This is a genomic window from Sphingomonas sp. 4RDLI-65 (assembly GCF_049472435.1).
Classification (GTDB): domain Bacteria; phylum Pseudomonadota; class Alphaproteobacteria; order Sphingomonadales; family Sphingomonadaceae; genus Sphingomonas.
Window position 1 is genome coordinate 574,757 of record NZ_JBCEBT010000001.1, and the last position, 57,671, is coordinate 632,427.

Annotated in this window: 45 protein-coding genes and 2 tRNA genes (2 of these 47 running past the window's edge); 29 read left to right on the top strand and 18 right to left on the bottom strand. The window is 66.5% G+C overall.

Translation table 11 applies throughout. From position 1 onward, the window contains the following. Positions 1 to 387 carry the 5' portion of an S-(hydroxymethyl)glutathione dehydrogenase/class III alcohol dehydrogenase gene (locus tag VH567_RS02460; protein WP_423322866.1) on the bottom strand. It extends 720 nt beyond the left edge of the window, so the window shows 387 of its 1,107 coding nt (coding positions 1-387); its start codon is at positions 385 to 387; the stop codon falls past the left edge of the window. 119 nt (positions 388 to 506) lie between these two features. Between VH567_RS02460 and VH567_RS02465 the strand changes: the two genes are divergently transcribed. The 4 genes from VH567_RS02465 to VH567_RS02480 all read left to right on the top strand — a co-directional run bounded on the left by VH567_RS02465 (position 507) and on the right by VH567_RS02480 (position 2,245). After that, entirely contained in the window at positions 507 to 710 is a 204-nt protein-coding gene (locus tag VH567_RS02465) for a DUF2945 domain-containing protein (protein WP_056482645.1), read from the top strand. 47 nt (positions 711 to 757) lie between these two features. Further along, positions 758 to 1,018: an SWIB/MDM2 domain-containing protein gene (locus tag VH567_RS02470; RefSeq protein WP_056411383.1), complete on the top strand. Its 261-nt coding sequence runs from the start codon at positions 758 to 760 to the stop codon at positions 1,016 to 1,018. 197 nt (positions 1,019 to 1,215) lie between these two features. After that, positions 1,216 to 1,292 (top strand) — tRNA-Arg (locus VH567_RS02475). Positions 1,293 to 1,384: 92 nt separating this feature from the next. Further along, entirely contained in the window at positions 1,385 to 2,245 is an 861-nt protein-coding gene (locus VH567_RS02480) for an exonuclease domain-containing protein (protein ID WP_423322869.1), read from the top strand. Here the strand turns inward: VH567_RS02480 and VH567_RS02485 are convergent. Beyond that, entirely contained in the window at positions 2,242 to 5,685 is a 3,444-nt protein-coding gene (locus VH567_RS02485; RefSeq protein WP_423322871.1) for an AAA family ATPase, read from the bottom strand. The two genes, VH567_RS02480 and VH567_RS02485, sit on opposite strands and share 4 nt — an antisense overlap. Further along, on the bottom strand, positions 5,685 to 6,938 hold the full coding sequence (locus tag VH567_RS02490; protein WP_423322873.1) for a metallophosphoesterase family protein: 1,254 nt from the start codon (positions 6,936 to 6,938) through the stop codon (positions 5,685 to 5,687). The genes VH567_RS02485 and VH567_RS02490 overlap by 1 nt, the downstream gene beginning before the upstream one ends. A 57-nt stretch (positions 6,939 to 6,995) precedes the next feature. Here VH567_RS02490 and VH567_RS02495 point away from each other — a divergent pair, with 57 nt between their 5' ends. Continuing rightward, positions 6,996 to 7,196: a hypothetical protein gene (locus tag VH567_RS02495; protein ID WP_423322875.1), complete on the top strand. Its 201-nt coding sequence runs from the start codon at positions 6,996 to 6,998 to the stop codon at positions 7,194 to 7,196. Positions 7,197 to 7,210: 14 nt separating this feature from the next. After that, positions 7,211 to 8,962, top strand: coding sequence for a carboxylesterase/lipase family protein (locus tag VH567_RS02500; protein WP_423323687.1), 1,752 nt, complete (start codon positions 7,211 to 7,213; stop codon positions 8,960 to 8,962). A gap of 4 nt (positions 8,963 to 8,966) precedes the next feature. Here VH567_RS02500 and VH567_RS02505 read toward each other — a convergent pair whose 3' ends face one another. Next, on the bottom strand, positions 8,967 to 10,067 hold the full coding sequence (locus tag VH567_RS02505; protein ID WP_423322877.1) for a lactonase family protein: 1,101 nt from the start codon (positions 10,065 to 10,067) through the stop codon (positions 8,967 to 8,969). 222 nt (positions 10,068 to 10,289) lie between these two features. Here VH567_RS02505 and VH567_RS02510 point away from each other — a divergent pair, with 222 nt between their 5' ends. Continuing rightward, complete coding sequence (locus VH567_RS02510; RefSeq protein ID WP_423323689.1) at positions 10,290 to 10,802, top strand: gluconokinase; 513 nt, start codon at positions 10,290 to 10,292, stop codon at positions 10,800 to 10,802. On the opposite strand, the gene VH567_RS02515 is transcribed toward VH567_RS02510, so the two are convergent. The 9 genes from VH567_RS02515 to VH567_RS02555 form a co-directional block, all read right to left on the bottom strand. Next, positions 10,779 to 11,720, bottom strand: a complete 942-nt coding sequence (locus VH567_RS02515; protein WP_423322879.1) for a DUF979 domain-containing protein — start codon at positions 11,718 to 11,720, stop codon at positions 10,779 to 10,781. The genes VH567_RS02510 and VH567_RS02515 overlap by 24 nt on opposite strands. Further along, positions 11,717 to 12,370: a DUF969 domain-containing protein gene (locus VH567_RS02520; protein WP_423322881.1), complete on the bottom strand. Its 654-nt coding sequence runs from the start codon at positions 12,368 to 12,370 to the stop codon at positions 11,717 to 11,719. The genes VH567_RS02515 and VH567_RS02520 overlap by 4 nt, the downstream gene beginning before the upstream one ends. Positions 12,371 to 12,375: 5 nt before the next feature. Next, positions 12,376 to 13,299, bottom strand: coding sequence for a subclass B3 metallo-beta-lactamase (gene bla, locus VH567_RS02525; RefSeq protein ID WP_423322883.1), 924 nt, complete (start codon positions 13,297 to 13,299; stop codon positions 12,376 to 12,378). Positions 13,300 to 13,376: 77 nt separating this feature from the next. Next, entirely contained in the window at positions 13,377 to 14,930 is a 1,554-nt protein-coding gene (gene guaA, locus VH567_RS02530; protein WP_423322885.1) for a glutamine-hydrolyzing GMP synthase, read from the bottom strand. A gap of 164 nt (positions 14,931 to 15,094) precedes the next feature. Continuing rightward, positions 15,095 to 15,517, bottom strand: a complete 423-nt coding sequence (rplQ, locus tag VH567_RS02535; protein ID WP_056047937.1) for a 50S ribosomal protein L17 — start codon at positions 15,515 to 15,517, stop codon at positions 15,095 to 15,097. Positions 15,518 to 15,696: 179 nt separating this feature from the next. Further along, positions 15,697 to 16,767 carry a DNA-directed RNA polymerase subunit alpha gene (locus tag VH567_RS02540; RefSeq protein ID WP_031395236.1) on the bottom strand — a complete coding sequence of 357 codons (1,071 nt, stop codon included), beginning with the start codon at positions 16,765 to 16,767 and terminating at the stop codon, positions 15,697 to 15,699. 97 nt (positions 16,768 to 16,864) lie between these two features. Continuing rightward, on the bottom strand, positions 16,865 to 17,254 hold the full coding sequence (gene rpsK / locus VH567_RS02545) for a 30S ribosomal protein S11 (protein ID WP_031395237.1): 390 nt from the start codon (positions 17,252 to 17,254) through the stop codon (positions 16,865 to 16,867). Positions 17,255 to 17,338: 84 nt separating this feature from the next. Beyond that, positions 17,339 to 17,707 (bottom strand): 30S ribosomal protein S13, encoded by a 369-nt coding sequence (gene rpsM, locus VH567_RS02550; protein WP_056015521.1) that lies wholly within the window; start codon positions 17,705 to 17,707, stop codon positions 17,339 to 17,341. A 154-nt stretch (positions 17,708 to 17,861) separates the two neighbouring features. Then, on the bottom strand, positions 17,862 to 18,107 hold the full coding sequence (locus VH567_RS02555; protein ID WP_423322889.1) for a hypothetical protein: 246 nt from the start codon (positions 18,105 to 18,107) through the stop codon (positions 17,862 to 17,864). Positions 18,108 to 18,581: 474 nt separating this feature from the next. On the opposite strand from VH567_RS02555, the gene VH567_RS02560 reads away from it, so the two are divergent. After that, the gene (locus VH567_RS02560; protein ID WP_423323691.1) at positions 18,582 to 19,277 is read left to right on the top strand and encodes a formylglycine-generating enzyme family protein; all 696 of its coding nucleotides are present in this window, start codon (positions 18,582 to 18,584) and stop codon (positions 19,275 to 19,277) included. Positions 19,278 to 19,397: 120 nt separating this feature from the next. On the opposite strand, the gene mutL is transcribed toward VH567_RS02560, so the two are convergent. Beyond that, complete coding sequence (mutL, locus tag VH567_RS02565; protein ID WP_423322891.1) at positions 19,398 to 21,203, bottom strand: DNA mismatch repair endonuclease MutL; 1,806 nt, start codon at positions 21,201 to 21,203, stop codon at positions 19,398 to 19,400. A gap of 151 nt (positions 21,204 to 21,354) precedes the next feature. On the opposite strand from mutL, the gene VH567_RS02570 reads away from it, so the two are divergent. The 8 genes from VH567_RS02570 to VH567_RS02605 all read left to right on the top strand — a co-directional run bounded on the left by VH567_RS02570 (position 21,355) and on the right by VH567_RS02605 (position 28,820). Continuing rightward, positions 21,355 to 22,398 (top strand): rod shape-determining protein, encoded by a 1,044-nt coding sequence (locus tag VH567_RS02570; protein ID WP_055878614.1) that lies wholly within the window; start codon positions 21,355 to 21,357, stop codon positions 22,396 to 22,398. A gap of 106 nt (positions 22,399 to 22,504) precedes the next feature. After that, a complete protein-coding gene (gene mreC / locus VH567_RS02575) occupies positions 22,505 to 23,377 on the top strand; it encodes a rod shape-determining protein MreC (protein WP_423322894.1) in 873 nt (290 codons plus the stop codon). Then, a complete protein-coding gene (gene mreD, locus VH567_RS02580) occupies positions 23,374 to 23,904 on the top strand; it encodes a rod shape-determining protein MreD (protein ID WP_423322896.1) in 531 nt (176 codons plus the stop codon). Before mreC ends, mreD begins: the two co-directional genes overlap by 4 nt. Continuing rightward, on the top strand, positions 23,901 to 25,973 hold the full coding sequence (mrdA, locus tag VH567_RS02585) for a penicillin-binding protein 2 (RefSeq protein ID WP_423322898.1): 2,073 nt from the start codon (positions 23,901 to 23,903) through the stop codon (positions 25,971 to 25,973). The genes mreD and mrdA overlap by 4 nt, the downstream gene beginning before the upstream one ends. 19 nt (positions 25,974 to 25,992) lie before the next feature. Then, positions 25,993 to 27,099: a rod shape-determining protein RodA gene (rodA, locus tag VH567_RS02590; protein ID WP_423322900.1), complete on the top strand. Its 1,107-nt coding sequence runs from the start codon at positions 25,993 to 25,995 to the stop codon at positions 27,097 to 27,099. 156 nt (positions 27,100 to 27,255) lie between these two features. Continuing rightward, a tRNA-Lys gene (locus tag VH567_RS02595) sits at positions 27,256 to 27,331 on the top strand. Between the two features lie 148 nt (positions 27,332 to 27,479). After that, positions 27,480 to 27,677, top strand: coding sequence for a hypothetical protein (locus VH567_RS02600; protein ID WP_423322902.1), 198 nt, complete (start codon positions 27,480 to 27,482; stop codon positions 27,675 to 27,677). A 255-nt stretch (positions 27,678 to 27,932) separates the two neighbouring features. Then, complete coding sequence (locus tag VH567_RS02605; RefSeq protein WP_423322904.1) at positions 27,933 to 28,820, top strand: hypothetical protein; 888 nt, start codon at positions 27,933 to 27,935, stop codon at positions 28,818 to 28,820. A gap of 1,097 nt (positions 28,821 to 29,917) precedes the next feature. Here the strand turns inward: VH567_RS02605 and pbpC are convergent. Together pbpC and VH567_RS02615 are read right to left on the bottom strand one after the other, a co-directional pair. Next, positions 29,918 to 32,023: a penicillin-binding protein 1C gene (pbpC, locus tag VH567_RS02610; RefSeq protein ID WP_423322906.1), complete on the bottom strand. Its 2,106-nt coding sequence runs from the start codon at positions 32,021 to 32,023 to the stop codon at positions 29,918 to 29,920. After that, complete coding sequence (locus VH567_RS02615; protein WP_423322908.1) at positions 32,020 to 37,776, bottom strand: alpha-2-macroglobulin family protein; 5,757 nt, start codon at positions 37,774 to 37,776, stop codon at positions 32,020 to 32,022. The genes pbpC and VH567_RS02615 overlap by 4 nt, the downstream gene beginning before the upstream one ends. A 176-nt stretch (positions 37,777 to 37,952) precedes the next feature. Between VH567_RS02615 and VH567_RS02620 the strand changes: the two genes are divergently transcribed. The 3 genes from VH567_RS02620 to VH567_RS02630 all read left to right on the top strand — a co-directional run bounded on the left by VH567_RS02620 (position 37,953) and on the right by VH567_RS02630 (position 42,486). Further along, the gene (locus VH567_RS02620) at positions 37,953 to 40,838 is read left to right on the top strand and encodes a DUF2339 domain-containing protein (protein ID WP_423322910.1); all 2,886 of its coding nucleotides are present in this window, start codon (positions 37,953 to 37,955) and stop codon (positions 40,836 to 40,838) included. After that, on the top strand, positions 40,835 to 42,193 hold the full coding sequence (locus tag VH567_RS02625) for a DUF3999 family protein (RefSeq protein ID WP_423322912.1): 1,359 nt from the start codon (positions 40,835 to 40,837) through the stop codon (positions 42,191 to 42,193). Before VH567_RS02620 ends, VH567_RS02625 begins: the two co-directional genes overlap by 4 nt. Before the next feature lie 62 nt (positions 42,194 to 42,255). Then, the gene (locus VH567_RS02630) at positions 42,256 to 42,486 is read left to right on the top strand and encodes a hypothetical protein (protein ID WP_423322914.1); all 231 of its coding nucleotides are present in this window, start codon (positions 42,256 to 42,258) and stop codon (positions 42,484 to 42,486) included. Between the two features lie 236 nt (positions 42,487 to 42,722). Here the strand turns inward: VH567_RS02630 and VH567_RS02635 are convergent, their stop codons facing one another. Next, the gene (locus VH567_RS02635; RefSeq protein WP_423322916.1) at positions 42,723 to 44,135 is read right to left on the bottom strand and encodes a sensor histidine kinase; all 1,413 of its coding nucleotides are present in this window, start codon (positions 44,133 to 44,135) and stop codon (positions 42,723 to 42,725) included. Beyond that, positions 44,132 to 44,809 carry a response regulator gene (locus VH567_RS02640; RefSeq protein ID WP_423322918.1) on the bottom strand — a complete coding sequence of 226 codons (678 nt, stop codon included), beginning with the start codon at positions 44,807 to 44,809 and terminating at the stop codon, positions 44,132 to 44,134. Before VH567_RS02640 ends, VH567_RS02635 begins: the two co-directional genes overlap by 4 nt. A gap of 164 nt (positions 44,810 to 44,973) precedes the next feature. Here VH567_RS02640 and VH567_RS02645 point away from each other — a divergent pair, with 164 nt between their 5' ends. The 10 genes from VH567_RS02645 to VH567_RS02690 all read left to right on the top strand — a co-directional run. After that, positions 44,974 to 46,218 (top strand): glycosyltransferase family 4 protein, encoded by a 1,245-nt coding sequence (locus tag VH567_RS02645; protein WP_423322920.1) that lies wholly within the window; start codon positions 44,974 to 44,976, stop codon positions 46,216 to 46,218. A 5-nt stretch (positions 46,219 to 46,223) separates the two neighbouring features. Further along, complete coding sequence (locus tag VH567_RS02650; protein WP_423322922.1) at positions 46,224 to 47,216, top strand: lysylphosphatidylglycerol synthase domain-containing protein; 993 nt, start codon at positions 46,224 to 46,226, stop codon at positions 47,214 to 47,216. A gap of 54 nt (positions 47,217 to 47,270) precedes the next feature. Next, positions 47,271 to 48,023: a hypothetical protein gene (locus tag VH567_RS02655; RefSeq protein WP_423322924.1), complete on the top strand. Its 753-nt coding sequence runs from the start codon at positions 47,271 to 47,273 to the stop codon at positions 48,021 to 48,023. A 234-nt stretch (positions 48,024 to 48,257) separates the two neighbouring features. Next, positions 48,258 to 49,463, top strand: coding sequence for a TetR family transcriptional regulator (locus VH567_RS02660; protein ID WP_423322926.1), 1,206 nt, complete (start codon positions 48,258 to 48,260; stop codon positions 49,461 to 49,463). Between the two features lie 57 nt (positions 49,464 to 49,520). Next, the gene (locus VH567_RS02665) at positions 49,521 to 50,849 is read left to right on the top strand and encodes an MFS transporter (RefSeq protein ID WP_423322928.1); all 1,329 of its coding nucleotides are present in this window, start codon (positions 49,521 to 49,523) and stop codon (positions 50,847 to 50,849) included. Between the two features lie 140 nt (positions 50,850 to 50,989). Further along, the gene (locus VH567_RS02670) at positions 50,990 to 53,365 is read left to right on the top strand and encodes a TonB-dependent receptor (RefSeq protein ID WP_423322930.1); all 2,376 of its coding nucleotides are present in this window, start codon (positions 50,990 to 50,992) and stop codon (positions 53,363 to 53,365) included. Positions 53,366 to 53,390: 25 nt separating this feature from the next. Beyond that, a complete protein-coding gene (locus tag VH567_RS02675) occupies positions 53,391 to 54,587 on the top strand; it encodes a phosphatidylinositol-specific phospholipase C1-like protein (RefSeq protein WP_423322932.1) in 1,197 nt (398 codons plus the stop codon). Between the two features lie 35 nt (positions 54,588 to 54,622). Beyond that, positions 54,623 to 55,702, top strand: coding sequence for a phosphatidylinositol-specific phospholipase C1-like protein (locus VH567_RS02680; RefSeq protein ID WP_423322934.1), 1,080 nt, complete (start codon positions 54,623 to 54,625; stop codon positions 55,700 to 55,702). A 645-nt stretch (positions 55,703 to 56,347) separates the two neighbouring features. Beyond that, on the top strand, positions 56,348 to 56,713 hold the full coding sequence (locus VH567_RS02685; protein ID WP_423322936.1) for a hypothetical protein: 366 nt from the start codon (positions 56,348 to 56,350) through the stop codon (positions 56,711 to 56,713). Positions 56,714 to 56,800: 87 nt separating this feature from the next. Beyond that, positions 56,801 to 57,671, top strand: partial view of a mechanosensitive ion channel gene (locus VH567_RS02690; protein WP_423322938.1) — the 5' portion only. It continues 554 nt past the right edge of the window; 871 of the gene's 1,425 nt are visible here — the first part of the coding sequence; it begins with the start codon at positions 56,801 to 56,803; its stop codon lies off the right edge, out of view.

Consider the following 57,671-nt stretch of genomic DNA (forward strand, 5'->3'; position numbering starts at 1 on the left):
GCCCTTGTAGCTGAACCGGGTCGTGCCGTCGGGCATCAGCCCCTTCCCTTGCGTCGCGCGGATCGCGGTGCACAGGTTGGTCTTACCGCTGAGGCACGACTTACACTGGCGACATTCGGGCGTGTAGAGCGGGATGACATGATCGCCGACCGCGACGCTGGTCACCCCCGCGCCCACTTCGCGGACGATGCCGGCGCCTTCATGGCCCAGCACGCTCGGAAACAACCCTTCCGAATCAAGCCCGTCGAGCGTGTACGCATCGGTATGGCAGATGCCGGTCGCCATGATTTCGACGAGGACTTCACCGAATTTCGGCCCCTCGAGGTCGAGTTCGACGATCTCGAGCGGTTTTTTTGCCTCGAAGGCTACGGCGGCGCGGGTCTTCATCGGTCGGTCTCCTTGATTGCCGCCCTGATGCCCCTCGCGCCTCGCCTCCGCAACCCGCCGCCGATGCAACCAATGCCGCTTTCCCGCGCTTGATCCTTTCAAATCAAGGAGATGGCGCGATGAAGGATCCTAAGAAGGGCGACGAGGTCACCTGGAAATCGCACGGCGGCGAGGCGCACGGCACGGTCGAGAAGAAGCAGACCACCGACACGAAGATCAAGGGCCACACCGTCAAGGCCTCCAAGGAGGAGCCGCAGTTCATCGTAAGGAGTGACAAGGGCGGCAAGGCAGCGCACAAGGCGGACGCGCTCACCAAGGCGTGACCACGCGCGCAGTGCCTAACGTACGCGCGCAACAGGAAGGAATGCTTATGGCTACAGCTCCCAAGACCGGCGGCATCCACGCCCCCGTCCAGCCCTCTCCCGAGCTCGGCGAGATCGTCGGCAACGACAAGCTGCCGCGCAGCGAAGTGATCAGCAAGGTGTGGGTCTACATCAAGGCCAACAACCTCCAGAATCCCGAGAACAAGCGCGAGATTCTGGCTGACGAAAAACTGAAGAAGGTCTTCGGGCGTGACAAGTGCACGATGTTCGAGATGAACAAGTACATCTCGCAGCACGTCAAGGCCTAACCGCCAGCACTGCACGGCAAGCGGCGACGGGGCATCGACAGCGATACCCGTCGCCCCTTGATACTCTCTACCCTATTACTGTTACCTGGTGGCGGCTACCTAGTCGCCCTGGCCCTTGGCGGCCTACAATGACGCTTGGCAGATCGCGAACCAGACGCTTGATCGCCTCATCCGACCGTCGTACTGCGCAACCGGATGCCCCCGTAGCTCAGCCGGATAGAGCGACGGTTTCCTAAACCGTAGGCCGCGTGTTCAAATCTCGCCGGGGGCACCAGTTTTTCACGCTCCAGCTTTTCACGCTCCCCAGCTTTTCACGCTGCGGCCAAAGATGTTTATCCGCCCCGCACATGCGTGCATGAAGGCGGGATGCTCTCGACCGCGATGCTCGCCGATCCCACAGATACCCTTCCGCCCGACTTCGTCGTGATCGACGTCGAGACCGCCTGTTCGCGGGTCAGCAGCATCTGCCAGATCGGCATCGTCGGATTCCGCGACGGACGCGAGATCTTCGAATACGAGACGCTGCTCGATCCGCGCGACGAGTTCAACGCGTTCAACACCCGGATACACGGCATCGCCGAGCACCACGTCGTCGGCCAGCCCAGCTTTGCCGACGTCCACGGCATCGTCCACGGCCATCTCGCGGGGCGGACGACGGTGGCGCATTCCTATTTCGACAAGGGCGCGCTCGCCGCCGCGTGCCGGGTGCATGATCGGCCGGCGATCGAGACGCGGTGGCTCGACAGCGTCCGCGTGGCGCAACGGGCGTGGCCCGATCTGGCGAGCCATCGGCTTGGCCTGCTCGCGCAGTATCTGGGGATCACGCACAAGCATCACGATGCGCTGAGCGACGCACGCGCGGCCGGCTGGGTGATCGTCAAGGCGATCGACCATACCGGCATCGCGCTCGACGAATGGCTCGCACCGCCGCGCAAGCCGGGCCCCGCCCCCAAGCCGGCGCCGGATGGACCGCTGAAGGGCGAGCGTATCGCGATCCTCGGCGAACCCCGCGATGGTCCGCTCGCCGCCCGGATCGCGGCGCTCGGCGGCCGGATCGTCTCGGCGGTCGGCAATACCACGACGATGCTCGTGATCGCCGGACGTGCGCCGTTCGGCTATTCGATCCGCAACAGCGGAGCCTATCGTCGCGCCGAGCAATATCGACGCCTCGGCGGGACGGTCCGGATCGTTTCCGAGCACGAACTGGGATTGGCGGCCGCCAGCTAGTCGAGCGCGCACTCGGAATGCAGCGTCGTGCCGACCACGTCGCGTGCGACCGCGGCAAGATGCGCGTGGTGCGTGAAGAACAGTACCTGGGTCGTCTTGGCGAGGTCCGCCAGCACCTCGAACCCGGCGCGCGAGCGGGCGTCGTCGAAGTTCACGAACAGGTCGTCGGCGAGAAACGGCAGGCGCACGCCGTTTGCGACGGATTGCTCGACCGAAGCGAGGCGGAGCGCGAGAAACAGCTGGTCGGTGGTGCCTTCGCTCATCGCGCCGACGTCGACGACGGTGCGGCCATCGTCGCGCAGTCCGCCGAGCCGGGGCGTGGTACCGTCGACATCGACGCGGAGCTGGACGTAGCGGCCGAGCGTCAGCGTGCGGAAAAGGTCGCTCGCGCGCGCCAGCAACGGATCCTGGCGGCGCTCGCGGTGACGCTCCATCGCCCAGCGGAGCATCACCGCCTCGGTCCGCTTGAGCAGGAACATCTCGGCCTGCGCCGCCATCTCCGCCTTGGCCTGTTCGGCATCCGCGAGCGCATCCGACGCGGCCCCCGGCGCACCTTCGAGCGCGGCGAAGCTGCGACGGGCGTCGCCACTTGCGGTCGCCGCCGCGGATATCCGCGCGTTCAGCTCGGCGATGTCGGTCGCCAGCGCCGTCGCGCGGCCGGCGACGCCGTCGGGATCCTGCGCCTGCCACGCCGCGACCAGATCGAGCAGCGCATAGCCGTCGCCCTGGTTCGTCACGCTGCGTTCGACCTCGTCGCGTTCCTCGCGCAGGCGTCGCGCGGTGCGCGAGGCCTCGATCGCACCGGCCAGATCGTCGGCATCGCCAAGGCCGAGCTCCGCCCGGATCGGCGCGACGATCGCCAGCGCGGCGGCACGCTCCGCATCGGCCGCATCGACCTCGGCCTGACGACGGTCGCGCTCGACGGCGAGGTCGGCGCGCGCCCGCGCAGTCTGGCGTGCGGTCTCGAGCCTTGCCAGCGCGGCGGCGACGGTCGCGGCGGGTTCTGCATCCGGTTTGATATCGAGCGCATTCGCGAGCGCGGCGACGTCGTCAGCAAACCGCCGCGCATCGACATCGATCCCGTTCAGCCGCGTATCGAGCAGCGCCGCGGCGTCGAGTTCGCCGCGCAGGTCCTCGAACGCCGCGAGGTGCGGTTCGGAGGCCTCGATCGCGAGGGTGAGCCCGGTATCCGCCAGTGCCGCCTGCCACGTCTGCACCGCGTCGTCGGCATCGCCTCGCGCCTGCGCCAGCCGACGACGCTGCTCGGTCAGCGAGGTCTCGGTCTGGCGAAGTTCGGCACGATCGTCGCGAAACGCCTGGTCGCGTGCCTCGCCCTGCTGGCGGAGCGTTTCCGCACGGGCGAGCACTGGTGTGAGCAGGGTCGATACGCCCTCGCCCCGCATCGCCGCGACGAGCGCCGCACCCGCGTCGCTCCGCCGCTGCCGTTCGAGCGCCGCCGCGTCCCGCGCCTGGACGGCGAGCGTCTCGGCGTCGAGCGCGGCGCTGCGATCGGCAAGCCATGTTCGCAGTGGGATCGGATCGAGCGCCGGAAGGCCCGCGTCGGCGAGCCGCACATGCCAGGCGGTGCGGGCTTCGGCCAAAGCTCGTGCGGCGCCGTCACCACGGTGCCGGGCCTGCTCCGCCTGCAGCCGCAGTTTCGCATCGCTGGCGTCGAGATTCGCCAACTGGCCCGAGACTTCGGCAAGCATGAAGCGGCGACCGGCCACCGCATCCGCGACGATCACCGCGCGCTCATACGCGTCGCTGGAGCCGACCGGGTCGGGCAGGATCGTCAGCCCGCGCAGGTGATCGCGCAGCTCGTGCCACTGGCGTTCGCGCATCGCCCGCGCATCGTCGACCGCATCCGCCGAGACCGCGCCGCTTCGCTCGGCAAGGCCTGCACGGTCGAGTGCCAGTGCGTCGCGCTCCTGCTCGAACCGGACGACGTTCGCCGCCTCCTGGTCCGCTTGAGTTTGATACGCCGTGTGCGCGGCCTGTGCGGCGGCGATCTCCGGCTCGGCAATTCCGGGCAGGCCCGCGAGCGCGTCGATCGAGCCGGACCACGGTGCAAGCCGCACGATCGCCGTACGCGCATTCTCCTCCGCGCGATCGGCTGCGCGATCCGCCGCGGCGCAGCGTTCGTCGATGTCGCCGAGCCGCCTGGCGGAATCGACCGCGGCGACCAGTACGGGCAATGTCTCGCTGAGCGTCGCGTCGGCAATCCGGTCGCGCAACGGGCGTTCGCGCGCGGTCAGGTCGGCGATCGTGCCGTCGAGCGCGCGGATGCGTGAGGCCGCATCGGCGTGCGCGCGGGCGATCTCGCGCAGGCGACCGACCAGCAGGCGCGACGGGGCGCTGGCGACCGCGCCGCCGAGATCGCGGTGCAGGTCGGCGATCCGGACGTCCTTGGCATGGCGCTCGACCACCAGCCGCGCCCGGTCGAGCCCTGCCTTGGCCAGCGCGCCGCGTCGTTCGCCGAGCGTATCGATCGTATCGGCGAGCGCGAGCACGGCGGCATCGGGCGCGAGCAGTCCGGCCCGCTGGTCCGCGTCGGCGACCAGGATGGCGGCGGCCTGTCGACGCCGATCCGCCGTCTCGGCGGCGGCCAGCGCATCGAGCGCGGCCGTCTCGCGCTGCGGCGACAGCGACACCGTGGCGGCATGCGCATCGAGCGCAGCGATCAGCTCCTCGCGGCGACGCAGGCCTGGCCCGACCCGGCGTAGGCGCTCGACCGCGCGATGCTCGGCGACCAGCGTATCGCGTTGGCGTTCGAGATCCGCGAGTTCGGCTTCGCTCCGTTGCAGCGCGGCGTGTGCGTCGACCCAGGCCTTGGGCTTCAGTTCGAGATCGCGGACCGCGCGGCGGCTCTCGGTCAGCACGCGTTCGGCCGCAGTGAACGTGCGGCTGGCCTTGGCGCGCTTGCCCCAGATCGCGTCCGCCTCCTCGTCGAGCGTGGCGAGCGTGCCTGCGACACCGGTCAGTCCAGAACTCGCCGCGAACAGCGCCTGGCCGACGTCGTTCTTGGCGGTGACCATCGCCCGGCCGCCATCGCGCAGGCCGTCCTGGTCGAGGCTGAACGCGAGCCGGAACGTCTCGCGCGTCTGGCCGCGCAACATCGCCAGCAGGTCGCCCTCGTCGATCGGCTGTTCGTCGGCATCGACCAGGCTCGCACTGTCGCGTTTGCGGCGGCGGCAGAACAATGTGCGGCCGTCGTCCTCCAGCTCCGCGCCGACCCGCAGCATCGCGTTGTCGAAGAGGAAATTATACGGGGTTCGCTTGCCGAAGCCGAACAGCAGGTCGGACACCGCGGCGAGCGTGGTCGACTTGCCCGCCTCGTTGTTGCCGTAGACGATGTGGAGGTCGGGCGCGCCGTCGCGGAAGTCGAGCGTGCAATCCTCGAACCGGCCATAGCGTTCGAGCAGCAGGCGACGGAACCGCATCAGGCGTCTCCTCCGCGGGCGAGGCGTGCCTCGAGCGCGACCGCAGCCGCCGACAGCAATCGCGACCAGTCGCCTTCGGTCGCGGCATGCCGCAACTCGTCCGCGTCGGCCGGCCCGATCGCGGCGGTCGCGGTCAGGAACGGCGCGAGATCGGCCGCCAGCATTGCGGCGAGGTCGGCATTGCCGGGCGCTTCGCCGAGCAGCGCGAGAAATTCGTCGCCGACCTCGATCGTTGCTGTCTGCGGCGGCGTCACGCGGATCGACACCTTCTCGATCCACAGTTCGGGCGAGATCGCCGCGGCATGCGCGCGCGCGTCGTCGCGCAGCCCGGTCGCGCGGTCGGCGAGCGTACCCGCCAGTACCGTCTCGCCGCTCAAGGTCACGCGCGCGATCACCGGTCGGCCATCGCCCTCGGCCTGCGCGCGGGCGAGCGCCTCGCGAATGCCCGCCTGGATCGTTTCGAGATCGCTCGCGCCGCTGCAATCGACGTCCGCGCGCGCCCAGCGGAGCACGTCGAGTTCGACCGGCGCGATGCTGGTGATCGCACGGTCCTGTACCTCGACCAGTACCGCGCCCTTCGGACCGGTCTCGCGGATCGTGCGGCCCTGGAGGTTGCCGGGGAAGATCACCGGCGGATCCTCGCAGACGCGCTGGTAATCATGGACGTGCCCGAGCGCCCAATAATCATAGCCCTTCGCCCGCAAATCCTCGACGCTGCACGGCGCATAGCGTTCGTGGTTGGCGTGGCCGGTGAGCGAGGTGTGCAGCATGCCGATGTTGAAATGATGCGCGACCGCGGCGGGATAGCCGAGCGCGATGTTGTCGGTCACCGCGGCGTTGGCGAAGCTGTGGCCGTGGATCGCCACGCCCAGCGGGGCGATCACATGCGTCTCGGCATGGCGCGTGCCGAAGCGGTGAACGTTGTCGGGCCAGGGTACGCTGCGCGTCAGCACCGAGGCGGCGTCGTGATTGCCGGCGAGCAGATAGACCGGGATGCCGGCCTCGTTCAGTCGCCCCATCGCGCGCGCGAAATACAGGCCGGTGCCCATGTCCTTCCAGTCGCCGTCGAACGCGTCGCCTGCGATCAGGACAAAATCGACCGCCTCGTCCACCGCAAATCGGATCAGATTGTCGAAGGCATTCCGCGTCGCACCGCGTATGTCGTCCGCGGGTACGCCGTCGTAGCGCGACAGGCCGTGAAGCGGGCTGTCGAGGTGAATGTCGGCAGCGTGGACGAAGCGGAAATCAGCCATGTCCTTTCGTTATCGGGCAAAGCGTGCATGCTGTGAAGGCTGTTGGGGACTGCAATCATGCCGGAATCGATCGATACCGCCGTCACGGCCGCCGGCGACGTGCCCGCTAGTCTAGTGCCCGCCGGACTCGTGCCCGCCGATATCGCAATCGATGCGGTGATCGCGCCGAAGGTGAGTTTCGCGACGCACCAGAACGCGGTGCCGGTGCTGCGCGAGTTACGGATCGTCAATCTCGGCGGCGCGCCGGCGGCCGGCTGATCCCCGACCGAGTGATGACGCTGGTCCGCGGTACCGCCTTCGTCGAGACCGAACCCGGTGGCGCGAGCTTCGTCTGGCAAGATAGCACGATCCGCCGCCACCTTGGCAAAGCGTGGGCGAACTGCGACGCTTGGCCAAACAGGACCGGAGACGACGATATGCGGCGCGCGACAGGAATTTTGGGGATCGCGCTGGCGACAGTGACGATGTCGGCGGCATCGGCAGCGCAGCGGGTCAAGGTCGCGGAGGGCGTGCTCGATGGCGCGCGCATCGCCGCGGCGGCGGAGCCGGCCGCTCCGGCAGCACTCCCGGTCGATACCTATCTCGGTATCCCCTATGCCGCGCCACCGACCGGCGCGTTGCGGTGGCAGCCGCCACGCTCTGTCGCCAAATGGTCCGGCGTGCGCAAGGCCGATCGGTTCGGGTCGCGCTGCATGCAGCAGCCGTTGTTCGCGGACATGCGGTTCCGCTCGCCTGGAATCGCCGAGGACTGCCTGACGCTCAACGTCTGGACGCCAGCGGGCGCGAAGCCCGGCGCGCGGTTGCCGGTGCTGGTATATATCCATGGTGGCGGCGCGGTGGCGGGCGATGGCTCCGAGCTGCGTTATGACGGTGCGGCGATGGCGCGCCGCGGGATCGTCGTCGTAACGATCAACTACCGGCTCGGCGTGTTCGGGTTCCTCGCAACCCCGGAACTGGCGGCGGAATCCCCCGTGCATGCGGCCGGTAATTACGGCCTGCTCGATCAGGCGGCGGCGCTCGCCTGGGTGCGGCGCAACGCGGCCGCGTTCGGCGGCGATGCGAAGCGGATCACGATCGCCGGCGAGAGCGCAGGCTCGATGTCGGTCAGCGTGTTGATGACCTCGCCGCTGACCCGCGACACCTTCGCGGGCGCGATCGGCGAGAGCGGCGGGGTGATGCCGCCGACCTTCCATCCCAAGTCGCTCGCGCAGGCGCAGACCGACGGCGAGACATTTGCCCAAGCGGCGGGCGCGACGTCGCTGGCGACATTGCGCGCGATGCCCGCCGACGCGTTGCTGGCCGCGCAAGGCCGCCAGCGGATCGGGGCGGACTTCATCGTCGACGGCGTGTTCCTGACCGAAACGCCGCTTGCAACCTATGCCGGGGGACGGGCCGCCCGCGTGCCGTTGCTGGTCGGTGCAAATTCGCAGGAAGGAAGCTGGACCGGGGTGCTGAACGGTGCGGCGCCGACCGTCGCCAATTATCGCGCCGCGCTCACCCGGATTCACGGCAGCGATGCGGAGGCGGTGTCCGCGCTGTATCCGGCGAGGTCGGATGCCGACGTGCCGGTCGCCGCGACCGCGCTGGCGAGCGACACCTTCCTCGGCGCATCGACGTGGCAATGGTTCGACCTCCACCGCGCCACGCGCCAGCCGACCTATTATTATTACTTCGCGCACCCCCGCCCCGCGGCACTGCCACCGCTGACCAACCCCGCAATCCCGCCGATCGGCGCGGTGCACAGCGCCGAGATCGAATATGCGCTCGGCAACCTCGACACCAACCCGGCCTATGCCTGGACCGCGGACGACCGGCGCATCTCGGCGGTGTTCCAGGGCTATGTCGCGGCGTTCGTGAAGACCGGCGATCCCAACGCGGCGGGCTTGCCGGCCTGGACCGCGGCGCCGTCGGGCACTGGCCCGATCCTGCGCCAGACGATCAACGTGACCACGGCCGCGCGCCCGTTCGTCGAGCAGGCGCGCTATGTCGCCGCGGTGCCGCTGCTGGACCGGCGTCCGCGCTGACCGATCAGATCCGGTCGAGGAAAACCGCGCCGGGCACCGTCAATCGCTGCCCGGTCGACACCAATCGGCCATCGTCCTCGATCCGGAAGATCGCGAGGTCGCCGGAGCGTTCGTTGGCGACCACCATCCGGCGCTGCGCGTCGAGCAGCAGGAACGCGCGCGGCCAGTTGCCGCCGCTCGGGATGTGCTGGAGCAGGCTTGGCACGCCGGCGGAGTCGAGCGCGAACACCGCGATGCTGTCATGCCCGCGGTTGGACACGTAGAGCCGCCGCCCGGCGCGATCGATTGCGATATGCGCCGCCTGCGAGGCGCCGCGGTGGCCGGCGGGCAAGGTCGACACGCTGTGCCGGGTGACGAAGCGGCCGTCTGTTTGCGCATCGAGCAGGATCAGCGTGTTGGAAAGTTCGCACACGAGATAGGCGAGCGGCTGTGTCGGGTGGCGGGCCAGATGGCGCGGCCCTGCGCCAGTGGGGGCGCGCCATGCGGCGACCGGTGGCGCCAGCGTCCGCGCCTGCGGATCGAAGCGATAGGCGAAGATCGTGTCCGCGCCGAGATCGACCGCGTGCAGCCAGCGCCGGTCCGGGCTGAACCCGACCCAATGCGCGTGCGGGCCCTCCTGCCGATCATGGTTGGGGCCGCTGCCGCTGTGCCGGAACACGACGGGATCGCCCGGGACTCCGGTCCTTGCGCCAAGCCGGTGGAACGCGACGCTCCCGCTCGAATAATTGGCGACCGCGAGGCATGCGCTGGCCCGGTCCACTGCGACATAACACGGATCGGCGCCGTCGGTCTTGACCGTCCCCCGCCGTGCCCAGCCTGGCGCATAGGCCGAAATCTCGCCCTGCGCCGTCTCTCGCACGAGGTAATAGGCGCCCGCCGGACCACCCCTCGCGCCGAACGACGCATCGTCGATACCGGCGACCGGATTGCCCACCCGCCACTGGTCGCGGTCTGGATCATAGGCGATCGGATACAGCCCCTTGCCGCCCTCCCGCGCATAGGTGCCCGCGATCAGAGTCACGCTGCGCTTTGCCGCGGCGGGCAACGCGGTGAGCGCCGCCATCGCCGCCAATGCGGATCGCCGTGTGGTCGTCCAGTCGGTCATGCGCACTCCCTCGATCCGATGCGCCTCCTTAACCGAAGCGCCGCGCCGCGTCACCGCGCAGGCCAGGATACGCGCGGATTGGACACCGACGCGCTCGACGAGCGTTATCCCCGCTCGACGCCGACCGGGTGTCGTCCCGTCCAACCGCCTCGCGCCAATCCTGGAGACTCCGTGCAATTGCCTAAGATCGCTGTTCACGCGCCGCCCTTCGCCGTCATCGTCATGGGCGTCAGCGGAAGCGGTAAATCGACCTTCGGCAGCGCGCTGGCGGCGCGCCTCGGCTGCAGTTTCCTGGAGGGCGACGATCTGCACAGCGCGGCAAACGTCGCCAAGATGCGTTCGGGCCATCCGCTCCAGGACGCGGATCGCTGGCCGTGGCTCGACCGCGTTGCCGCCGAACTGCGCGGTGCCGCCACCCATGACGGGACGGCGATCGCCGCCTGCTCGGCGCTGAAGCGGGTCTATCGCGATCGGTTGACGCTGGCCGTGGGGATGCCGCTGTTCTTCGTATGTCTCGACGTGCCCGACCACGATGAACTCACCCGGCGGCTGGTCCACCGTCCGGGACATTACATGCCGCCCAGCCTGCTCGAAAGCCAGCTTGCCACGCTGGAACGACCGGGGCCGGACGAACGCGCGATCACGCTCGATGCCGAGCAGCCGATCGACCGGTCCTGTGCGCAGGCACTGAACTGGATCCTCGGCGCCGGGTCAGCGGAAGCCGAGCCAGTATAGCAAGCCGATATTGACCGCGAGCAATGGCAGCGCGGTCGGCACCTGCGCGCGGATGACGGCGTTCTTGTCCTTGAGCTCCAACAGCGCGGCGGGGACGAGATTGAAGTTGGCCGCCATCGGCGTCATCAGCGTGCCGCAGAACCCGCTGAGCATGCCGATCGCCGCGACCACCGCTGGGTCGCCGCCATACTGGCGCACGAGTAGCGGAATGCCGATCGCCGCGGCCATCACCGGGAACGCCGCGAACGCGTTGCCCATGACCATCGTGAACAGCGCCATGCCGAGCGTATAGGCGAGCACCGCGCCGATCAGACTGCCTTCAGGGATCGCGTGACCCGCTAGTCCACCGACGACGTCGCCGACGCCGGCGAGCGCGAAGACGGCTCCCAGGCTGGCCAGCATCTGCGGGAGGACGGCGGCCCAGCCGATCGCGTCCATCAGCCTAACGCCTTCGGCGAGCGGCGTGGCGATGCGCGGGCGGAACCAGAGTTGCATTGCGATCAGCGCGATCAGGACGCCGCAGGTGAGTGCGACGAGCGTGGCCTGCTTCGGATCGATCAGGCTCGGGACGGCGCGAAACAGGACGGTTCCGCCGAGCGCCGCGGCGGGGATGATCAGCGCGGGGAGGAATATCCGGTTGCCGAGCCGCGTGGCTTCGGCGCGCCGTTCGTCAAGTGTCGTGGTGGCACGCCCGCCCCGCCCCATCGCGCCCGAACCCGCGATTGCGACGAGGCCTAGGACGAGCACGCCGTTGCCGATATCGCCGAGCTTTCCACCAAGCAGGAAGCTGATCGCCAGCACGGCGTAGAATGCCGCGTTGCCGAAGCGCTTCGGGTTGGTGCGGTCGGTCGCGCTCAGGATCGCAAACGCTGCGAACATCAGGCCCGCGACGCCGTAGATGAAGCCGGTCCCAATCATCGCGCGCGCGCCAGTCGGCGGTCGAGCAGCCAGAGGCGGAAGCCGTGGATCAAAAACGCGGCGATCGCGGTCGGGATCGCCCACATCGAGAGGTGGAGCGGCTGGATGACGATGCCGTATCCCTCCAGCACGCCCTTCATCAGCAGAATCGAGCCGATCGCGATGAAGATGTCCTCACCGAAGAACAGCCCGATATTGTCGGTTGCCGCGGCCATCGCGGGGATGCGGTCACCACCGGGCGCGACGCCCTGCCCTTCGGCGGCGGCTTCGGCCATCGGCGCAACGAGCGGCCGGACGCTTTGTGCGGGGCCGGCGATGGAGGTGAGGCCGAGGGCGGCTGTGAGCTGGCGGAACAGCAGATAGCCGATCAACAGGCGCCCAACCGTCGCGCCCTTTAGTCCAGCGATCGTGAGCCGCGCGCGTTCCTGGAGGCCGTGGCGTTCGAGCAGCCCGATCACCGGGAGGGCGATGTAGATGACGGTGACGTAGCGGTTCTCGTTGAACGCCTTGCCGAACGCGGCGAGGATCGCGAGCGGGGCGATTCCAGCGGCGAGGCCTGTGACGAGCGCGGACGCCGCTACGACGAGCAGCGGATTGAACCGGAGCAGGAAGCCGGCGACGATCACGGCGATGCCGCACAGGACCAGCATGCCGTCTAGCGCGCCTGCTTCGCGAGGTCGGCGTCGAACGCGACCTGAGCCTTCGAGACGATCTTCGGCAGCAACGCTGGATCGAGGAACGCAGTGGTATCGCCGGCCTTGCGGCGCTTGCCGCGGGCGATCACGTCGGCGAGTTCGGGATGCGACGGGAGGACGATGTCGGCGTGCAGCGTGCCGAGCATCGCGATGCTGCGGCGGTAGTCGGCGACGATGCCGGGATAGGCGCGGTTGCCGATCAGGCGGTTCCCCGCGACGCTGACGCTGCACGGGAAGACGACGTCGAGCGGGCGCGGCTTGGCGGCGATCCACATCGTCCAGGTCGTGCAGCCGGGCGTGTGACCGGGTGTCGCGCGTGCGGTGAGCGTGGTGGTGCCGAGCGTAACCGTCTCACCGTCTCGGATGCCGCGGTCGACGTGGACGGGCGGGAAGCGGATCACGCCGTAATTGGTCTCGCCCGGTGGAACGCCGGTTTCGAGCGCGCGGAAGTCGCGGATGCCCGCGACAACGCGCGCGCCGGTTGCGCGCTTGAGTGCGGCGACTCCGGCAGCGTGATCGAAATGGGCATGCGTGACGAGGATCAGCTTCACGTCGCGGAGACGGAGGCCGGCGGCAGCGATGTTACGCGCGATCATCCCCGCATTCTCGGCGAGCGTGCCGTCGATCAGGATCGCACCGACGCTGGTCTTGATGAGGTAGGCGGCGATGCCTTCACTGCCGACATAGGTGATCGGGCCGGCGATCGGGAACGGGGCTTGAGGGCGCGTCCAGGCCGGCGGGTCTGCGGCGCCGAGTAGGAGCGGTGCGGTAGCGGCAATCGCAAGTGCGCCGACCAGTGATCTGGCGTGGGAGCCGAGCGATCCTCCCCCGCTAGGGGGAGGTGGCAGGCGTAGCCTGACGGAGGGGGCGGAATGCGATACCATCTGTTTCGTGTCCTCCCCCTCCGTCGCCTTTGGCGCCACCTCCCCCTGGCGGGGGAGGATTGCAATTGCAGTCTAGCTTATTCCCACTCGATCGTGCCGGGGGGCTTCGAGGTATAGTCGTAGGTCACCCGGTTGATGCCCTTGACCTCGTTGATGATCCGGGTCGCGACGCGCGGCAGGAAGTCGCCGGGGAACTGGAACGCCTGTGCGGTCATGCCGTCGGTCGAGGTGACCGCACGCAACGCCAGCACGTTGTCGTAGGTGCGGCCGTCGCCCATCACGCCGACGCTGCGAACCGGGAGCAGCACCGCGAACGCCTGCCAGATCGTGTCGTAGAGCCCCGCCGCGCGGATCTCCTCGAGGTAGATCGCATCCGCCTTGCGCAGGATGTCGCAGCGTTCCTTGGTGACTTCGCCGGGGATACGGATCGCGAGGCCGGGTCCGGGGAACGGGTGACGGCCGACGAAGATCTCAGGCAGGCCGAGTTCGCGCCCCAACACGCGGACCTCGTCCTTGAACAGCTCGCGCAACGGCTCGACGAGCTTCATGTTCATGCGCTCGGGAAGGCCGCCGACATTGTGGTGGCTCTTGATCGTCACCGACGGCCCGCCGGTGAAGCTGACGCTCTCGATCACGTCGGGGTACAGCGTCCCCTGTGCCAGGAACTCCGCGCCGCCGAGCTTCTTCGCCTCGGTATCGAACACGTCGATGAAGGTCTTGCCGATGAACTTGCGCTTCAGCTCGGGATCGGTGATCCCGGCGAGGCCGCCGAGGAACAGCTCCTCGACGTTCACGTGGATCAGCGGGATGTTGTAGGCGCCGCGGAACAGGCTGACGACCTGCTCGCTTTCGCCCGCGCGCATCAGGCCGTGGTCGACATAGACGCAAGTGAGTTGCTCGCCGATCGCCTCGTGGATCAGCACCGCGGCGACTGCGGAGTCGACGCCGCCGGACAGACCGCAGATCACACGTCCGTCGCCGACCTGCTCGCGGATCTCGGCAACCTTGGTCGCGCGGAACTCGGCCATCGTCCAGTCTCCGGCGAGACCGCAAATGTGACGGACGAAATTCGACAGCAGCTTGCCGCCGTCCGGGGTGTGGACCACTTCGGGGTGGAACATCATGCTATAGAAACGTCGTGCCTCGTCGACCGCGATGGCGAACGGCGCGCCCTCGGAGCGCGCGACGACGGAGAACCCCTCCGGCAGCGCCTCGACGCGGTCGCCATGGCTCATCCACACCTGGTGGCGCTCGCCGACTTCCCACAAGCCGTCGAACAACCGCGATTCGGCGACGATGTCGATAAAGGCATGACCGAACTCGCGCGAATCGGAGGCGGCGACACGCCCCCCCAGCTGGTGCGCCATAGTCTGCTGGCCATAGCAGATTGCGAGGACAGGGACGCCGGAGTCGAAGATTGCCTGAGGCGCGCGGGGGGAATCCTCCCACATCACCGACGACGGACCGCCGGACAGGATCACGCCCTTGGGGTTGAGGCGCTCAAAGGCTTCCTGAGCCGAGTGAAAGGGGGCGATCTCGCTATAGACGCCAGCCTCGCGCACGCGGCGGGCGATCAGCTGGGTTACCTGGCTGCCGAAATCGACGATGAGAATGCTGTCTGGATGCTCCATGTCGGGCGCATAGCCGGATGGGACCCGTAACGAAAGAGGCCGCGCCTCCCGAATGGGAAACGCGGCCTCTTTAGTGTCACCCGTTTTCCTGCGAACGCAGGAACCCAGGGTAACGGACGATAGCGCTTTTGATCCTGGGCTCCTGCGTTCGCAGGAGAACAGCCTTATGCCGCTTCGTTGTAATCCTCGTCCGACATCACCGGACCCGAATCCTGGCCCTTCGCCGAGACGTCGCGGTCGACGAACTCGATGACGGCCATCGGCGAGGCGTCCGACATGCGGATACCGGCCTTGATGACGCGGGTGTAGCCGCCGTTGCGATCCGCATAACGGGTCGCGAGCGTGTCGAATAGCTTGATCAGCTGCGCATCGTCGAGCAGCTTGCCGTGCGCGAGACGACGGTTGGACAGGCCACCCTTCTTCGCGAGCGTGATCAGCTTCTCGACGTAAGGACGCAGTTCCTTCGCCTTGGCGACGGTGGTGGTGATCTGCTCGTGCTTGATGAGCGCGGCGCTCATGTTGCGGAAGAGAGCAAGACGGTGGGCCGAGGTCCGCTGAAGCTTACGGCCGCCTACGCGATGGCGCATGTTTAATACCTTTTCGTTCGTTCAGGGGCCGTGTGAGGTACCCGGGAGCTGGTGGGGACGATGAGCCCACCCAAATTACCGTCATCCCAGCGGAAGCTGGGATCTCCACGAGGAACGGACCGGACCCGAACCGCGATACCCCAGCTTTCGCTGGGGTGACGGCTTGAGTCCGACGTCGCTTACCCCATGATTTCCTGCTCGAGCTTCTTGGCCATCTCTTCGATGTTCTCAGGTGGCCAGCCGGGGATTTCCATGCCCAGGCGAAGACCCATCGACGACAGCACTTCCTTGATCTCGTTCAAGGACTTGCGGCCGAAGTTAGGCGTACGCAGCATCTCGGCTTCGGTCTTGCCGACCAGATCGCCGATGTAGATGATGTTGTCGTTCTTGAGGCAGTTCGCCGAGCGCACCGACAGTTCCAACTCGTCGACCTTCTTGAGAAGGTAACGGTTGATCTGCTGCGTGTCGCCTGCTGGCTCCGCACCACCGGCAGCGGGTGCTGCCTGGCCGATCGGGGCCGACGAACGCGTCACCGACGAATCGTCGAAGTGGACGAACAGCGCGAGCTGGTCCTGGAGGATGCGACCGGCATAGCCGACTGCGTCTTCCGGGGTGATCGTGCCGTCGGTTTCGATCGTCAGCGTCAGCTTGTCGTAATCCAGGTCCTGACCAACGCGGGTCGGGTCGACCTTGTACGAAACCTGACGTACCGGCGAGTACAGCGCATCGACCGGGATCAGACCGATCGGCGCATCGGCCGGGCGATTTGCAGTCGCGGGCACGTAACCCTTACCGATGTCGGCGGTCAGCTCCATGTTGAGCGTCGCACCCTCATCGAGGTGGCAGATCACGAGATCCTTGTTCATGATCTCGATGTCGCCCGAGACGGCGATGTCGCCGGCCTTGACTTCACCCGGACCCGTTGCCGAGAGCTGGAGGCGCTTGGGCCCCTCGCCCTGCATGCGGATCGCGATCTGCTTCACGTTGAGGACGATGTCGGTCACGTCCTCGCGGACGCCGGCCAGAGACGAGAACTCATGCAGCACGTTCTCGATCTTGATCGAGGTGACGGCCGCGCCCTGCAGCGACGAGAGCAACACGCGACGCAGCGCGTTGCCGAGCGTCAGGCCGAAGCCACGCTCGAGCGGCTCGGCGATGAAGGTCGCCTTGCGCTTGGTGTCGCCACCGGCCTTTTTCTCCAGGCCGCTGGGCTTCTTGAGTTCCTGCCAGTTCTTTGCGTTGACAGACACATGCTTCCCCTAATTTGGGGGCCGACGAACGGGTGTGTCCGCCGACCAATAAAATACACCCGTGCGGCGCGATCAACCGCGCACGGGAGGCGGAGAATCAGACGCGACGACGCTTCGAAGGGCGCACGCCGTTGTGCGGGATCGAGGTCACGTCGCGGATCGACGTGATCTGGAAACCGACTGCCTGAAGCGCGCGCAGGGCCGATTCGCGACCCGAGCCGGGGCCCTTGACCTCGACTTCGATCGTGCGGACGCCGTGCTCGGCGGCCTTCTTGCCGGCGTCTTCCGCTGCGACCTGGGCCGCGTACGGAGTCGACTTGCGCGAGCCCTTGAAGCCCATTGCGCCGGCCGACGACCACGAGATCGCGTTGCCCTGGGCATCGGTGATCGTGATCATGGTGTTGTTGAAGCTGGCATTCACGTGAGCGACGCCAGAGGTGATGTTCTTGCGCTCGCGCCGCTTAATGCGCTGAGGTTCGCGTGCCATGGTGTATTTCCTGACCTGTATCTGCGTGACGCCGGGCGGCCCGTTGGGACCAGCGCCGGCGGAGTAATCCATTGAAAAAGTGGATTACTTCTTCTTGCCGGCGATCGGCTTGGCCTTGCCCTTGCGGGTGCGCGCATTGGTATGCGTGCGCTGGCCGCGGACCGGGAGGCCCTTGCGATGACGCAGGCCGCGATAGCAGGCGAGATCCATCAGGCGCTTGATGTTCATCGAGGTCTGGCGGCGCAGATCGCCCTCGACGGTGTGATCGGCGTCGATCGTCTCGCGGATGTGCAGGACTTCCTGGTCGGTCAGGTCCTGGACGCGTGCGGTGTCGGCGATGCCGAGCTTCGCGACGATTTCCTTGGCCTTGGTCGAACCGATGCCGTGAATATAGGTCAGCGCGATCACCACGCGCTTGTTGGTCGGGATATTAACACCCGCGATACGTGCCATGAACTTGGTTCTCCTGCTCCACGAGGTCCGGCATGGCTGCACAGACCCCATCTCTTAGCGATGAACCGAAACGCACGATAGCGACGAACGCAAACAAGCGCCGCCGGAACCGTCGTGTCGGGGAGAATTCAACTAGGGGCGCGCAAACGCGCTGTCAAGCGAGCGGTTCCGCGTGGGGTGGCACGGCCTGGCGCATCTTGAGCCAGCGGCGGAACGAGACGATCGTCCAGATCAACTCGACCACCCCGAACGGCCACGCGCCCTGGAGGAAGCCGTAGATCGACCCGAGCACGCACCCGAACGCGAAGCCGAGCGTCCACCAGTGCGAGCCGGCTTCCTTGGCGTAGCATAGCAGGGTGAAGGATACCGCGGCTAGGCCGAATAGGGAGAGGGAGTCCATATCGAGCCCTTTGCCCGGAATGGTCGTGAATGGCTATGTCACGAGATCACACGCCCATCACCGCAGAGGTGCTCCGCAGTCCGCTGCGCCGCAAACCCCAAGCCGATGAGTTAGCGGAACGGTGAATGCCGGAAAAAGCCCAGCATGACAGATGTTCGTTGCGATGTACGAATTGGGGAAGAAAGGCGACCGTCCGGTTTCGGGCGGACGGGCGCGAATAGCCGACTTTGCGCCGCGCTACCGCTTCGCTGGCGGCTTTGCATGGCTAGCTGAAGAGCGGAAATTTTGATTATTATTGGCGAGGATGCGAGAACAGCGCGTCGGGCAACTTTGCCTCTTTCCGGGTCAATGTACGTGATCAAAATCAAGTATTTACTAGTCTCGGCCGGCTATTGCTTCTTGCCGAATGCCCTTTCGCCCTACGTAAGCGCGGAGGTAACACACATGGTCGATCGCAGCCCGATCCTCCCGGAAATGGTACCAATTCGTGACCAAGCTGACCATTCGGCGGGCTTTGCGATGTCAAACCGGGAGGTGACATGGAAGCAGTACCTCCAGTCGGTCGATCAAGCGCGTTGCCCCATGCCACAAACGTCTCTCGGTAAAAATCGAGATGCCCTAAGCTCTACAGACCCTCGTATTAGGGATGATTACCCCGTCACGGGCGTCGGCGCAGAGCATGTGAAATGTTACATTGCTTGGCTCAACCATTCTGCCAAATCGGCGTATCGCTTGCCTACACTCAGTGAATGGCAGGTCGCGGCAAGGAAAGCACAGCCGCGCTTGTGGTCGTCTTTGGAAAGGGCGGGAGCCGCCGCCCTGGTTCGGTCGGATCCTCGCTCAAGCGTTCGCGAAGCCACGGTACAGACTGTTGCCAGCGGGCCTCCTTCTTCTGACGGTATCTTCGACCTTGAGGGCAACGCTGGCGAGTTGGTGTCCGATCTGCACTACTTATCTGAGCGAGAGGCAAAATGGTGTGGAGGTTCAGGATTGAGTTCTCCGCTTGTGACGGGTCGAGGAGGCTATGACGTCGAGCGCGGCAGCGGCCGAGAGATCCCTGGAGAGTTCCGGTCCGTCGGGCATTTGGCATGTGGCATCCCGATGAATAGCGTTGGCTTCCGACTTGCATCATCCCTCGGGCGTCCATTGGTTCGCTTGAGGCCGCACTGATCCGCGGGCGAAGTATACGCTGAACGAATGGCCGTAATTGGCGACCCGGCTCGCCAGCCTGAGCGTCCGGGTGTGGGCGAAGGCAGCCATGCAAGACAGCCGCTCGCCTCGTGGCGTCAGTTACTTCCGCCCGAACAGCTTTTCGATATCGCCGTGGGCGAGTTTTACCCAGGTGGGACGGCCGTGATTGCATTGGCCGGAGTGCGGCGTGACTTCCATTTCTCGGAGGAGCGCGTTCATTTCTGTCACCGACAGGATGCGGCCGGCGCGGACGGAGCCGTGACAGGCCATCGTGCCGGCTACTGCATCTAGGCGCTCTTTTAGGGAGAGGGCTTCGTCGAAGGCGGCTAGTTCGTCGGCCAGGTCGGTGACGAGGCCTTTGGGGTCGCTTTGGCCGAGCAAGGCTGGGGTGGCGCGGACGAGCATCGCGTGGGGGCCGAAGCGTTCGAGGTCTAGGCCGAATTCGGAGAGTTCTTCGGCGCGGGATTCGAGGCGGTCGCAGGCGGATTCGTCGAGTTCGACGACTTCGGGGATCAGGAGCGCTTGGGACGCGATGGTGCCGCCGATCAGGGCTGCGCGCATGCGTTCTAGGACGAGGCGTTCGTGGGCGGCGTGCTGGTCGACGAGGACTAGGCCGTCTTCGGCTTCGGCGACTATGTAGGTTTTTGCGACTTGGCCGCGCGCTACGCCCATCGGGAAGGCTGAGGTTTGCGGTGGGGGTGCCCAGGCGGGTTCGGCTCTTGCCTGCGGGGGTGACGCGAAGAAGGTTGGGCGGGAATCGTTGACCGCGCCGTAGTGACGGCTTTCCAGCGGGAGCCTTTGGGGGGCGCCCTCACCTTCCCATCCGCTTTGCGGACGGGCCCCTTCCTCTCCCCCGAGGGGAGAGGAGATGTTTTCCGGTTGCCACATTGAGAGGGCGGACTCGCTGGCGCGTTGGCTGCGGTGGCCGGCGGCGTCGAGGGCTCGGCGGAGGCCGGAGACTATGAGGCCCCGCACCATTGCGGGGTCGCGGAAGCGGACTTCGGTCTTGGCGGGGTGGACGTTGACGTCAACCTGGTCGGTGGGGATGTCGAGGAACAGCGCCACGACCGCGTGGCGGTCGCGCGGGAGCATCTCGGCATAGGCGCCGCGGATCGCGCCCATCAGCAGGCGGTCCTTCACCGGGCGACCGTTGACGAAAAGATACTGGTGGTCGGCGATGCCGCGATTGTAGGTCGGCAGGCTGGCGACGCCGCCAAGCACGAGGCCTTCGCGTTCGAGGTCGATCGCGACCGAATTGTCGGCGAGCGCGCGATCGGTGAGTGTCGCCACCCTGCCCGGCCGATCCTCGACCTGCATCGCCGACAGCGCGCGGCGGCCGTCATGCTCCAGCGTGAAGCCGATGTCGGGCCTCGCCATCGCGAGACGGCGGACGACGTCGAGGCAGGCGGCGTATTCGGCGCGGGGGCTGCGGAGGAACTTGCGGCGGGCGGGGACGCGCGCGAACAGATCCTCGACCACCACGCGCGTGCCGGGCGGAAGCGCTGCCGGACCTTCGCGGTCGACGCGGCCATTGTCGACGGTCCGCGCCCAACCCTCTGCACCGCGAATCCGGCTTTCGATCGTCAGCCTCGCGACGCTCGCGATCGAGGGCAACGCCTCGCCGCGAAAGCCCAACGTCACGACCGATTCGATAAACTCGTCGGGCAGCTTCGAGGTGGCATGGCGTTCGAGCGCCAGCGCCATGTCCGCAGGGGTCATCCCACAGCCGTCGTCGGCGACTTCGATCCGCGAAGTGCCGCCTTCGACAAGGAGAATCGCGATGCGGCCAGCGCCCGCGTCGATCGCGTTTTCGACTAACTCCTTCAACGCGCTGGCGGGTCTTTCCACCACTTCACCGGCGGCGATGCGATTGACCAGATGCTCGGGGAGACGCCGTATTGACATGGGTTTGCGTCTAGACCAAGCGACGGCATCCCGCGACCCGCAAACGCCATTTAAACAGGCACCCGGTGCTCGAAAACACCGGCGGGCTCCGCGAGATGATGTGTGCGATGGTTCGCCCGTCCGGCGGACAGGATTACGGGACCCTGATTGAATGGCCTTCTACTCGCGTTTCTTCAAGTTCATGTCGCACGACATGGCGATCGACCTCGGCACCGCGAACACCGTCGTCTACGTCCGTGGCCGCGGCATCGTCCTGAACGAGCCGTCGGTGGTCGCGGTCGAGACGATCAACGGGATCAAGCGCGTCAAGGCGGTCGGCGACGACGCCAAGATGATGATGGGCAAGACGCCGGGCAACATCGAGGCGATCCGTCCGCTTCGCGATGGCGTGATCGCGGACATCGACGTCGCCGAGCAGATGATCAAGTATTTCATCCAGAAGGTGCACGGCCCACGCAAGTTCGCGCGCTGGCCCGAGATCGTGATCTGCGTGCCGTCGGGCTCCACCAAGGTCGAGCGCCGCGCGATCCGCGATGCCGCGTCGAATGCGGGTGCGTCGCAGGTCTGGCTGATCGAGGAGCCGATGGCGGCCGCGATCGGCGCGGACATGCCGGTCACCGAGCCGATCGGCAGCATGGTCGTCGACATCGGCGGCGGCACGACCGAAGTCGCGGTGTTGTCGCTGCGCGGTCTCGCCTACACGACGTCGGTGCGTGTCGGCGGCGACAAGATGGACGAGGCGATCGTCTCCTATGTCCGCCGCAACCATAACCTCCTGATCGGCGAAGCGACCGCGGAGCGGATCAAGAAGGAGGTCGGCATCGCCAAGCCGCCGGTCGACGGCATCGGCATGATCATCCAGATCAAGGGCCGCGATCTCGTCAACGGCGTGCCGAAGGAGATCCAGATCAACCAGGGCCAGATCGCCGAAGCGCTGAGCGAGCCGGTCGCGACGATCGTCGAGGGCGTCCGCGTCGCGCTCGAGAACACTGCACCCGAACTGGCCGCGGACATCGTCGACCAGGGTATCGTACTCACCGGCGGCGGCGCGTTGCTCCAGGGGCTGGACGAGGTGCTGCGCGACGAGACCGGCCTGCCGGTGACGGTCGCCGAGGACCCGCTGACCTGCGTCGCGCTCGGCACCGGTCGCGCGCTGGAGGATCCGTTGTTCCGCGGCGTGCTGATGAGCGGCTAACAGTTTGTTTTTGCTTTAAGACACGCGGACACGAAATCGCGTCGTCCGAGTCGCGGGGGATCTGGCCCTCGCGGTTCGCCGGCGCCCGAGACAGGGGGACAGGCGCATGGCGCCAGCCCGCGACCGGCGCACGGGGTTTTCCCGGCGTCGGCAATATGGTGTGTTCATGGGCTATGTGCTCGCCGTCGCTGGAGCGGTGGTGGGCCTGGTGCTGCTCGTCGCGTCGATGTTCAATCCGCCCGCGTTTTCCGCGCTGCGGATGGGCGTCGCGGGGGTGACGACGCCGGTGTCGACCGGACTCGCGACGGTCGGGTCGTCGATCTCGGGCATTCCCGATGCGATCGGCAATTACTTCTTCGTGAAGCAGGAGAACGTCGCGTTGCGCGCCGATCGCGAGCGGACGCGGGCGCTGCTGATGCGCGCGCGGACGATCGCCTATGACAATCGACGGTTGCGCTCGCTGCTGGCGATCCGCGACCGTTCGCCGGATCCCGTCGTGACCGCGCGGCTGGTGAGTTCGAGCGCGTCGAGCGGGCGGCGCTATGCGCTGCTCAACGCGGGCCGCTGGAACGGCGTGCTGCCCGGCATGCCGGTACGCGGGCCCGATGGGCTGATCGGGCGCGTGGTCGAGACCGGCCCCAATGCCGCGCGCGTGCTGCTGCTCAGCGACGGCGACAGCATCGTCCCCGTCCGCCGCACCCGCGACGGGATGCCGGCGATCGCGGCAGGGCGCGGCGACGGGATGATCGACATCCGCTCGGTCAATGCGACCAACGTCCGCTTCAACGCAGGCGACCTGTTCGTGACGACCGGTACCGGCGGCATCTATGCGCCGGGCGTGCCGGTCGCGCGCGTGACCAACGCGGGCTCGGATTCGGTGATGGCGCGCGCGTTCGCCGATCCGGACACGCTCGACTTCGCGCTGGTGGAGCGGATGTTCATGCCGGTGCCGCCGCCGCGTCCGGTGGCGCAGCAATGATGCCGCCTCGTCTGGTCGACAGCGTCGATTACAAGCCGTTCGATACCAAGATCCCGGCGGGCCGCTCGCGCGCGATCCCCTGGGCGACGGTAATGGCCGGGTCGCTGGTCACGATCATCCCGGTGGTCGCGACGATCCCGCTGCTCCCGCCGTTCGGCTTCGTCATGCTGCTAGCGTGGCGGCTGCTCGCTCGGTTCGCGTTCAAGCCCTGGGCCGCCGCGCCGCTCGGCTTCTTCGACGACCTCGTCAGCGGCCAGCCGCTCGGCAGCGCGGTGCTGATGTGGTCGCTCGCCTTCGTCGCGATCGACATGATCGAACAGCGGCTCGCATTTCGCGACTATTGGCAGGATTGGCTGATCGCCGGCGGATTGATCGCACTGTGCATCATCGTCGGCCGCTTCATCGCGGTGCCGGTCGGCGCACACGTCGACACGATCCTGATCGCGCAGATCGCCGTCACGATCCTCACCTTCCCGCTCGCCGCGCGCATCGTCGCGGCGATCCAGAACAAGCGCGGCGCCGAATGAGGAATACCCCGCGGATCGTTACCGAGATGTCGCAGGCGTACAGCTTCTCGCGGCGCGCCTGGATGCTGGGCGCGGCGCAGGGCGGCGTCGGGCTGCTGCTCGCCGGGCGGATGGCGTGGCTGTCGGTGGCGCAGAACGAACGCTACACGGCGATGTCCGAGAGCAACCGCGTCAACATGACGCTGTTGCCGCCGCGGCGCGGCTGGATCGTCGACCGTCACGGCGTGCCGATCGCCAACAACCGTACCGACTTCCGCGTCGACATCATCCCCGACCGCCTCCGCGACAAGGAGCGCGTGCTGCCGCTGCTCGGCCGCATCCTCCAACTGCCCCCCGAAGAGGTCGAACGGATCGCGATCGATCTGGAGCACGCCGCCGGGTTCCAGCCCGTCCAGGTCGCAGAGAATCTCGACTGGGAGCGGTTCGCCGCGGTCAGCGTCCGGCTGCCCGAACTCCCCGGCGTTGCACCCACGCGTGGCTTTGCGCGCAGCTATCCGGCGGGTGCCGCGGTCGCGCATCTGACCGGCTATGTCGGCGTGCCCAACGCCGAGCAGTATAAGAAAACCCGCGACCCATTGCTCGTCACCCCCGGCTTCAAGCTCGGCAAGGACGGGCTCGAAAAGATGCTCGAACCCGAGTTGCGCGGTGTCGCCGGCGCCAAGCGCGTCGAGGTCACCGCACGCGGCAAGCTGGTCGCTGAACTCGCCACCAAGCCCGACGTCCCCGGCAAGACCGCGCGGCTGACGATCGACGTCGGGCTTCAGGAATATGCCGCGCGCCGGCTCGGCACCAACTCCGGATCGGTCGTCGTGATCGACACGCGCACGGGCGAGATGCTGGCGATGGTGTCGATGCCCGCCTATGATCCGAACAGCTTTTCGGACGGGATCAGCCATCTCGAATGGCAGATGCTGAGCGACGACGATCACGTGCCGCTGATGAACAAGGTGACGCAGGGGCTGTATCCGCCTGGTTCGACCGTGAAGCCGATGAACGGCCTCGCGCTGATGAACGCCGGCGTCGATCCGCTCACCCGCGTGAACTGTTCGGGCGCGATGCGGCTTGGGACCAGCGTGTTCCATTGCCACAAGAAAAGCGGCCACGGTCCGCTCGATCTCAAGAACGCGATCATGCAGAGCTGCGACATCTATTTCTACGAAATGGCGCGGCGGGTCGGCTACAACGCGATCGCCCCGGTCGCGCGTACGCTAGGGCTGGGTCAGAAGTTCGAACTGCCGTTCTCGACGCAGCGCTACGGCACGGTGCCGGATCCGGCGTGGAAGCTGAAGAAGTACAAGCACGACTGGACCGTCGCGGACTCGCTCAACGCGTCGATCGGCCAGGGCTATGTCCTCGCAAACCCGCTGCAGCTCGCGGTGATGGCGGCGCGGCTCGCGTCGGGCCGCGCGTTGCAGCCAAGCATCCTCGCTGCCCAAGTCCACCGCGACTCCCCTGCCCTCGATATCGACTCCGAGCATCTCGCGCGCGTTCGCGATGCGATGTTCGGCGTGATCAACCAGGGCGGCACCGGCGGCGCGGCGAAACTGCTGATCCCCGGCGTCGCGATCGCGGGCAAGACCGGCACCGCGCAGGTCCGCCGCATCACGATGGCCGAGCGGCGGTCGGGCGTCCTCAAGAATGGCCAGCTGCCGTTCAAGATGCGCGACCACGCGCTCTTCATCGGCTTCGCGCCCGCCGATAATCCGCGCTATGCGTTGGCCGTCGTGCTTGAACATAACGGTCACACCGTGCGCAATCTCGACACGCCGATGATCGGCCGCGACATCATGACCTATATGCTCGACCGCGAGCGCGCGCTGAAATCGCTTGCCGAGGTCGAACCGACCTGGGGCGGCGACATCCGCACACGCATGGCAGCGACCGCGGAGACGTACCGCAAGGCGCAATCCGCACCACCCGCGGCGATCGCCACCAAAACCGACGCGATCGTCCCCAGCGACGCGCCTGCGGTCGCCAACGCCACCGACATGGCCAACGCTACGCAGGAGGCGCTGACCGCCCCCGGCGCGACTGTAGCCGAAGACGACTCAAGGGACCGTCAGCCGTGAACCGTACCGAGCGCAAGCGATGAACCGCATCGTCCCCGAACCCCTAGCCAAACTCCCCTGGTTCGTGATCCTGCTGGTGGTCGCGATCGGCTGTTTCGGACAGGTCGTGCTGTACTCCGCAGCGGGCGGCTCGCTGCACCCCTGGGCGCTGTCGCAGGGCATCCGCTTCTTCGTGCTGCTGGCCGGCGCGGTCGGGCTGTCCTACGTGCCGGAGAACGTCTGGAAAGGCGGCGCGCTGCCCGCCTACGCGATCATCGTCGTGTCGCTGCTCGCGGTCGAACTGCTCGGCAAGGTGTCCGGCGGCTCGCAACGCTGGCTCGACCTCGGCGTCATCCGCCTGCAACCCTCCGAGTTCATGAAACCGGCGATCGTGCTCGCCTGCGCGAAGTTCTACGACATGCTCCCGCCCGGCGAGACGCGCAGGTTCGGCGCAGTCTGGCCCGCCGCCGTCCTGATCGGCGTCCCTGCGGCGCTGGTGATGCTCCAGCCCGACCTCGGCACCGCGCTGATGATCTGCGCGGGCGGCGCGACCGTGATGTTCCTCGCCGGCATCCCGCTGCGGCTGTTCGTCGGCGGCGCGATCGGCGCCGCGGTCGCAATCCCGCTGGCGATCAACTTCGCGCTGCACGATTACCAGCGCAACCGCATCCTGATCTTCCTCGATCCCGAGAGCGACCCGCTCGGCACCGGCTATCACATCAGCCAGTCGAAGATCGCGATCGGCTCGGGCGGAATCTGGGGCAAGGGCTTCCTCCAGGGCACGCAGAGCCATCTCGACTACCTCCCCGAGGGCCATACCGACTTCGTCTTCGCGACGATGGCGGAGGAATGGGGCCTGGTCGGCGGCTGCCTGCTGATCCTCGCGTTCCTGCTGGTGATCCGCTGGGGGATCGAGGTCGGCCAGCGCGCCAACAGCCGCTTCGCCAAGCTGACCGCGGCAGGCCTCGCCACGACGGTCTTCTTCTACGTCGCGATCAACCTGATGATGGTGATGGGCCTCGCCCCCGTGGTCGGCATCCCGTTGCCGCTGGTGAGCTTCGGCAGCTCGGCGCAGATGACCGTGCTACTGTGCCTCGGCATCCTGATGTCGATCGACCGCCAGAATCGCAAGACGGTCGGCTGGTAGGTCGAAAAGCGGCCTAATCCGTAAAAAGACGGCGTATTTGACGAAAACGGACTCGGATCGACGAAAAGGGGGTTGCGGGCCCCGATGAGTCTGCTAACAGCGCGCCTCCAGCAGCGGGGCGCCACACCAGGGCGCCACTCAAAACCGCCCCGGAATGGACGCATAGCTCAGTTGGTAGAGCAGCTGACTCTTAATCAGCGGGTCCTTGGTTCGAGCCCAAGTGCGTCCACCATTCTTCTTAAACTTCTCAGTGACTTCGGTCAGTGCCAGCGACGAGTCTGAGCCGAAACCCGCTCTCGCTGTGACCAGTTTTGTGACCCGACCGCAGTCTTCTTCCTCGGGCGCGGTGTGACCCGATTTGCCCTCAAACAGGTTCTACGTTGTGGAGGGACAACGACGTGGTTGCCCATAGCGACGGGGTGAAGCGTATCCACCATCCGGATGCGATACTGCTGGCGATGGAGTTCTCATCGTTTGCCGTCGAAGGACGCCCCGAACTCGGAATGATTATCTACAACCCCGCCTCACCGGACGATGCTGAACGGCTGCGCGTTCTGCTGGATGGACACGAAAGCTGACAGGTCCCCGCATACCGCGTTCGACGCCTGATATTTGGCGATGTACGTCGTGATATGCGAAGGAAAACGGGCGGTCCGCTCTTTGGTTGGGGCCCCCGGAAAACCGCCAACGAATGGGCAGCCCGGCGCATCAGCTTTTTGCATCGGCGCCCCCCAGGTTTCCTGCCGTTCTTCGGCCGATGGCTTCGTTAGGTAGATCCGAAATTCCCGGTAGAAGAGGCATCATAAAACCTATGCCACGTGAGAGACACCGCAATGCCGTTTCGTCTGATGCTAGGCGCCTTGTCTTTGATCGCGACACCCCTCCTGGCCGCAGAGCCTGTTGAGAGCGCTACACCGCGCCTTCGAGAGAACGGTCCCGCAATTACTCCCGAACAGGCTGTGGCGCTGACTGCGGCCGCGCTGGGAGACGCTTTGCTGGCGCCAGGGCATCCGCCAGTCACCGAAGCTACGGTCGGGCCTGAAGGCATGGAGCCGCCTACCCCGCCGGGAATGCCGGATTACACACGGGTAAAACTTTACCTGGAGCCCGTTCGTAGTGGGAAGACAGGGTTTTGTGAGCGGGTCATCGCGACCGTGTATTTGGCGCCGGTAAATCGATTGAAGGACGGGCACCTTCCGGCATCACCGGCTGCTCGAATATCGACCCAAATCGCTTATCGCTGGGTTGGACCGCCGCAGACTGGCGTAACCTGCTCTGCGTCGAAATATAAGTTTTTTACAGCGAAACCGGAAGCCGAAGATCAAGCGCTAGAAGCAGTTCACTTGCTAGGCTTAGCTAGCCAACACGCTAAACTTGGCCATCGACTATCATTTCCGGTATCCGTCGAGGATCGTGAAGGGCCGATCATGCTAGCCTATGAGCGTCAGCATCCCGAAACTCCCCGTGATCCAGAACTTAAGATCATCACGAACGCCAAGAAGGCATTGGCATCTCTCCCAGTTGATGCCGTGAGCTTCAGTGGTTTGTCTTCAACTGCTTACCCCGACGTTCTTCGTCCTGCCGATCGAACCAAAAGGACGGGAACGGGACAGCGAGCGATGACAATATTTCTCGGTGGGGATTGGGCCGTCGGCCTCATCATTAGCGGTGGTCGGATCAAGCTGATGCGCATGGTACGAGAAATCCCGGCCCCGTTCTGAACGCCCCCAGTGGGTTATCTGACCCTTCAGCGTGGTGCAAAACTTTTGATTTTTGCATCACGAATGGCCGGGATGGGAAGGATTTATGACGGTCCGCTTTCGTGACGACGGTGCCGAAGCTGCCGTTATAAGTTTCGTCGCAACCGTCGAACGCGGGGGTGGAAAAGTAGGGTGGCGAAAGTCAGGACGCCGAATAGATAACCTACTCCGCGAAGCACGAGGATGCTTTCGGCCTCGGACCCTGCATGTCCACCGAAGCTACCTATCGCGAAGCCGATAGCGAGAAACAGACCGGCAAACTTCGCCTGACCAGAAAACCCTACACGTTTGACAAAGAACCAACCCAGCCAACCGTAAAACATCGCATTTCCTGCGGCTGCAACAACCGTAAGCATATTAAAAGCCTTAAGCACCTGGTCAGGAGATCTTAATCACGATCGTGTGTCAGCACAATTGCGTCGGCTATAGCGCTTTCCGCGTCTTAAAGCGGACGTTCGCACGTGGGCGTCAGTTACCAATAGGCGCCTTTAAACGACCCACGCGCCGCCCGCCTCGTAATCCATATGCGACGCCAAATGCCGATAATGCCGCCAAGACCCCGAGACCAAAAAACGTCCCCGGATTTGGCCCGATCAGGTGCAGGCGGCCCAGTACGCCACCGGCAGGAGCGGCTGCCACGGTGACCAAAACCCAAAAGTTCTTCTTACGCTGCATATCCACCCCCGAGTTTGAGCATGCCGAAATTAACGAATGACCGCAATTAGGGAACGACCGATTGGCCCAGAATGGCAAGGTTTGGGCGTAACTGCCTCGCGATACGAAGCCGCAAGACCCACGAACCGACTTTCGCGATGCCCTTAACTCATCCCAACTTCCGACGTTGGTTCAGCTTCCGAATTACCTTGGCTTGGCCGTTTTTCGGCTAACCGCTTTCAGATTGCGAAGCCGGTAAGCGGTGCTCCGCGGCGATGGGCGTAAGTCGGGTACCGGGAAGGCCAGCCACGTACGCAGCGAAATCGACCTTCGCGGAATTTCCGGGGCCATCAGCAAGGCCGCGCGCGAAATACAGTCTGAACCGCCTTGGGTTTGCCGGAGGCTTACCGGATCGTGACGATGACCTGATCCGTCGCATGACCAGCGGAATCGACGAGTCTCAGCCGGTGGCGGCCCGGCGGGGCGAAGAACAGCAATTGCTGCGCGGCGGGGCCGAGGTCGCGATCGTCGAGGAAGACGTGGTGGGCGCGAACATCGCCGGTCGTCTCGATGGCCAGACGCTGGCGGCCGGCGGGGATATCGGGGTCGATCGCATAGACGCTGCCCGACGCGGGATTGACGATCCGGGCGCGGCGGGCCGTTGCCGGGGCTGCGGCGATCAGCGACTGGCCGGTGCCGCGCAGGAAATACTCGATGCGTGGCTGCTCGATTCCGTCGGCAAAGGCGATGCGGCGGCGCTCGACGCCGACCGGCATAGGTGGCCCGCGCTCGTCGTCGCGTCCAAGCGCGAGCATGACGTCGCGCCAGACCGGCGCTGCGCCGCTCGTACCCGAAACTGCGCGCATCGGATCTCCCTCGACGTTCCCGACCCAGACGGCGACCGTGTGGCGCCGCGAGAAGCCGATGCACCAATTGTCGCGCATGCCTTTCGACGTGCCCGTCTTCACCGCGGTCCAGAACGGCAACCGCAACGCCGAATCCAGCCCGAACGTGGCCGCCCGCGCGTTGGGGTCGGCCATCATGTCGGCGACGATCCAGGCCGCAGCGGGAGTCGTGACCGGGCGGGCCGCAACGCGGGGGGCTGCGGCGGTGAGGCGTAGCGGCGACCAGCGTCCGCCGTTGGCCAGCGACCGGTACGCGTCGGCCTGTTCGAGCAGCGTGACTTCGGCCGATCCGAGTGCAAGGCTGAACCCGTAATAGTCGCCATCCTCGACGAGGCCGCGATAGCCGGTGTCCCATAACCGGTCGCGAAACGACTCGACTCCGACGAGCAGCAGCGTCCGCACCGCCGGCACGTTGAGCGATCCCGCCAGCGCGCTGCGTACCGACACGCGCCCCTTGAAGCCGCGATCGTAATTCTGTGGGACGTACAGCCCCGATGCGGTGTCGAGCTGAACCGGCGAGTCGTCGAGCACCGAGGCTGGCGTGAGATAGCCACGCTCGATCGCCTGCGCGTAGAGGAAAGGCTTCAGCGTCGATCCCGCCTGGCGATAGGCGTTCGCGGCATCGACCGCCGGAGCCGTCGACGCTCCTCCGATCCCGCCGATATAGGCGAGGACGTCGCCGGTTGCATTGTCGACCACCACCGCCGCACCGTCGCGCGCGCGCGACCCGCCGAGCCCCTGGAGCTGGCGCCGGAGCGCGGCGGCGACCCGGCGCTGGATCGCGGCATCGAGCGTCGTCGTGATGCGCAGCCCCGGCTTGGTCAACAGCCGGTCGGCAAGATGCGGCGCGAGGCCCGGATCGAGCGCCAACGTCCGCGCCGGGCCGAGCATCGACGCGGCCACGCTGTCGAACCGCGCGCAAGCCCCCTCGCCGCCAATCCTGCACGCCCGCGCGGCGATCCGGTCGGCGGGCGCCTGCGGATCGGGGAGTAAAGCGGTCAGCAGCAGCGCATCGTCGCGCGCCATCGCCGCCGGGGTCTTGCCGAACAGCGACAGCGCCGCCGCCCCGATCCCCTGCGCCTCGCCGCGGAACGGCGCGAGGTTGAGATAGGCCTCGAGAATCTGGTCCTTGCTCCAGGTCATCTCCAGGGCTTGTGCCGCGCGCATCTGGCGGAACTTCTCGCGCCAGCCGCGCGCGCCGGGCATCGCGAGCGCCGGCGCCAGGAACGCAGCGACCTGCATCGAAAGCGTGCTCGCACCCCTGCCACGCTCGCCCTTCACGCGCGACCGCATAGCCCCGATCACGGCAAGCCAATCCACCCCGCCATGACGGCGAAACCGCGCGTCCTCCGCCGCAACGACGGTAGCGGGCACGACCGGCGCGATCTGGTCGAGCGGCACCCACGCCAGGCGCCTTGCCGCGAAATTGACGCGCGCGCTGTCGATCAGCACGCCGTGACGATCGTACAGCCACGCCTCGGACGGCTTCCAGCCTGCGCGAACTTGCGCATAGCCCGGCAAGGGCGGCGGGAACGTCGCCCAGTCGCACCCGACCGCCACGAGGATCAGCACCAGCAATCCGGCGAGCGCCGCGCGCTGCTTCATCGATCCGCGACGACCATCGGCTGGTTCGGCACCGCCGCGTGGATCGCCGGCGAATACATCGCCTCGACCCGGCTCGGCGGCAGCTGGAACCGACCGGCACCGTTGAGCCGCAGCGTGTACGACACGGTGGCGGTCCCCTTGGGCAGCCATGCAAAATACGCGCGCCACGTATCGCGTCCGCGCTCGACATAGCTCGGCCCCCTGCCCTCACTTTCACCGCCCTGCTGGAGCATCTGCGATTGGCCGCCAAGGTCACCGATCACCGTCGCGCCCGCAGGCACCGGGTCGCTGATCGCGACCCAGTTGCGCTCGGCGGTCGCCTCGACCGTCAGCGTCACGCGCAGCACGTCGCCGGTGGTCAGCCGCGCCGCGTTGCGCGCCTGCACGACATCGACCTTCCGCGTCAGGCGATACCCGGCGAACAGCGGTTGCCTGAGCGGTACGGCTGCCGAGACCGACACGGTCGCCCATGGCCCCGCGCCGCCCGCTTGCGCCAACCGCAGCGGCCCCGCCGCAGCGAGCGGGAACGACGTCGACCGTGCCGCCTCCGCCAATGGCCAGCCGCGCGAGATGCTGCGCCCGCCATAGGACAGCATCGTCGCGCCGGTGACGGCCTGCGCCGGATAGATCTGCGCGAACCGACGCGCGGCGATCGCGCCCCACGCATTGGCGGTGGTCGTGTCCCAATGCCCGCGCGACTGGCGCAGCGCCGTGCCGACCATCAGCCGCGGCGCATCGTCCTGCCAGCCGGGCCGTCCGAGCACGGCGGCGGTGACCTTGTTCGCCGCCTCGTCCGCCGACGACATCAGCCACCACGACGCGTTGGCCGAATCCGACAGGTCCAGCCGCGTGCCCTCGAACACCAGCCGGCTCCGCAACACCGCCTCGGCCTGCGCCTTCGCTTCGGTCGAGGTGCCGGGGATCGCACCCAACGCGGCGATATAATCGGCCAGGCTCGCGGTCGGCATGTCGGCGGGCGTCATCCCGATCTGGCCGAGCATCGCCGGCGTCGCCTCACCCTGCCGCGCGAGTGCGGACAGCGCCGCGATCTTGGTCAAACGGACATCGCCGTAATCCTCGCGACGCAGCCGTCCGTCGAGCACCGCCTTCATCGCTTCGATCATCCGCGCGCGCTGCACCGGTGGCAACGACAGGTTCGCCGCCCCTGCGATGGACAGGACATAGGCGGTAAGTGCCTCCGATCCCTGCAGGCTATCGCCGGGAAAATAGCGGAGCAGTCCGTCGGGCGCCTGATAGGTCGGGATTTCGCCTGCCAAACTCGTCCAGCCCGCCATATCGCCAAGCACGATGATCCGCGACAGGCGCTGTTCGAGACAATTGAACGGATAGCGCGCCATGTAATCGCGCACGCCGGCGAGCGACGGCGCCAGCGTATCGGCGAGGCGGATGTCGACGCTGCCCCGGCCCGGCAATGCGCCGGCCGGCGGTGCGATCGGGATCGTCGTGGCCTCGCCGACCTGCGCGAGCGTCGCCGCCCAGATCTCGGTCGGCACCGCGGGTATGACGTCTTGCGTGACGGTCAGCTGATCGCCGGCACGGCCATCGTCGCTTTTCGCGCTGACATGCCAGCGGAGCGTGTCGATCCCGGCGGGCGCGGTGAGGTTCCAGGCGACCGGCGCGGCGCCGCCCGCTGGAATCGTGACGGTCAGCGGCTTGCCCTGCGCGATCCGCGGGAAGACGTCGACGGTCGCGGTCACCGTCATCGGGTGGTCCGATCCGTTGCGCAGCGTGAACCGCGCGCCGTAGAAATCGCCCGAGCGGACCAGTGGCGGCAAGCCGGCATAAAGCGACAGATCCTGCGCGGTGCGGATATCGGTGCTGCCGGTGCCGAACGCCTGCGCGCCGTCGGTGGCGATCGCGACGAGCTGGAACGACGACAAGGCGTCCGACAACGGCACCGTCACGCGCGCGCGCCCTTGGGAGTCGAGCGGCACATGGCCTTTCCACAACAGCACCGGCTGGAAATTCTCGCGATTGAGCCCCGACAGGTCGCCACCGCCGCCGCCGCCGCCCGCTTCGAGCGCCTTGCGCCCATAATGGCGTTTGCCGACGACCTGCATCTGCGCGGTCGAGGTCAGCACCGACAGCGGACGATCGCCCATCATCGCCTCAAGGATATTCCAGCTGTCGTTCGGCGCGAGCTGGAGCAAAGCCTTGTCGACCGCCGCGAACGCGACATCGGCCTCGCGCGCCGGGCTGCCATCGGGCTTCTTTACCTGCACCATGACGTTGGCGGTGCCGCGCGGCGCATACCGCTCGCGATCCGCCTTGACCACGACGCCGAGCGTATGGCCTTCCCACCCGACCTTCACCTTGGCGATGCCGAGGCGATAGGCGGGCTTGGCGAGATCGACCAACGCGGTCGGTTCAGCCGCGTCCTCGGGCGTGTCCGACAGGCCAAGCGTCCGCGCGATGCGGTGCACCCAGCTCCAGAACCCGCTCTCGACACGGCCGCGAACGACCAGCACCGAGACATAGACGTCGGGCGCATAAGCCGCGTCCATCGGCACCTCGACAACCGGGTCCTTGCCGGATAATTCGGTAACGAAGCTCGACAACACGCCCTCGCGCTGGACGCTGACGAGTGCCGTTGCCGAGCGGAACGGCATCCGCACCTGGAACCGCGCGGTCTCGCCCGATGCATAGGCCAGCTTTTCGGGGACGACGTCCATCCGGTCGCCATTGTCGCCGCCGAACCACCAATCGTCGTCGCCGGCGAGCCATACCGACTTGACCGAACGCGCGACGTTACCGTCGGCGTCGCTGGTGGTGACCACCGCGTAGAGTTCGCCCGACACACCCGGGTCGACCTTGCACTGCGCCTGGCCCTTAGCATCGGTAGTGGCGCTGCACGACGCGGACAGTTTCGTCGTCCGCATCCGGTTGTCATAGGCGTAGAACCCGCCGATCAGCCGCCGTCGCGCGGTCAATATCTCGCGGCTGTACAGTGCGACCGACAGCTTCTGTCCCTTGATCGGCTTGCCGTCGGTATCGAGCGCGACGAAGTTCAGGCGCAGATCGTCGGCGCGCATCATCCAGCCATCGGTCGCGACGCCAAGCTGCACCGCGGACGCGTAGATCGGGATCGATTTCGATGCGGTCAGCGTCTCTCCGTTCGCGTCGCGGTAATCCATTTCGATCTGCATGTCGGCGGTGCCGGGCAGCGTCTGCGGCATGTCGACGGTCATCCGGCGCGTGCCGTCGGTGCCCAGCGTCGCCGGCAGCATCTGGGTCGGCGGCAGCGGCGTCTTGGCATCCTCCCCCTCGCCGTCGAGCGGCTTGACGCCTTCCGAAATCGCATCGCCGCCGAAGCTGTATTTGTCGTAGCCGACAGGCGTCGCGCTATGCGCGAACCAGCCGATGCGGACGTCGACCGGCAGGTTCGATGCGCCGCCCCCGGACAGATAACCGGCGAACAGGTCGAGCTGTGCGGTGCGCGGTTTGACCAGCGCGGTCTTCGGCCCGGTCACGCTCGCCCGCATCGTCGGCAAGCGATACTCGTCGACCTTGAACGACTGGGCGGACTCGGTGGTGGTATCGCCGACCACGAAGACGAGGTCGTAATCCCCCATCGGCGCGCCCTTGGGGGCGGTCCAGACCGTCTCGCCGGTACCGTTCGCGCCGATCGTCACGGGCATTTCGAACTGCGTGTCGGATCCGCGATGCGACAGCCGCAGCGTACCCATGAAGCCTGGCGCCAGCGAAAAGCCGCGCGCGTCGGGGCGCCGCAGGATATGCTTCATGTGGATCGTTTCGCCCTGGCGGACCAGTGCGCGATCGAACACGGTGTGGATGATGTCGGTCGCCGCCGAATAGCCGTAGGGCAGGTCGAAATCATACGGGCGTATGCCCTCGCCCCAGTCGGTCAGCGTGAAGCTGAAATCGTCGCCGCTGCGGGCCGAGATCATCAGCGGATGCGCGCCGCCCTCCCCTTTGCAGCTGCCATAGGTTTCCGGTTCGGGCAGGCCGCGCGCCACCATGAGCCCGCCGCTCTTGTCGGTCGCGCCGCGCGCGAGCGGCTTGCCGGTGCAGCTGTCGCTGACCTGCACCACCGCATTCGCTACCGGCTTGCCGGTCGACAGCCGCGTGACCCAGGCCAGCGAACGATCGCGACCCCATTCGAAATGCACCGCCAGGTCGGTGACAAGTGCGGCGCTCGCCACGTACCGCGGCACATTGCGCCCGAGCAGCGCGCGACCGAGCCTCGGGCTCGCCAGTTCGACGACGTAGAAGCCGGGTTTGCCGAGCGGCAGGCCGACGACCTCGAAATCCTTGCCCTTGCCTGGCAGGTCGAGCTTGAACGGGTCGCCCGCCCCGCCGTCCCCGCCGCCGCCGCCGCTCCCGCTCCCGAACAATATCGGTTTTTCGCCGGTATGGTTGATCTGGATCGGTTCGGCACCCTTGCGCTCGATCGTCTGGACGTCGGTCTTGCCGGCCTCCTCGACCTGCCGCAGCCATGCCGCGATCTCGCCGTCGGTGCCGGCGACGCGCAACCGCTGACCACCGATGCCCGCGGTCTGCCCTTGCAACGACGGCTCGACGTTGCGGACGGTGACCGGCAGCACGCCGCCCTGCTTCGCCTCGAGGATGCCGAAGTCGGCCGCGAATTTCACCAGCGGCGGCGCCTCGTCGAACTTCACCTCGAGCGGGAAGCGCTCGCGGTTGGCGAGGATTCGGCCGCTCTCGTCCTTGAGATCGGCGGGAATCGACAGCGTGGCGCGCGTCGCGACGGGTAACGGCGCCACGAACGTCACCTGTTCGATCGTCGCACGGCGCTTGTCGTCGTCGGCAATCACCGGTGCGATCGTCTTGCCATCCGCCAGCGTCAGGCGGATCGCGGTTGCGGCGCTCATCGGGATCGGCGCGGAAAAGCGCAGATAGGCCTTCTCGACCGGGCTGCATCCGGCGGCGGTGTTGACGCGCGAACATTCGAAGCGCGCGGTGAAGGGTTTGCGCACCGTGAAATCGAACCGCTGGTCCGCGCCGGCCAGCTTGCCGCCAGCGCTGGCGATGTTCGCGCCCCACACCAGCGCCATGTCGCGACCCGGCGGCAACGGCCGACGGCATTTCAGCGCGGTGACGCCGGCCAGCGCGCGCTGGCGGAGCGCCGGATCGCTGGGAAGCGTCTTGGGCAATCCTGCGTTTTCGAGGAAATTGCCGACCTGATAGGACTTGCCCATCCCGGCCAGCAGCTTGGCCGGCAGATCGGGCGCGAGAACGTCGACCGCGATCTTCTCGCCGATCCCGTCGACCGCGCAATAGGCGTTCGCGGCGATCGACATCCGCGTTGCCGGCATGTTCGCGGCGACGAGGAAGACCTGGTCCTCTTCGATATCGCCATAGCCCGGCATCACCGCGCGCGCGACCGGGCCGCCCGCGTCGACCGTGAAACTGTCCGCATCGACCGCGTAGCCCGCAGCGCTCTTCAGGCCATCGCGGGTCGCCAGCGTGCAGCGCGTGCCGCCGGGCAAGGGTTGCGCGAAATCCCAGACATAGGTTTGCGGGTCGGCCCAGCGCCCGTCGCCCGGCACCGCGCACTCCACCTTGAGCGGCGAGGCGGCGCGGGGATCACCGAGCGGCACGATCGCGTCGCTGAACCGCACGGTAAACCGGGTGATGGCGCCATCCGAGATGTTGGGCGTGGCGAGCGTAACATGCGGCGTATCGCCCCCGAACGCAGCGACCGGCGCAATGACGATCGCAAGCGCCGCCCACAATCTAGCAAATCGCATGCCCGCTCTCCCCGCTCACAGGATAGGGCTCGGCAAGCGTTAGTCCAGACGAAACCCGGTGATGCTCGAACGCGGGCAGCAGCCGTAGAATGCGCGATCGCGCTCGACCCGTCGGTCCAGCTGCGCCATGTACGTGCCAAGCTTGGCAGAAATGCCGCGCAGGGGGATGCGTAACGATGATCGTTTGGGCAGGGATTGTCGGCGCGCTGATCGGCTGGGTCTTCGTCGATTTCGAAACGTACGGACTTGTGATCGGGGGGCTGATCGGCCTCGTCGCGGGCCTGGCTCTGCGACGCGGCGTTCGCATCGAGGTGGCGCGGGCGACCCGGGCACTCCAGGATCAGATCGACAGCCTGATCGCGCAGGGCCTTGCCGAGATCGGCAGACCGGCCGTACCGGTACCGACACCTCCCGCGGCCGATGTCGCCTTGCCACCGGCAACGCGCGCCGCCGCCGAGGAAACCGGGCAAGTCAGCACACAAAGCCCCTGGTCAACGCCACCACGCCCAGCGATCGATGCGACCACCCGCCGCGACCAAGCATTTGTAACACCGACAGCCCCCGCAGAACCGAGCGTGGTCGAAGCCACCGTGACGGCCGCCCTTACCGCGGCGAAAAATTGGGTGTTCGGTGGCAACACGATCGTTCGTGTCGGCCTGATCATCTTGTTCGTCGGCCTGTCGTTTCTAGCGCGCTATGCGGCGTCGGCGGGACTGTTCCCGATCGAACTGCGTCTGGCGTTGGTTGTCGCAGTCGGCATCGTCCTGCTCGCGGTCGGCTTCCGTACGCGAGAGAGCCGCCCCGGCTTCGGTCTGGCGCTGCAAGGCGGCGGCGTTGCGACGATCTATCTGACCGTGTTCGCCGCCGCCAAGCTGTATGCGCTGTTCCCGATCATGGCCGCGTTCGTGCTGATGATCGTGGTGTGCGCGCTCGGTTGCACGCTGGCGCTGTTGCAGCGGTCCCAGGCGCTCGCGGTCACTGCGTTCGCGGGAGGCTTTGCGGTGCCGCTATTGCTCGCGGGCGGTGGCGGCACCATCGCCGTGGTGTTCGTCTATTATACCATTCTCAATGTCGCGATCCTGTTCATCGCGCAGCGACAGGCGTGGCGCGTCCTCAACCTGGTCGGCTTCTTCGCCACGTTCGGCGTGGCGACCCTGTGGGGCACGACGAGCTACCAGCCGACCGACTTCGTCGCCGCGCAGGGCTTCCTGATCGCATCGGTGCTGATCTACGTCGCCACCGCCGTTCAGTATGCACGAGCGACGCCGGGGCGGCTTGGCAATGTGGTCGATACGACCTTGCTGTTCGGACCGGCGCTGGCCGGCTTCGGGCTGCAGGTCGGGTTGGTCCACGATCGCCCGTTCGGCAGCGCGTTCGCCGCGATCGGTTTTGCGGCGCTGTACCTGGGCGTCGCGGGCTGGACGATGCGTTATCGTCGCGACTCGTTCCGGGTGATGAACGAGACGATGCTCGCGATCGGTATCGGCTTCGTCACGCTGGCGGTGCCGCTGGCGCTCGGCGTACGCTGGACGTCGGCCGCATGGGCGCTTGAGGGTGCAGGCGCGTTCTGGGTCGGCATGCGGCAGGCGCGCTGGATGCCGCGGATGTTCGGGATCCTGCTCAAGATCGTGGCAGCGCTGATCTACCTCGGGAGCATGTCCGACAACGTCTCCGCCATCCCGCTCGCCAATCCCGGCTTCATCGGCGCGATGCTGATCGCGCTGGCGGGGCTGGCTACGGCGTGGTGGCTGCGCGACCCGCTGCCTCATAGCGGGTCGCGGTGGGCAAAAGCCTATGCAGGTTACGAGACGATATTGGCGGCGCCGGCGTTCGTGTTCGGCTTCGGTTTCTGGTGCCTGGCATGGTTCGCCGAAATCACCCGCATGACGCCACCGCGCGCCGCTGGCCTCGCGATCGCGCCAGCGTTCGATCCGGGGCTGCAACCGTTGCTGATGCTGCTCGCCTTTGTCGGCAGCGCATGGGCGTCGCAATATGCCGGGCGGCGGTGGCGCTGGCCGGTCGCGACCCGGCCCAGCTATACGACGCTGATAGCGTTGGTGCTGACGTTCGTCGTCACGGCGGGCAGCGGTCGCCATTTCCTGCGGATGCCCGACTGCCTGCTCTGGATCGTGGCGATCCTGCTGCACATGCGGATGCTGTACCGCAACGATCGCGATCAGGAGGCGACCGAGTTGCGCGCATTGCTCGGCGTCATCCATGTCGGCGGGGTGTGGTTTGCGACCGCGATGCTGGCAGACTGCCTGTGGTTGGCAATCAACAACGCCCGGCTCTGGAGCACTGCCTGGGCGGACGTCACGCTGCTCTTCGCCACGGTGGCGGTGCTGGTTTTCCTGACGATGTGGGCGGGACGCACGATGCGCAATCCAGGGACCAGGTCGAGCGGGCTGCGTTGGCCGCTCGATCTGCATGGTCAGGCCTATGGCTGGTACGCTGCGGTCCCGATCGCGGCACTGGTCTATCTCGGGGCGTTGCTGACGGCGGTGATCTCGTCGGGCAATGCCGCACCCCTGCCCTATCTGCCGCTGCTCAACCCGGTCGATCTGACACTGGGGTTGTCGCTCGCCGCGCTGGAGCTGTGGCGGCGCACGATAGTGGCGGCAGTGCCGATGCCGCCGGGATCCGCGGCTCTCAGCGGCAACGCAACGCTTGCCGCGCTCGCCGGGCTGGCTTTCGTAATCGTCAACACGGTCTGGCTGCGGTTCGCGCACCAGATGCTCGGGGTTCCGTGGAGCGGCGACGCGCTGCTCGACAGCGTCGTCGTGCAGACCGGGCTGGCCATCCTGTGGACGTCGCTCGCACTGGCGTTGATGGTGCTGGCGTCCCGCCGCGCACAGCGGAGCCTGTGGCTGGTCGGCGCCGGACTGCTGGCGATGACCGTGGCCAAGCTGCTGCTCGTCGATCTGAACGCTGCGAGCGGCGGTGCAAGGATCATCGCGTTCATCGTGGTCGGCGTGCTGATGCTGGTCGTCGGCTATCTGGCGCCGCTGCCTCCCAAGGTGGCGCCCAAGACGACGCCGATCGACGACCGGGTCGTGGCATGAGGAACGTCGGGTGGCTTGCCGGCCTCGCATTGGCGGTCGGTATGCTGATCGCCGCGGCCCCGGCTGGGTCCGACGACGATCCACAATCCTACGCGCGCCGCGTTCCGATCGTCGTCGCGCCCGGTTCGACCGTGCAGCGCTTGGCGATGCCCGCCGCGATGCTCGCGGCATCGAGGACCGCGAACCTGTCGGATATCCGGGTCTTCGATGCCACCGGCCGACAGATGCCAATCGCCCGCATCGCTTCCGCCGCAGGCCCAGCGAAGCGCTACGACCTGTCCGCGCTTCCGATCCTCGGCGGTACCGATGCCCTGACGGTAACAGGCGTTTCACTCCGCCTTGACGGCACCGGCAACGCACGCGTCGCACAAGTCGACGGCACGCCATCAGGTCGCCCGGCCGAGGCGATCATAGTTGGCGTGCTGCTCGACACCCGCGCGGTGGCGGGACGTGCAGACATGCTGACGCTCGACGCAGACGTGCCGCGCGCACAGCCGGTGACCTTCACCGTCGAAGCGAGCGCCGACCTCAAGGATTGGCGGCCGCTCGGCGCACAGGTCGTTTACCGAACCGCCGACAACGCCGTGAGTCCGCTGAAACTTGGCGGCGCGGTGTTGGACGACCAGTATCTCCGCGTCACATGGCGCGCGGCGTCGCGGCTGCTCTCGCCGGTGACGATACGAAAGGCGGCGCTGTTCCTGCATCCGGCCGCCGCGACCGCCGTGTCGATCGCCGCGTCGCTGCCGCCGCTCGACGACGCCCACGCGGTCGAATTCGAATGGCCCTCCGCGAGTGCGCTCGACACGATCCAGATCGTCCCGACCGGCAACGACATGATCCTGCCCGTCCACGTATTCGGTCGCGACGACCGTGAACAGCGCTGGACGCGCATCGGCTCCGGAACCGCGGTGCGCGCAAGCGCCGGGCCAACCCCGCCCCAAGCTATCGCGCTCGACGGGCGAAGGTATCGTACGGTTCGGATCGAGGCAGACCGACGATCCCCCGGCTTCAGTTCTCCGCCCACCATTCGGTTGGGTTTCTCACCGCGAGCCATCCTGTTCCTCGCCGCGGGCAAGCCGCCCTACATCCTGACAAGCGGCCGAACCGATGCCGCGGACATCTACCTGCCGGCCGGAACCATCATGAGCCAGGCGTCCGGCAGCACCGTACCGTCAGCCACGGCCATCGCTGCACAGGGCGTGCTGCGGCTCGCACCGGTGAGCGATGCGACCGCAGTTCGGCGCCAGATCCTGCTGTGGAGCGTTCTACTGGCAGCCACGGCTCTGCTCACCGCGATGGCATGGATGCTCTGGAAGCGCAGTATCGCCACTCAAGCAGCCGACAGTATTCCTTAGATGCACCAGTCGCGCGCCAGTGTGCATGAGCAGACCCCCGACGTCCCTTAACGCCGTCCGTCATGGTGAACTCGTTCTACGCGTTCGGCGCGGTCGATCGCGATCCCCGGACCCGGATCATCAGCGTCGCCTATTTCGCCTTGCTGCCACAAGTAGACTTCGCTGCCGCCCCGAAGGCCGCGCCGGACCTCGCATTGGCCGAGCTTATCGTACCGTGGAGCGGCGAAACCGGCGGGCCCGTGGAAGCGTGCTCGGCCGATGGCGAAACGCTGCCGCTGGCGTTCGCCCTCTAATCTTCTGGTTCCGCCCAGAGACCGCCAGCACCGTCGAGCTGCCGATGGACGACCGCGAGATGGCGCTGTTCGCCTGCGCGCCGGCAAACTTGCGGGCGCACCGCTCGCGGTGACGTCGCGGAGCCGCGGAGACGCTGCACCTCATTACCGGCTGAGAGACCAAGACCCGGTTGCAGACAGTCGGGCGTCCTTCCCCGCATCCCGGTTTCGACCGCTCCATCCAGCATCGACCTTGCTCAAATTTGCCATCGGTCGTCAGGCTTCGAAAGACGCTCGCCGCCTAGTCTGTCGTCGGAGACTGGCCGCAACCGAAAGGCGATCGCGAACCTGGTTTGGCCCGGGTACGATGTCAGCATCACGTGCGTATCATGTGCTTCGGCAACCTGTGCGACGATCGCGAGGCCAAGGCCGCTGCTGCCTCCCATCGATCGATCCTTTTTCCAGAACCGACGGAAGATTGCCGCATGGTCCTGTTCGCGGATGCCAGGTCCATCGTCGCAGACCGCCAGCGTACCGTCCGGGCCGACCGTGACGTCGATCCTGCTGCCGGTACCGCTATGCTTGACCGCGTTTTCTAGGAGGCACCCCAGCGCCTTGGCGATCCAGGCCGCGTGCCCCGCGACCATCACGCTGTCCGCGCCGGGCGACAACGCGATCGACTTGCCCGATCGGAAGGCGAGCGGTGCGATCGATGCCACGCCGTCCGCCGCGATCTGGACGAGATCCACCGATGCCGCGGTATCGAGCGCGACGGTCTCCAGCTCGGCGAGTTCCAGGACCTGCTCGACGATCCGGCCGAGCGTATCCAGGTCGCTGCAAAGCCTCGCCCGCAACGCAGCGTCGTCGACCGCCTCGACACGCAGCCGGGCGACGGCGATCGGCGTACGAAGCTCGTGCGCGGCATCGGCGATGAAATCGCGTTGCATGCGGTAGCTCGACGTCAACCGTTCGAGCAGCGCGTTGACCGCCAGCGCGAGCGGGCGGACTTCGGCAGGAAGTCTCTCCCCGTGCAACCGAAGATCCAGCGGCACGCCTTCCGCGGTCTCCAGCGAAGCCGACGCCCGGCGCACCGGCAAGACCGCGCGGCGGATGATCAGCACGTCGATCGCGAGCAGCAGCAACAGCAACGGCGCCACGATCGCCATCCCGTAGAGCAGGAACTGCGCGAGCAGATCGTCGAGGATATAATCCGGATGCGTGAGGTTCTGGAGCACGGCGATCCACACCCGTTCGTTGCCAACCTGAGCCGGGCTGCTCGTCCCTGCGTAGAAGGTGCGGCGCGACTGGCGACGAAAGAAGCGCTCCTCGTCCTCCAGCGGAATGTCCGCGGTCGGCAGCACCATCTTCGACGCCGACTGGAACAGGACCGTACCGCGTCGATCGAGAATCCGGAACGAGAAGCCCGCACCCGGCGCGAACACCGCCGCACTGGTATTGTCCTGCGTCAACCGGAGTCGGCCGGTCCCGTCATGCGACAGCGCCTGCCGCAAGGCTTGCGCGTGGACGTGGAGCGTCTGGTGCTGGATCCGCGCCGCGGTCGTGTCGAGGAACAGATACACGCTGCCGGCGACCGCGATGGCGGTGATCAGCACGGCGATCGCATGCCACCGCAGGATCTGCGCCATCAGCGACCGCGGCCGCCGGTTCACGCGCCGCGCTCCATGATCATATACCCCACCCCGCGGACGGTGACGATCTCGACATCCGCGTCGGCCAGCGTCAGCCGCCTTCGCAGCCGGTGGATATACACCTCGACCGCATTCGAGCCGAGATCGTCGGCCAGCCCGAACAGCAGTTGCTCGATATGCGCCTTCGTCACGACCCGGCTCGACCGGCGGATCAACGCGGCAAGCACCTCGAGTTCACGCGCGGACAGCACCGTCGGCACGCCGCCGATCGCAACTTCGCGCGTGGCGGGATCGAAGCTTACATTGCCGCAATCGATCGTCCGATCGACGATCGTGCCGCTCCGCCTGAGCAGCGCCTGGATCCTGGCGAGCAGTTCCTCGGGTGCGAACGGTTTGGCCAGATAGTCGTCGGCGCCTGCTTCGAGACCCGTCACCCGGTGTGCGACGCTCGCCCGCGCGGTCAGGGCGATCACCGGCGTGCGATCGTCGCGCTCGCGCATCGCACGCACGACCGACAGCCCGTCGGCATCCGGGAGTCCCAGATCGAGGATCACGACGGCGTAGCGCGTATAGGACAGCACGAGCAGCGCATCCTCGGCCGTCGTCGTGCAGTCCGACGCATAGCCCGCGGTCTCGAGCAGGCGGACCAGCATCGTGACCAGCTCGGCATGGTCCTCGACGATCAGGATTCTCATTGTCCGGCCCCGCCCCGGGCGTGCCGACTACGCGGCGATTCACGCGACGATCGGTCTGTAAGGCTCACGTAAGCCAGGCCGCGTAGCCCGGTTGATCCTCGATCCAGATCTTGATCCCAATCGATGTCGCACGATGCGCCGTCCGCAAAAATCAGAGTGTCTCCATGTTCGATACCCTTCGCCCGTTCCGGCGACCCGCTACGCTTTCCGCCCCCGCGACAGTCGATGTGCCACGACGGGTCGCGTTGTTTTCCGGCAACTACAACTATCTTCGCGACGGCGCCAACCAGGCGCTAAACCGTCTGGTGGCGTATCTCGAACGCCGCGGTACCGACGTCCGGGTCTATTCGCCGACCTCGGCCACGCCGGCGTTCGCGCCAGCGGGTACGCTCGTGTCGGTGCCGTCGGTGCGTATCCCCGGTCGCGGCGAGTATCGCCTGGGTCTGGGTTTGCCCGCCGAACTGCGCCGCGACGTGCGGGCATTCCGGCCCGATATCGTCCACGTGTCTGCCCCCGACTGGACCGGCGTCGCGGCGCAGAGACTGGCGCGAACGATGGACGTTCCGGTCGTCGCCAGCTTGCATACGCGGTTCGAGACCTATGCGCAGTTCTATGGCGCGGGGCTGATCCGGCCGGCGATGGAGCGGCATCTCGATCGCTTCTACCGAAGCAGCGACACGATCCTCGTTCCGACCGCGCCGATTGCGGACGAATTCGCCGGGAAGGGCTTTGGCGACCGCACGCGCCTATGGGGGCGCGGCGTCGACCGCGACCAGTTCTCGCCCCGCCATCGCAATCTCGCCTGGCGGCGATCGCACGGCTTCCAGGACCACGACGTGGTCGTCCTCTTCTTCGGCCGCCTCGTCCGCGAGAAGGGCCCCGCAGTGTTCGCCGATATCGTCGACCGGGTTTCCGCCTCGGGCGTCGCGATCCGGCCGCTGATCGTCGGCGATGGTCCCGAACGCCGCTGGCTTGCGAAGCGCCTGCCGAATGCGCGGCTGTTGGGCAGCCTGTCGGGCGACGAGCTCGGCCGCGCGGTCGCCAGTGCGGACATCTTCGTCAACCCGAGCATCACCGAAGCATTCGGCAACGTCACGCTCGAGGCCATGGCGTCGGGCCTGCCCAGCGTGTGCGTCGACATCCCGAGCGGCCGCAATCTCCTGCGCAAGGGAACGGGCATGTTCTTCGCCGCCGACGATCTCGACGGCGCGGTCGCCGCCGTCCGCCGCCTTGCGGTCTTCTCCGATCTGCGGTCGGCGATGGCGCGTGCAGCGCGGGCCGCCAGCGAAGAGTATAGCTGGGACAAGGCGTCGACGATGGTCATGGACGCGTATCGCGCGCTCCTGAACCAGGACGAGGCGCAGACCGGCGAGATGGCAAGGCCGCTGACCCGGTCGATCTCGGGCTGATCCCGATGATCGCACGGTGGCGTGGTCCGGCATGGTCGGGGTTGCGTCGCGCGACCGCCTCGCGGTCGGTTCGTACCGGCGTTGCCGCGGTGGCGATGATCGCGATCGTCGGTATCGCCGTGTCGGCGTTGTCGCACCTGCTGGACGGCGTCGACGGGAGCGACATCCGCACGGCGTTGTCGCGGATCGGCTGGCCTCGCCTGTGCGTCGCCGCCGCCGTGACCGCGGTCAGCTACGGCGTGCTCACCGGCTATGACGTCGTCGCGCTGCGGATCGTCGGGAAGCGCGTCCGCTATGCACGCGCCGCGCTCGCGTCCTTCACAAGCTATGTCTTCAGCCACAATTTCGGGTTCGCGCTGCTGACCGGCGGCACCGCGCGATTGCGGATCTACCAGCCAGCGGGCCTGGCGATCGGCGAGGTGGCGCATGTCATGGTCCTGACCGGCGTGACCTTCTGGTCCGGCGTCCTCCTGTTGCTGGGCTTCGGCCTGATCGTCCAGCCGGGGACGGTGGCGGTCGCCGGCGTGGCGCTATCCTATCCGGTGCACGCCGCGATCGGTGCGTCGAGCTTTGCCATCCTCGCCGCGGTACTGGTCGGACTGAAACGTCGCGCCGGACGGACGCTCGTCCTGTTCGGCCGTTCGATACCGCTGCCCAGCGTGTCGCAGGCGCTCGCCCAGGTCATGCTGGCGAGTGTCGACATCGTCTTGGCAGCCACCGCGCTGTTCGTCCTTCTGCCGGGCGCGGAGGCAACGCTCTTTCCCGCCCTGCTCCTCGGGTATCTCGTCGCGATCGTCACCGGTCTCATTACGCACGCGCCCGGCGGCGTCGGCGTGTTCGAGGCGGTTATCCTCGTCAGCCTGCCCGAGATCGACCGCGCAAGCCTGTTCGCCGCGTTGCTCGCCTACCGCGTGGTCTATTACCTGATCCCGCTGGCGATCGGCATGCTGCTGTTCGGCATCCATGAGCTGCGCGGCGCACGTGTAAGGTCGGCGTAAGTCGGGGACGCGATGAGGGCGCGTCCATCCGCTCAGCCTATCGGAACCCTCAGCATGTCCATCCGCGCCCTGTTCTGCGCATCAATTGCCTTCGGCGCAGTCGTCGCCACCGGCGCGCACGCGCAATCGGCGATTCCCACGTCAATTCCGGGCGCGACGTCCGCTGCGATCCCCGCCATTCCCGAACCGATGATCTTCGACATGGTGCGCCCGCTCGGCGCTCGTCGCGGCGAACTCGAAGTCAACGCGCTCGCGCAGGTCAATCTCAGCGGCCCCGGCCGGCATGTCGAATGGGCACCGGAGGTCGAATACGCCGTTGCCGACGGCTTCGCGGTCGAGATCGAACTGCCGTTCACCAACGGCCGGCTGACCGATTACAAGATCGGTTTGCAAGGCACGTTCGGCACGTTCCGCGGCGGCCGCAGCATCCACGGTGTTCAGTATCTGGGACTCCACAACCGCCGCGACGGCGGCTGGTCGAGCAGCCTGTTATATGTGCTCGGCAACCGCTTCAGCGAACGACTGAGTACGATGACGATGATCGGCGCGGGCGACGTGACGCTCAAGAGCACGAAGGGTACCGGGCTGATCGTCAATCACACGATTTTCTGGGACGTCGATCCGGACACCGTGCTTGGCTTCGAAGTGAACCGCCAGACGGGGGCGAGCCGGTATTGGCTGCTGATGCCGCAGCTCCACCGCGCGATCGGGCGGAAGGTGTCGGCGCAGCTCGGCGCGGGCGCCGAACGGAGCGCGACCGGACCGTTCCGCCCAAGGGCAGGCTTGCGCATAATTCGCGAGTTCTGAAATTGCCCTCGTTTGTAACCGTCCGCATGGCCAGACCCAGTAGCAAACGTTCGCGACTGGCTTTCCGCATCCCGCAAGCAGCGGTTCGTTGATGTGTCAGGGGATCGTAATTTTCGTTTGAACGGTCGGGTTTCTCGACATGCTTAGCCGTAAGCGTACCGGGTTGGTGGCGGGCCGCAAAAAGTGCATCGATCGATCGTGACGTTGTGCACGACGTACGCTAGCTCCAGCCGCGTGGACGTTCACGACTCTGTTAGCCGGGAAGGCATCGGTCAGGACGCGATCGTCGATGCCGCCATCCAGATAATCGTTCATAGCGGCTTTGCTGGATTGACGCTGCGCCCGCTCGCGTCGAGCCTCCACGTCAGCGTTGCTGCGATCTCGGCGCGGATGGGTACCAAGGACGAATTGATCGACCGCGTCGTCGATATCGCGGCGCAACGCGACCAGCTCTTCTTTGACAAATGGTCGGCTCTGGGTGCTCGGATCATGCCGGATGACAGCACCGTACGCGCCGCGCTCGCGGATCTGGCATTCCGGGACTGGATGACCACAGGGCGGCAACAGGCGATCTTCCTGATCGAGCTTGTCCACCATCACGCGCTGCAAAAGACGCCATCCCGCATACTCGATCAATGGCTCGCGCGAGCCGGCGCATTCTGGTCGGACCTGGTTTTCGGCTCCCCGACGCTTGCCGATCTGGCGCTGGGTTATGTGCTCGACGAGGCGGGGTTCGCGCTCGGCGCGAACGACGAACCTGCTTATGCGGCATTGCGCGTGCTGTGCCTGCAACGGCTCGCCGACGGGCTCCGGCCGCGCGGCGGCGCAGGCGGTATGGCCATCGAACGGCTGATCGCGTTGCTCGAACCGGACGATCTCTCCATTGCGATGCCCGACGATCCGAAGCGCCAGCGCATCGCCGACAGCGCCGCCCGGATCAGCGTCTCGCGGGGCATGGACGCGGTCACCCACCGCTCGGTGGCACTGGCAGCGGGGGTACCGGCATCGACCGTGGTCTATCATTTCGGGGGCCGAGCGGCGTTGGTCGTGGCGGGGCTCCATGCGGTAATCGCCCGTTTCCACGGTACACGCGACCGCGCACGTGCCGACAGGACCGCGCCGGGGGACGATGCGGAGGCGCGCGATCTCGTGAAGGCGACGTCGATGATCGCACTCGCCAGTGTACGCGAGCCGAGCCTGCGGCCCTATGCGCTCGACATGCGGCGACGGCGCGGCGAGAACATCCGCGCCGCCGATCTGGTGACGCTGGGATTCGGTTCGCGCGCCGATGCGGGGTTTGATCGCGCGACCGCGCAGGTCATCTCCATCGCGCTGTTCGGCATGCGGATGGTCGCCATGAGCCGCAACCTCCCGGAAGATACGTATTATCGCAGCGCGTTCGCGGCGCTCGATGCCTGGAACGACGAACGCGCCGACTGAGGCCGGGCTCTTGCCCCGCTGTCATCGAACGGGAACATCTTCGGCCTATGCGGCGTCGTGGACCGCGACATAACCAAACGGAGTGCGCCATCGGGCGGCCAGATGCTGGCGCTGTCGCTGCCCACCTGGGTCTTCGCCGGCTACGACCTCGCACGACGCACCTTCCTCGCCGCCTATCTCTCCTATGATCTGGGGTTGCCGATCGCGGTGGTCGGCTGGCTCGTGATCCTCGCCGGTCTCGCCGCGATCCCGGCGGAGATGGTCGTCGGCGCGCTGTGCGATCGCGGACCGGGGCGGTTCGGGCCACGCGTGTCGTGGATGCTGTGCGGCACCGCGTTGCTCGTCGCCGGTGGCGTCGTGTTGCTGTGTCTCGACCAAACGAGCAGCCTTCTGCTTGTAGCTCTCGCCTTGATCGCGCTGGTTGTCGGCTGGGCAATTTGCAATGTGACGCACGGCGCGTGGGCGCTGGAGGCGACGCGAGACGGCGCCGGTCGCGCCCGCGTGTTCGGCCTGCGGTCACTCGCAGGCATGCTCGGCGCGGTGGCGTTTTCATTGATTGGCGCGCTGCACACCGGGCACTGGTCCCCCTTCACGGTGATCTTGCTGGTGGTATCGATCGGCGCGCCCCTGGCCCATGCCGGCCTGATCCTGTTCGTTCCCGACCGCGCATCACCGCCAATAGCGTGGCATCGGAGCACGCTGCTGGACCCAGTGCGCCTGCTGTTCGCCAATCGCGAGAACCGCCGGCTTGCCGCGCTGTTCGCACTCAACGGCGCGCATACGGCGATCACCGGTACCGCCTATCTCTACCTCGTCGGCACCGCGCTTGCGCTTCCCGGTTGGGGACCGACCGGCGTCCTGATCCAGTCCATCTGCGCCGCGATCGGCATCGGCGTGGCGATTGCCGGTGGATCGCGCGTGCCGCCCGCGCGGACACTGCAAGCTGTGCTCTGGATCAACCTGCTGCTCGCCGCCTCGCTGATCGCGCTTCCCCCCGGCCGGCCGGCGGCACTGATCCTTTGGACGGCGCTGTTCGGCTTGGTATCGGCAGTCGATTTCATGGCGTTACGGCTCTTGCTCGGCGAGCGGCTCGATCTCGCGGCGCGCAACGGCGACGTCAACGCGCGTGCCGCGGCGCATTATGCCGGCTTCCACCTACCCTATAATCTGTGCGGTGCGCTGGCGACGGGCCTGTTGTTCGCGGGCTACCGGCTGCTCAGGTTCGATCCGGCGACAACCTACGGCGCTGAACATCCGTACGTCGCCGCTCAGCTCATGCCGGCCCTGTGCGCCGTGCTACTCATGGCAGCCTCGATCTGGTTGGTCCGACACCGGGAAAAAGGCGCTCGCGCTCGTTCCCCCAACGAAACGCCCTGCCCGGTTTAAAAATTTACGACAGCTGAACAACTGTAATTTTCCTGTCATCGAGCGCCCCTAGAGGATCGCAATGCCTGCCGGCAGATCGACGGTATTTGGGGAACACCACAGTGAAAATTTCGAAACTCGCGCGCCTGATGTCGGGAACGATGCTGCTTCTTTCCGGCGCGGCAGCTGAACAAGCGTATGCACAGACTGCTCCCCAGACGAGCGCGCCTGTAACGCCGGCAGCCGGCGCCAGCACCGATGGCGAAGGCCTGACCGATATCGTCGTCACCGCGCAGCGTCGTCTCGAAAAGGCGCAGTCGGTACCGATCTCGATCACGTCGGTCAGCGGCGAGCAGTTCGCGAAGACCGGCTATATCGGCCTCACCGACCTGCAATATATCGTCCCCGGCGTGCAGTATAATCCCACCCAGGGCGCCGCCTTCCAGATCCGCGGCGTCGGCAGCAGCTCGTTCGATCTCTCCAACGCCAAGTCGGTCAACGTCGTCGTCGATGACGTGGTCATGGACAACCAGCGCGACAACGGCCTGATCGGGCTGGTCGACGTGGCCCGCGTCGACGTGCTGATGGGGCCGCAGGGGACGCTGTTCGGCAAGAACTCGACCTCGGGCGTGATCTCGCTCACCACCAACAACCCGGTGATCGGCCAGACCTCCGGCGATTTCTACGGCAGCTATGGCGAGCGCAATGACCGGATCATCAACGGCACCGTCAACGTGCCGATCAGCGAGACCGCCGCGCTCCGCGTATCGGCATTCGAGCAGGGCCAGGACGGCGCCGGTCGCTATGTGACGATCAACCGCAACCTCAACCGCGTCGACGAATACGGGGTGCGCGCCAAGCTGCTCTACAGGCCGCTCGACACGCTCGAATTCGTGTTCGCGGGCGAATATACCCGCCATTACGACACGTCGGTCCGCACGCCCGTCGGCGGCCCGGCCGGTTCGGTCTTTGCCCCCTCCGCTGCCATAACCGCGCAGATGGCCGCGCTCGGCGTGGTCGCCAGCGAGAAGAACACCGACTCGCTGGACAGCTATCTCGGGTCGATCGGCATGACCAACAAGGGGGGTTCGCTGCACGTGAATTACGAGCTCGGCGACGCGACGCTGACCTCGATCACTGCCTACCGTGAGACCGTGTACGACAACGACACACCCGCCGATCTGCTGCCGGTCGACGTCAACGCGTATCTTCCGTTCAACATGGGCCGGCTGCGCTCGAAGAAGTTCAGCGAGGAGGTCCACCTCGCGTCGGCGACCGGGCATTTCTTCGAATATCTCGTCGGCGCGTTCTACAACAAGCTCAACGCCACCCAGACGCAGCTGCAATGGGGGCCGCTCGGCGCACCGGTATATGACGCGAACGGCGTAGGGATCCCCACGCTGTCGGCAAACACGGGCGCGAACGATCCCGTGACCGGCGCGCTGCTGGGCAACACCGTGCGGTTCAAGTCGTATAACGAGACCGCGGCGGTGTTCGGCCAGACCAAATTCACGTTCAGCCCGCAGTTCAGCCTGACGCTCGGTGGCCGCTACAATTACGACTGGAACGGTCAGTCGATCGGCTACTTCGACACCGATCCGCTGCCGATCACCGGCTATTCGCCGACCTTCACCGCGGCCAGCGCAGCGCCGACGGCGGATTTTCGCGACGGCTCGAAGAACGGCGGCAAGTTCACCTACCGCATCGCGCCGCAGTTCGTGATCAACCCCGACGTGATGCTCTACGCGAGCTATTCGACCGGGTACAAACCGGGCGGGATCGCGTTCGTCGGCAACAAATATAATCCGTACAATTCGGAAACGGTGAAGAGCTGGGAAGCGGGCATCAAGTCCGAATTCCTCAACCGACGCGTCCGCCTGAACTTCGATCTCTATTCGTCGAAATACACCGACTTCCAGGCGACGATCCTGACCCCGGTGACCACCGGCATCGGCGGTTTCATCCTCGCCTCGGCGATCGGCAACGCCCCCGGCCTGCGCTCGCGGGGCTTCGAGGCGTCGCTGGCGGTGAAGCCAGCGCGCGACTTCTCGATCGGCGGCGCGGTGACCTTCAACGACTCCAAGTTCACCGATTACGTAGCCAGCCCAACGGCGAACTACACCGGCACGCGCCTGACCAACGCGCCGCGCTGGTCGTTCACGATCAACGGCGACTATGGCACCGACATCAGCTCGGACCTGAAGGTGAAGGCGCATATCGACTATGCGTATCGCAGCAGCACGCAGACCGTCACCGGCGCGCTGCTCGGCGACTGGCTCGCCGCGCCGGTCAAGAACGCCGACGGCACGACCACGCCGAACGCGAGCTACTCGTTCATCCCCGCTTACGGCCTCGTGAACACCCGCCTGAGCGTCGCCAAGATCAACGACTCGGTCGAGGTCGGGGTCTACGCGCGCAACCTGTTCAACACGTATTTCTCGACCGGCTATCAAATCTACGGGTCGCTCGGCCTGCTCCATTACAGCACGCCGGTCGCGTATCGCACGCTCGGTGCTTACGTGAAATTCGGTTTCTGACGGTGCCGATCGAAGGGATATCCGCATGAAGAAACTCGCAATCGGCCTGACCATGACCTGCGCCGTATCCGCGCTCGCCGTCGCCAAGGATCGCACCCCGGACCTGCGGCTCAACCAGATCCAGGTCGTCGGTACGCACAACAGCTATTCGCAGGGCATCGATCCGCGCCTGATGGCCATGGCGGAAGCGGTGATCGGCCCCAAGCTCCTTGCCCGCACGAACACCCTGACCGGCGCGGCACAGGCCGCTGCACGCGAATATCATCCGAACCCCGGCACGATCACGCAGGGCCTGAACTATCGCTACACGTCGCTCGCCTCCCAGCTCGACGCCGGCATGCGCAGCCTCGAGATCGACATCAACAACGATCCCAAAGGCGGCCGCTACGCGCACCCCGCGGGTTACGCCGCACTGACGGCAAAGGGCATCGTCGACCCGCTGCCGCTCGACACCAACGACATGGAAAAGCCCGGACTGAAGGTCTTCCACATCGCCGATTTCGACGTGCGGTCGAGCTGCAACCTGTTCCGCACCTGCCTCGGCCAGTTGCGCACCTGGTCCGACGCGCATCCGAACCACGAACCGATCTTCATCCTGGTCGAAGCGAAGAGCGATCCGCTGCCGATCTTCCCCGGCTCGACCAAGCCGCTGCCGTTCGACAGCAAGGCGTTCGCGGAGATGGACGCGTCGATCTACGACGTCATCGGCCGCGATCATCTGGTGACGCCCGACGCCGTCCGCGGCGACTATCCGACACTCGAAGCCGGCGTCCGCGCGCATCACTGGCCAACGCTGAGCGCGGCGCGCGGCAAGTTCGTCTTCCTGCTGCTGACCGCGCTCGATCCGATCGCGCTCGCTGCCTATCACGAGGGCCATCCCAATCTGGAGGGTCGCGCGGCGTTCCTGCGTGCCAGCCCCGGCGACAGTTATGCCGCCTTCCTGCTGATGGATAACGCGACGATGCGCGCCAGGGAGATCCCCGCGCTCGTCAAGCAGGGCTATCTGGTCCGCGCGCGCGCCGATATCGAGACATACGAGGCCCGCATCAACGACCCTGCCCGCGCCAACCAGGCGTTCCGCAGCGGCGCACAGATCGTGTCGACCGATTTCTACAAGCCCGGCAACGGCTATGGCACGCCCTATGTGGTGCGGCTGCCCGGCGGCGGTGCCGCGCGCTGCAATCCGGTCAACGCACCCGCCGGCTGCACGCTGCCACGCTGAGCCATGATGTCGCTCGATTTCGGATGGGAATACGCATGACACGATCGTTCGCGGCGGGACTGGTCCTCGCGCTCATGGCCGGAACCGCAATGGCCAGGGATCCCGCCCCCGCGCGCGCGCTGCGCATCAACGACGTCGCCGTCATCGGCACGCACAACAGCTACAAACAGCCGATGCCCGCCGCGACGATGGCGAGAATCCGCGCGATCGATCCGGCGATGGCCGACGCGCTCGATTATTCGCACCGAAGCCTCGTCGAGCAACTCGACGCCGGCGCACGTCAGCTCGAGATCGACGTCAACAACGATCCGCAAGGTGGCCATTACGCGCGCGGATCGTCGGACCCGAAGCTGATGCGGCCGGGCTTCAAGGTGCTGCACATCCCCGGCATCGACAATGCGTCGAGCTGCGTGTTGCTGACCGAGTGCCTGACGATCGTCCGCGACTGGTCCGAAAAGCATCCGCGCCACGTGCCGATCATGCTGATGTTCAACGCCAAGGACGAACAGAATGCCGCGCGCGGCGGGATCGACGCGGTGCCGTTCGACGAGGCCGCCTATGACGCGCTCGACGCAGAGATCCGGTCGGTCCTGCCGCCCGGGAAGCTGATCATCCCTGACGACGTGCAAGGTCATTATCCGACGCTGCGCGACGCAGTGCTTGCCGACAACTGGCCGTTGCTGGAGGGATCACGCGGCAAATTCCTGTTCGCGCTCGACGAGCCGCCCGCGAAAGTCGCGGTGTACCGCGGCAAGCGACGCTCGCTCGAAGGCCGGGTGTTCTTCATCAACACCGACGAAGCGTCGCCCGCCGCCGCCTATCTGACGCTCAACGATCCGGTCCACGATGCCGACCGTATCCGCCGCGACGTCGCCGCCGGCTTCATCGTCCGCACCCGTGCCGACGCCAACACGCGCGAAGCCCGTGCAAACGACACCGTCCCGCGCGACACGGCGCTCGTGGGCGGTGCACAGTACGTCTCGACCGATTATCTATGGCCCGATCCGCGGTTCGCAGGCGGCTATCATGTTGCCTTGCCCGGCGGGCAGGTCGCACGTTGCAATCCCATACGCGCGCGTCAGGCCTGCGGCGATCTTGACGAGCGGCCGAAATGAACCGCCTCACGACTTTCCTTGATTGCGTTCGAACCTTGGACATCACGGATGAAGCAGAGTCGTGAAATTACGCAGTCCGGTCAAAGCTTTGGCATATCGTTAGACGGATTTCGGACCCAGTTGCGGACATTCACGTGACGGGGGACGATGTCCTGTGGCCGAGCAGAATAGAAGGCCGATTGAAGTCGTTCAGGCGAACACCGTGTCCAGCGCCACATAGAACGCCTTCATCTCCGGCGTAGAGCCGACCGTGACCCGACAAACCGTCGGCCAGCTCGACCACGACCGCCCGATCTCGACCCTCTGCGCACGAAATGCCGTGAAATCGAAATCCGCTCGAGATTTCAACAACTGCGCCCGCAACGCTGCTCGCGGGGAGTAGCATAGCCACCGGGCTACGATCACGGTCGATAGCAGCCCGCGGATCCTGCACGAAAAGTTCGCGCTACTGTATCGCGCGCACGGAAGCCGACCCTGCCGTTTCTGCGACGTTGGCCGAGCTTTGATGGATTTGGTAGTTATGCACCTGATAAACCGTCGATAATACTAGAAACTTTTGGACGACCTTACCGGTTTGGCGCTTGGGATCAACAGATCGTCGGCCACTCCGATCTGACTGTGTGACCCCTAACAAACGGGGCGCTCATGAAACAGCATCGTAGTTTTCCAAAGGTTGCCGGGCTTCTTGCCGTCGGCGTCACGGCGATGTCGCTCGCCGCGTGCGTCAATCCGTCGGCGAAGATCGCGACTTCGCTCGAGGGCTATGGCTTCCAGCCGGCGCAGTCGCAGTGCGTCGGCGACCGGCTAGAGGCGAACCTGTCGCTTGGCCAACTCCAGCAACTCGGTCGCGCGGCCAAGGCGTCGCGCGAAGGCGATACCACGCCGGGCCGCCTCACGGTCGGCGACTTCGTTCGCGTGTCGGGTCAGGTCAAGGATCCCAAGGTTCCGCTCGAGGTCGGCAAGGCCGCTGCTGCCTGCGGCATCCTGACCGCCCCCGCCTCACCACTCTAATCCGAAACCGCGGCATCTTGGCCAAGGCGTACGATGCCGCGCAACGGCAGACGTCAGGCCCCGTAGAGGGTTTCAAGGAACACAACCATGCAAGACGTAACCTATGCGGGCGATACGGTCGTATCGAACACCCGCGATTTCGGGGCGCAAGCCTGGAGCTATGTCGAGATCTGGACACCACGGATCATCGCCGCGCTGATCATCCTGGTGATCGGCTGGGCGATCGCGCGCGCCGTGAAATGGGGCGTCGCCAAGCTCGTCAACAAGACGCCGCTCGCGATCCACGCCAACGAGCCGAATGCCAACCCGCGCAACCCGACCACGATCGGCGCGCAGGTCGGTGATGCCGCCTATTGGGTCGTCCTCCTGATCGCGCTCTTCCTCGCGACGCAGCCGCTGGGCCTCGCCGGCGCGACCGGCCCGCTCGGCGACATGCTGCAGGGCTTCGGCACGGCGGTGCCGCGGATCATCGGCGCAGCGCTGATCTTCTTCCTCGGCTATGTGCTTGCCAAGGTCGCCAAGAAGGCGGTCGAGGCGGTCATCACGGCCAGCCATGTCGAGCGTTTCTCGACCCACGTCGGCGGGACCACGCCGGCCGATCCGACGATGTTGCCACGCACCATCGGGGGCATCGTGTTCGCGCTGATCATCATCCCGGTCTCGATCGCCGCGCTCGACACGCTCAACATCGCGGCGATCTCGCAGCCGGCAACCGCCATGCTGCGCATCATCCTCGACGCCATCCCGCACGTCATCGCTGCCGGCATGATCCTGGCCGTGGCCTATGTCATCGCCAAGTTCGCGTCACGTCTGCTGACGCAGTTCCTCGCTACCACCGGGTTCGACCGGACGATCGGTTCGATCGGTATCTTCGGCAACGCCGAGAACCGCGAGTTCGGCACGACCGGCCCTTCGACCGCTGCGTCGTTCGTCCCGTCGAAGACGGTCGGTACCGGCG

Coding starts and splice junctions, on each gene's coding strand:
- VH567_RS02465 (WP_056482645.1), top strand. CDS start 507: ATGAAGGATCCTAAGAAGGGCGACGAGGTCACCTGGAAATCGCACGGC.
- VH567_RS02470 (WP_056411383.1), top strand. CDS start 758: ATGGCTACAGCTCCCAAGACCGGCGGCATCCACGCCCCCGTCCAGCCC.
- VH567_RS02480 (WP_423322869.1), top strand. CDS start 1,385: ATGCTCTCGACCGCGATGCTCGCCGATCCCACAGATACCCTTCCGCCC.
- VH567_RS02485 (WP_423322871.1), bottom strand. CDS start 5,685: ATGCGGTTCCGTCGCCTGCTGCTCGAACGCTATGGCCGGTTCGAGGAT.
- VH567_RS02490 (WP_423322873.1), bottom strand. CDS start 6,938: ATGGCTGATTTCCGCTTCGTCCACGCTGCCGACATTCACCTCGACAGC.
- VH567_RS02495 (WP_423322875.1), top strand. CDS start 6,996: ATGCCGGAATCGATCGATACCGCCGTCACGGCCGCCGGCGACGTGCCC.
- VH567_RS02500 (WP_423323687.1), top strand. CDS start 7,211: ATGACGCTGGTCCGCGGTACCGCCTTCGTCGAGACCGAACCCGGTGGC.
- VH567_RS02505 (WP_423322877.1), bottom strand. CDS start 10,067: ATGACCGACTGGACGACCACACGGCGATCCGCATTGGCGGCGATGGCG.
- VH567_RS02510 (WP_423323689.1), top strand. CDS start 10,290: ATGGGCGTCAGCGGAAGCGGTAAATCGACCTTCGGCAGCGCGCTGGCG.
- VH567_RS02515 (WP_423322879.1), bottom strand. CDS start 11,720: ATGATTGGGACCGGCTTCATCTACGGCGTCGCGGGCCTGATGTTCGCA.
- VH567_RS02520 (WP_423322881.1), bottom strand. CDS start 12,370: ATGCTGGTCCTGTGCGGCATCGCCGTGATCGTCGCCGGCTTCCTGCTC.
- bla (WP_423322883.1), bottom strand. CDS start 13,299: ATGGTATCGCATTCCGCCCCCTCCGTCAGGCTACGCCTGCCACCTCCC.
- guaA (WP_423322885.1), bottom strand. CDS start 14,930: ATGGAGCATCCAGACAGCATTCTCATCGTCGATTTCGGCAGCCAGGTA.
- rplQ (WP_056047937.1), bottom strand. CDS start 15,517: ATGCGCCATCGCGTAGGCGGCCGTAAGCTTCAGCGGACCTCGGCCCAC.
- rpsK (WP_031395237.1), bottom strand. CDS start 17,254: ATGGCACGCGAACCTCAGCGCATTAAGCGGCGCGAGCGCAAGAACATC.
- rpsM (WP_056015521.1), bottom strand. CDS start 17,707: ATGGCACGTATCGCGGGTGTTAATATCCCGACCAACAAGCGCGTGGTG.
- VH567_RS02555 (WP_423322889.1), bottom strand. CDS start 18,107: ATGGACTCCCTCTCCCTATTCGGCCTAGCCGCGGTATCCTTCACCCTG.
- VH567_RS02560 (WP_423323691.1), top strand. CDS start 18,582: ATGGTACCAATTCGTGACCAAGCTGACCATTCGGCGGGCTTTGCGATG.
- mutL (WP_423322891.1), bottom strand. CDS start 21,203: ATGTCAATACGGCGTCTCCCCGAGCATCTGGTCAATCGCATCGCCGCC.
- VH567_RS02570 (WP_055878614.1), top strand. CDS start 21,355: ATGGCCTTCTACTCGCGTTTCTTCAAGTTCATGTCGCACGACATGGCG.
- mreC (WP_423322894.1), top strand. CDS start 22,505: ATGGCGCCAGCCCGCGACCGGCGCACGGGGTTTTCCCGGCGTCGGCAA.
- mreD (WP_423322896.1), top strand. CDS start 23,374: ATGATGCCGCCTCGTCTGGTCGACAGCGTCGATTACAAGCCGTTCGAT.
- mrdA (WP_423322898.1), top strand. CDS start 23,901: ATGAGGAATACCCCGCGGATCGTTACCGAGATGTCGCAGGCGTACAGC.
- rodA (WP_423322900.1), top strand. CDS start 25,993: ATGAACCGCATCGTCCCCGAACCCCTAGCCAAACTCCCCTGGTTCGTG.
- VH567_RS02605 (WP_423322904.1), top strand. CDS start 27,933: ATGCCGTTTCGTCTGATGCTAGGCGCCTTGTCTTTGATCGCGACACCC.
- pbpC (WP_423322906.1), bottom strand. CDS start 32,023: ATGAAGCAGCGCGCGGCGCTCGCCGGATTGCTGGTGCTGATCCTCGTG.
- VH567_RS02615 (WP_423322908.1), bottom strand. CDS start 37,776: ATGCGATTTGCTAGATTGTGGGCGGCGCTTGCGATCGTCATTGCGCCG.
- VH567_RS02620 (WP_423322910.1), top strand. CDS start 37,953: ATGATCGTTTGGGCAGGGATTGTCGGCGCGCTGATCGGCTGGGTCTTC.
- VH567_RS02625 (WP_423322912.1), top strand. CDS start 40,835: ATGAGGAACGTCGGGTGGCTTGCCGGCCTCGCATTGGCGGTCGGTATG.
- VH567_RS02630 (WP_423322914.1), top strand. CDS start 42,256: ATGGTGAACTCGTTCTACGCGTTCGGCGCGGTCGATCGCGATCCCCGG.
- VH567_RS02640 (WP_423322918.1), bottom strand. CDS start 44,809: ATGAGAATCCTGATCGTCGAGGACCATGCCGAGCTGGTCACGATGCTG.
- VH567_RS02645 (WP_423322920.1), top strand. CDS start 44,974: ATGTTCGATACCCTTCGCCCGTTCCGGCGACCCGCTACGCTTTCCGCC.
- VH567_RS02650 (WP_423322922.1), top strand. CDS start 46,224: ATGATCGCACGGTGGCGTGGTCCGGCATGGTCGGGGTTGCGTCGCGCG.
- VH567_RS02655 (WP_423322924.1), top strand. CDS start 47,271: ATGTCCATCCGCGCCCTGTTCTGCGCATCAATTGCCTTCGGCGCAGTC.
- VH567_RS02670 (WP_423322930.1), top strand. CDS start 50,990: ATGCTGCTTCTTTCCGGCGCGGCAGCTGAACAAGCGTATGCACAGACT.
- VH567_RS02675 (WP_423322932.1), top strand. CDS start 53,391: ATGAAGAAACTCGCAATCGGCCTGACCATGACCTGCGCCGTATCCGCG.
- VH567_RS02680 (WP_423322934.1), top strand. CDS start 54,623: ATGACACGATCGTTCGCGGCGGGACTGGTCCTCGCGCTCATGGCCGGA.
- VH567_RS02685 (WP_423322936.1), top strand. CDS start 56,348: ATGAAACAGCATCGTAGTTTTCCAAAGGTTGCCGGGCTTCTTGCCGTC.